Here is a 56729-nt window from a genome sequence, read left to right as displayed (position 1 = left end):
GTTGGACAGGCCCCGGTCCTGCAGCACCCCGTCCTGCACGAACTGGTGGACCGGCATCAGCTCGACCGCCGTGACGCCCAGCGAGGTCAGGTGGTCCAGGACCGCCGGGTGCGCGAGACCGGCGTAGCTGCCCCTGAGCCGTTCGGGTACCTCCGGATGGGTGGCGGTGAGGCCGCGGACATGCGCCTCGTAGATCACCGAGTCGGCGTACGGCCGCCGGGGCGGGCGGTCGTCGCCCCAGTCGAAGTACGGGTCGGTGACCACGCCGAGCATGGAGTGCCCCGAGCTGTCGGCCGGTGACGGCCCGCCGGGGGTGCGCTCGTAGAGGGAGGCGTGGTTGTCGATCTGGCCGTCGACCGCCCGGGCGTACGGGTCCAGGAGCAGCTTCGCGGGATTGCAGCGGTGGCCGAGGGACGGGTCCCAGGGGCCGGTCACCCGGTAGCCGTAGCGCTGCCCGGGACCGATCCCGGGCAGGTAGGCGTGCCAGACGAAGCCGTCGGCCTCGTTCAGCGGCACCGGCCGCTGGGTCCCGGCGTCGTTCACCAGGACCAGTTCGACGTGCTCGGCGACCTCGCTGAACAGGGCGAAGTTGGTGCCCTGTCCGTCGAAGGAGGCGCCCAACGGGTAGGGGTGCCCGCTCCACACGGGCACCCCTTTCCAGGATTTCCTCGCCGTCACCGGGCGCCCTCCAGGACGCCGTCGGCGGCCGCGGCCAATCGGGCGACGGGCTCGGTGCGGGGCACCCGGAGCGTGCGGCGCAGGCGCGGCTCCGGTCCGGTCGGGACCAGCGGGACACGCTCGCCGGACCGGGCCCGCTGCGAGAACCAGATGATCTTGCTGCCGGTGTCCGAGGCACAGCAGCCCCAGCCGTCGCTCATGGCGGCGATGTGCGCCAGACACGAGCGAAGGTCCTGGTCCGGACGCAGATCGCGGTCGTCGTCGCCGATCGCGGTGATGAGGTGCTGGCCGTTCCACCACATCTCGATGGACGTGTGCTTGTCCGTGGCGTGCTGATCGATGGCGCGCAGCAGCAGTTCCGCGCCGCCGCAGACCGGGTCCACGAGGTTGTCGAGGTCCCAGTAGCGGAGATGTGCGGCCAGTATGCGGCTGACCTGTCCCACCCGTTCCGGGCTGACCTCCACGTCGAGGTGGTAGTAGCAGGGCACTGCGGTCTTCATTGTCGCTAGCTCCTCACCCGCGAAGCTCCCGCTCCCCCAACCCCTCCGGAAATCGGTTCCGGACGCGCAGCGTGAGCGCTGATCGCTCCTGAGTCACCTTCACTGTGGGGGCGCTACGCCATTCGTGCAACACGAGAGCCGCACGGGGTGGTTGAAGATCCAACAAGACGCTCGGTCATCGGACATGCACCATGAGTGAAAGCCTCGATTCGCCGTAACGGCTCCGTGCCTCTCCGTGCCCGGACGCTCCCCCGAACACCGGGGACACGTGCCCACTCGAGAGCGTCGGAAGGAAAGACACGGCCATGCTGCTACCCGCGAAGGCCGAGGTGGCCCGGCAGCTGCGGCGCTACCGGGCGTGGGAGCGCGTCATGCTCGCCTCGCCGCACGACCGCGAGGTGCGGTCCACCTTCGAGGACTCGGGCTACACGCTGTGCGTCCTGATGGGCAAGCGCTGCGCCCGGGAGGCGGTGGACGCGGCCGAGCGCTATCTGCGCACCAGCCTCGTCACCTATGTGCGGGAACAGTCGGAACGGCCCCAGCTGAGCGGAAAGATCCGGCCGGGCCCGCCCGTGGACCGGCGTTCCGCGCGGCAGTGACACCGCAGGCGGACCCCGCGGGAAGACACCGGTCTTCCGGCGCACTACGGACCGCGGAGCCGGGCCCGGCTCCGCGCACGGCGGAGGTGAGACCCATGAAGACGACGGAGGCCATCGGCCGCGTTCCGGTGCGTGACGTCCGGCCGGCCGTGGAGGGCGGCGGGCGTCCGGCGAAGGCGGTCCCCGGCGAGACCTTCCAGGTCACCGCCACCGTCTTCCGTGAGGGTCATGACGCCGTCGGCGCCGACGTGGTGCTGTGCGACCCCGCGGGCCGCCGCGGCCCGTGGACGCCGATGCGGGAACTGGTCCCGGGCACCGACCGCTGGGGCGCCGAGGTCACCCCGGACGCGCCGGGCCGCTGGACCTTCCACGTGGAGGCCTGGAGCGACCCGCTCACCACCTGGCTGCGGCACGCCCGGATCAAGATCCCGGCGGGCATCGACACCGGCCTGGTCCTGGAGGAGGGCGCCGAGCTGTACGAGCGCGCGGCGGCCGGAGTCCCCGCGGGACCGGACCGCGAGCGGGTACTGGCGGCGGCCCGGGCCCTGGGCGACGACTCCCGCCCCGTGCACACCCGGCTGGCCCGGGCGCTGGCCCCCGAGGTGGACGAGATCCTGGCCCGGCATCCGCTGCGGGAGCTGGTCACCGCCTCCGAGCCGCTGCCGCTGCTCGTCGAGCGCGAGCGCGCCCTGTACGGCTCCTGGTACGAGTTCTTCCCGCGGTCGGAGGGGACACCTGAGCGGCCGCACGGCACGTTCCGCACGGCGGCCCGCCGGCTGAAGCCGATCGCGGACATGGGCTTCGACGTCGTCTACCTGCCACCGATCCACCCCATCGGAACCACCTTCCGCAAGGGCCGCAACAACACCCTCACCCCGGATCCGCAGGACGTGGGCGTGCCCTGGGCCATCGGTTCCCCCGAGGGCGGGCACGACGCCATCCATCCGGACCTGGGGACGCTCGCGGACTTCCGGTGGTTCGTGTCGGAGGCGGGCCGCCACGGCCTGGAGATCGCGCTGGACTTCGCGTTGCAGTGCTCGCCGGACCATCCCTGGGTGGAGAAGCACCCGGAGTGGTTCCACCACCGGCCCGACGGCACCATCGCCTACGCCGAGAACCCGCCGAAGAAGTACCAGGACATCTACCCCATCGCCTTCGACGCCGACCTGGACGGCCTGATCGCCGAGACGGTCCGGGTGCTGCGGCACTGGATGTCCTGCGGGGTGCGGATCTTCCGCGTCGACAACCCGCACACCAAACCGGTGGTGTTCTGGGAGCGGGTCATCGCCGAGATCAACACGGCCGACCCGGACGTGATCTTCCTCGCCGAGGCGTTCACCCGCCCCGCGATGATGCACACCCTCGCCCAGATCGGCTTCCAGCAGTCGTACACGTACTTCACCTGGCGCAACACCAAGCAGGAACTCACCGAGTACCTCACGGAGTTGTCCGGCGAGTCGGCCGCCTGGATGCGGCCGAACTTCTTCGCGAACACGCCGGACATCCTGCACGCCTACCTCCAGCACGGCGGCCGCCCCGCCTTCGAGGCCCGCGCCGTGCTCGCCGCCACCCTCTCCCCCACCTGGGGCATCTACAGCGGCTACGAACTCTGCGAGAACACCCCGCTCAGGGAAGGCGGCGAGGAGTACCTCGACTCCGAGAAGTACCAGCTCAAGCCCCGCGACTGGGCACAGGCCGAGACGACCGGGATCGCCCCCCTCATCACCCGCCTCAACACCCTCCGCCGCCGCCACCCCGCGCTCCAGCAGCTGCGCAATCTGACCTTCCATCACACGGACAACGACTCCGTCATCGCGTACAGCAAGCGCACCGGGTCGGACACGGTTCTGGTGGTCGTCAACCTCGACCCCCACCACACCCAGGAGGCCACGGTCTCGTTGGACATGCCGCGACTCGGCCTGGACTGGAACTCCGTCCTGTCCGTGCGGGACGAACTGACGGGTGAGGCCTACGCATGGGGCAGGACCACCTATGTGCGCCTCACCCCCGGCCGGACTCCGGCGCATGTGCTCCAGGTAGAGCGACCGACCCCAGCGAACGGAGGACCCAGCGCGTCATGACTGTCAACGACCCCGTCCCGGACACCTTCGAGGACACACCTGCCAAGGACCGGGATCCCGACTGGTTCAAACGCGCCGTCTTCTACGAGGTCCTGGTCCGCTCCTTCCACGACAGCGACGGCGACGGCATCGGCGACCTCAAGGGCCTGACCGCCAAGCTCGACTACCTGCAGTGGCTCGGCGTCGACTGCCTCTGGCTGCCCCCGTTCTTCAAGTCGCCGCTGCGGGACGGTGGTTACGACGTCGCGGACTACACGTCCGTGCTGCCCGAGTTCGGTGACCTCGCCGACTTCGTGGAGTTCGTCGACGCCGCCCACCAGCGCGGCATGCGCGTCATCATCGACTTCGTCATGAACCACACCAGCGACCAGCACCCCTGGTTCCAGGAGTCCCGCAAGAACCCCGACGGGCCGTACGGCGACTACTACATGTGGGCCGACGACGACAAGCAGTACCAGGACGCGCGGATCATCTTCGTCGACACCGAGGTCTCCAACTGGACCTTCGATCCCGTACGCGGGCAGTACTACTTCCACCGCTTCTTCTCCCACCAGCCGGACCTCAACTACGAGAACCCGGCGGTGCAGGAGGAGGTCCTGGCGGCTCTGCGGTTCTGGCTGGACCTGGGCATCGACGGGTTCCGGCTGGACGCGGTGCCGTATCTGTACGCGGAGGAGGGCACCAACTGCGAGAACCTGCCGCCCACCCATGAGTTCCTCAGGCGGGTCCGCAAGGAGATCGACGCGATGTACCCGGACGTGGTGCTGCTGGCGGAGGCGAACCAGTGGCCGGAGGACGTCGTCGACTACTTCGGCGACTACGCCAAGGGCGGGGACGAGTGCCACATGGCGTTCCACTTCCCCGTGATGCCAAGGATCTTCATGGCCGTACGGAGGGAGTCCCGCTACCCGGTCTCGGAAATCCTCGCCAAGACCCCCGCGATCCCGTCCGGCTGCCAGTGGGGCATCTTCCTGCGCAACCACGACGAGCTGACCCTGGAGATGGTCACCGACGAGGAACGCGACTACATGTGGGCCGAGTACGCCAAGGACCCACGGATGCGCGCCAACATCGGCATCCGCCGCCGCCTCGCCCCCCTCCTCGACAACGACCGCAACCAGATCGAACTCTTCACCGCCCTGCTGCTCTCCCTGCCCGGCTCGCCGATCCTCTACTACGGCGACGAGATCGGCATGGGCGACAACATCTGGCTCGGCGACCGCGACGCCGTCCGCACCCCCATGCAGTGGACGCCGGACCGCAACGCCGGCTTCTCGACCTGCGACCCGGGGCGGCTGTACCTGCCGACCATCATGGATCCCGTCTACGGCTACCAGGTCACCAACGTCGAGGCGTCCATGTCGTCGCCGTCCTCGCTGCTGCACTGGACCCGCCGCATGATCGAGATCCGCAAGCAGAACCCCGCTTTCGGGCTGGGGACGTTCACGGAGCTGCAGTCCTCCAATCCGGCGGTGATCGCGTTCCTGCGGGAGGCTCCCCTGTCAGGGGAAGAAGGGGACGACCTGGTCCTGTGCGTGCACAACTTCTCGCGGTTCGCGCAGCCGACGGAACTCGATCTGCGGATGTACGACGGCCGGCATCCGGTCGAGCTGATCGGCGGCGTGCGCTTCCCCGCGATCGGTGAACTGCCGTATCTGCTCACCCTCGCGGGGCACGGCTTCTACTGGTTCCGGCTCTCCCGGGCCGCCTCCCGCATCGGCAGTCGGAGCTGAGCGTGCGGAATCCAGCGTGCCGAGCCGAGGAAAGGACGCCTCACCATGACGAAGACCGTTGACCTCCCCCGACTGCCGGGGCGGAGCACGGCGGCGGGCCTCGACCGGCCGCCGGCCTCGCTGGCCTCGCTGGGCGGGATGCTGCGCGACTGGCTGCCCCGGCAGCGCTGGTTCGCGGGCAAGGACCGGCCCGTCACGGAGCTGTCCGTGCTGTCCCTGACCGAGCTCTTCCCCGGCTGTCTGCATCTGCTCGTCCACGCCGACCACTCCGACGGCGGCGGCTCCTCGCCGTCGGGTGACTGCTACCAACTCCTGCTCTCGGTACGCGAACAGCGCACGCCCCGGCTGGAGCGGGCGTACATAGGCCGGGCCGAGGAGGGTCCGCTGGCCGGGCTCGCGGTCTACGACGCCCTGCACGACCCCGACGCGGCCAGGATGCTCCTGGAGCGGCTGCGGATGCCCGGCACCGCGGGCCCGCTGCACTTCGAGGCCGCCCCGGATGCCCGGATACCCGGCGGACTCGCGCCCCGGCTGCTGGACGCCGAGCAGTCCAACTCCTCGCTGGTGTACGGCGACTCCTACATTCTCAAGGTGTTCCGGCGGATCCAGCCGGGCATCAACCCGGACCTGGAGGTGCCGGGGGCGCTGGCCGCGCAGGGCTGTGCCCGGGTGCCCGCGCCGGTGGCCTGGTTCCGCACCACCGAGCCCATCCCGGCAACCCTCGGGGTGCTGCAGCCCTTCCTGCCGGACGCGGCCGACGGCTGGACCCTCGCCCTGCGCGCGCTCGCGCAGGGGGACGACTTCGCCACCGAGGCGCACGAGCTGGGCCGGGCCACCGCCGAGGTGCATCTCGCGCTCGCCGCCGCGTTCCCGTCCGCCGTCCGCGACGAACACGGCCGGACCGCCGAGGCGATGTCGGTACGGCTGGCCGCGGCCGCGCACGCGGTGCCTGCGCTGCGGCCGTTCGTGCCGGGGCTGCGGGGCGCGTTCGACGCGCTCGCCACCTGTGCCGCGGGGCCGCTCGCCCAGCGCGTCCACGGCGATCTGCATCTCGGCCAGGTGCTGCGGGCGGACCGGGAGTGGTTCGTGATCGACTTCGAGGGCGAGCCGTCCCGGCCGCTCGCCGAGCGGCGCGGCAACCAGTCCCCGGTGCGGGACGTGGCCGGCATGCTGCGGTCCTTCGACTACGCGGCCCGGCAGCGCCGTCCCTGGCGCCCGGAGTGGGCCAGCCGCTGCCGGGAGGCGTACTGCGCGGGATACGCTGCGCGGGCCGGCTGGGATCCGCGCAAGAAACACGCGCTGCTGCGTGCCCATGAGACGGACCGCGCGGTGTACGAGGTGGTGTACGAGGCCCGGCACCGGCCGGCCTGGCTTCCGGTTCCGATGGCCGCGATCGAGCGGCTCGCCCGCTGGGGAGGCTGACCTGATGGCCCTGCGTGACTCTTCGCTCCCCGAGCCCTCGGGTCCCTCCCGTCCCACGGCTCCGCCCCTGGACCCCGGCGACCGCGGGCGGCTGCTGGCGGGCGCCCACCACGATCCGCACGCCCTGCTCGGCGCCCACCGCGTGGACGGCGGCGTCCTCTTCCGCGCGCTGCGCCCGCAGGCCCGTGCCGTGAGCGTGCTGGCCGACGGGGTGCGCAGCCCCTTGGCGCCGGAGGACGACGGGCTGTTCGCGGCCGTGCTGCCGTACGCCGAGGTCCCCTCGTACACCTTCCTCGTCGCGTACGGGGACGGCGAGCAGGAGGTGCACGACCCGTACCGCTTCCTGCCCGCGCTGGGTGAGCTGGACCTGCATCTGATCCGGGAGGGGCGGCACGAGCAGCTGTGGAAGGCGCTCGGTGCGGAGCCGATGACCCTGGACGGGGTGGCCGGGACCCGGTTCACGGTGTGGGCGCCGAACGCCCAGGGGGTGCGGGTGGCCGGGGACTTCACCTGCTGGGACGGCACGCAGTACCCGATGCGCTCACTGGGCGCCGCCGGGGTGTGGGAGCTGTTCCTCCCGGGGGTGGGCGAGGGGGCCCGCTACAAGTTCGAGATCACGTCCCGGTACGGCGGCCGGTTCCTCAAGGCCGACCCGATGGCGCGGCGCACGGAGGTGCCGCCGGCGACCGCGTCGATCGTGGCGGTGTCCCGGTACGAGTGGAGCGACGCGGAGTGGATGGCGCACCGGGGTGACACCCCGGTGCACGAGGCGCCGTTCTCGGTGTACGAGGTGCATCTGCCGTCCTGGCGTCCGGGCCTGACCTACCGCGAGCTGGCGGAGGAGCTGCCCGCGTACGCCGGCGACCTCGGTTTCACGCACGTCGAGTTCATGCCGGTCGCCGAGCATCCGTTCGGCGGCTCCTGGGGCTACCAGGTCACCGGCTTCTACGCGCCGACCTCCCGGCTCGGCACCCCGGACGACCTCAAGTACCTGATCGACGCCCTGCACCGGGCCGGCCTCGGCGTGATCATGGACTGGGTGCCGGCCCACTTCCCCAAGGACGACTGGGCGCTGGCCCGCTTCGACGGGGACCCGCTGTACGAGCCCGGGGACGAGCGGCGGGCCGAGCATCCGGACTGGGGGACCTACGAGTTCGACCTGGGCCGGGTGGAGGTGCGCAACTTCCTGGTCGCCAACGCGGTGTACTGGTGCGAGGAGTTCCACATCGACGGGCTGCGGGTGGACGCGGTCGCCTCGATGCTCTACCTGGACTACTCGCGGGACTCCGGGCAGTGGACGCCGAATGTCTTCGGCGGGCGCGAGGACCTGGACGCGGTGGCGTTCCTGCAGGAGATGAACGCGACCGTGTACCGGCGGGCGCCGGGTGTGGTGACCATCGCCGAGGAGTCCACGGCGTGGGGCGGGGTGACCCGGCCGACGGACAGCGGCGGCCTGGGGTTCGGGCTGAAGTGGAACATGGGGTGGATGCACGACTCGCTGGAGTACATGGCGCACGAGCCGGTGCACCGCAAGTACCACCACGACGAGATGACGTTCTCGATGGTCTACGCGTACAGCGAGAACTACGTCCTGCCCATCTCCCACGACGAGGTCGTGCACGGCAAGCGCTCGCTGGTCTCGAAGATGCCCGGGGACTGGTGGCAGCAACGCGCCAATCACCGCGCCTATCTGGGCTTCATGTGGGCCCATCCCGGCAAACAACTGCTCTTCATGGGTCAGGAGTTCGCCCAGGGCGGTGAGTGGTCGGAGGCCGACGGCCCGGACTGGTGGCTGCTCGACCCCGGGTACGGCGCCGAGGCCGACCACCGGGGTGTCCGGGATCTGGTCCGCGATCTCAACTCCGTCTACCGCACCCGCCCGGCCCTGTGGCAGCGCGACACCGATCCGGCGGGCTTCCAGTGGGTCCTCGGGGACGCGGCCGAGGACAACGTCTTCGCCTTTCTGCGGTTCGATGCCGAGGCCCGGCCCCTGCTGGCGGTCTCCAACCTCTCCCCCGTGGTCCGTCCCGGCTACCGGCTGGGCGTGCCCAAGGGGGCGCCCGTCTGGCAGGAGATCCTCAACACGGACAGCGCGCGCTACGGCGGCGGGGACGTCGTCGGCCGGGGACCACTGCTGGCCGACGACGGCGTTCTCCGGCTGACGCTGCCGCCGCTCGCCACGGTGTGGCTGGAGCCCGTCGTCCCCTAGCCCGCCGACGGCACCGGAACGTGTTTCCGCGCCCGGGTCCGGGCAGTCCGGGATGAAAGACCCCGCCGCGCCCGGTCGCGGCCCGGCCGGAGGGCGGTCTCCAGTGCTGCGTACCGTCGGAGTGGAGGAAGAGGTCCTGCTGGTCCACCCGGACACCGGGGAGCCGATGCCCGGGTCGGCGGCCGTCGTCGACCGTGCGGCCCGGGACGATCCCGGGCAGGTGGTGTTCCAGAAGGAGCTGTTCGGGCAGATGCTGGAGCTCGCCACCACTCCGCAGCGGGACATGACGGACCTGGGCGCCGAGATCCTGCGCTGCCGCAAGGAGGCGGCGCGGCTCGCCGGTGAGATCGGCTGCGCGGTCGCGGCGCTCGCCACCTGCCCGTTGCCGGTCACCCCCGCGCTCAGCGCGCACGAGCGGTACCGGTGGATGGCCGGGCGGTTCGGGACCGCCACGCTGGACCAGTTCGTCTGCGGCTGCCATGTGCATGTGGCGGTGGAGTCCGCCGAGGAGGGCGTCGCCGTCCTGGACCGGCTGCGGCCCTGGCTGGCGGTACTGCGGGCGCTCAGCGCCAACTCGCCGTTCTGGCAGGGCCGGGACTCCGGTTACGCCAGCTACCGCAGCCGGCTGTGGGCGCGCGGCCCGTCGGCGGGGCCGACCGAGCTGTTCGGGTCGGCCGAGGGGTACCGGCGGCGGGTCGCGGACATGGTGGCCAGCGAGGTCATCCTCGACGCGGGGATGGTGTACTTCGACGCCCGGCTGTCCGTGCGCTACCCGACGGTGGAGATCAGGGTGGCGGACGTGTGCCTGCGGGCCGACACCACCGTCCTCGTGGCCACGCTGGCCCGCGCCCTGGTGGAGACGGCCGCCCGGGACTGGCGGGCGGGCCGGCCGCCGCTCGACCACAGCGTGAGCATGCTCCGGCTGGCGTCCTGGCAGGCCGCCCGCTCCGGGCTGGACCAGGAGCTGCTCGATCCCGCGACCATGCGGCCGCGGCCCGCGGTCGACGTGGTGCGCGCGCTGGTGGCGCACACGGCGGAGGCGCTCGCCGACAGCGGAGACGCGCGCCTCGTCGAGGAGGCCGTCGCACAGCTGCTGCACAGGGGTACCGGCGCCCGCGAGCAGCGGGGGTTCCTGGAGCGCACCGGCAGCCTGCGGGACGTCGTCGTCGCGTGTGTGCGCCGTACCCAGGGCTGACCTCTTGTCATCAGGTGGAAACGAGTTGACCGTTCCCGACACGGGCCGTGCTCACCTGGGCTAGATTCGACCCGCGTCGACAACAGTACCGATCGGGAGGGTCACCCTCCGTACATCCAGGAGCAGTGCATGCGCGACTACGCCCTCGCTCCGACGACCGCTTCGACCCTGACCGGCGGGCTCGCCGACAGCGTCTTCGAGACGGCGGACCGGAACCCCACCCTGCCGGTGCTGGCGCGCCGGCCCGAGGGCGCCCCCGCGGGCTGGGAGGAGATCACCGCGGTCGAACTGCGGGACGAGGTGGTCGATCTGGCCAAGGGCCTGATCGCATCGGGGATCTCGCCGGGACACCGGGTGGCCGTGATGGCGCGGACCCGCTACGAGTGGACGGTCCTGTGCCTCGCCCTCTGGTCGGTGGGGGCCGAGGTCGTCCCGATCCATCCGACGTCCTCCCGGGACCAGGTCGAGTGGATCCTGCGGGACGCCCGCTGCGTGGCCGTGGTGGTCGAGGACGACAAGGCGGTGATGACCGTCGGCACCGTCTGCGAGAGCCTGCCCGGGCTCAGACACGTGTGGCAGCTGGACGCGGGGGCCCTGCCCGAGCTGGTGGAGAAGGGCCTGTACGTCCCGCTGACCACGGTGGAGTCGCTGCGCCGGATCGTGATGCCGGACTCGACCGCGGCCATCACCTACACCTCCGGCACCTCGGGCCGCCCGCTGGGCTGCGCGCTGAGCCACCGCGGTCTTGCGTACCCGTGCGACACCCTGCTCGCGGGCTGGGGGCACACCGCCGCGCGCCCGGGCGAACAGGCCTCCGTGCTGGCCTACCTGCCGTTCTCGCACGTGTACGGCCTGATGGTGATGGTGCTGTGCCTGCGCGGCGGGATCCTGATGGCCCACGAGCCGGAGATGTCCGAGAACGCGCTGGCCGCGGCGCTGGGCACCTTCCGGCCGACCTATCTGTACGCCGTGCCGTCGGTGCTGGAGAAGCTGTACAAGACGTTCCTGCGCACCGCGCAGCAGCACGGCCGGGGGGTCCTGTTCGAGCGGGCCGCGGAGACCGCGCGGGACTTCGCCGCCGCCCAGGAACGGCAGCGGCTGGGCACCGGGGCGGGCCCGGGCTTCGACCTCAGGCTGCAACACGCCCTGTACGAGCGGACGGTGTACCGCAAGCTGCGCGGGGCGCTCGGCGGCCGGGTGCTGCGGGCCACCTCGGGCGGCTCCTCGCTCAGCCGTGAACTGACCCTGTTCTACGAGGGCATCGGGATGTACGTCCACGACGGCTACGGCCTGACCGAGTCCAGCGGCGGGATCACCATGCAGCCGCTGGGCCGGGAGAAGTCGGGGACGGTGGGCCAGGCCCTGCCGGGCACCCAGATCCAGGTGGCCGACGACGGCGAGATCCTGGTGCGCGGGCCGTCCGTGTTCCAGGGGTACGTCGGTGACGACTACGCGACCCGGGCCGCGCTGCGCGGCGGCTGGCTGGCCACCGGGGACATCGGGCGGCTCGACTCCGAGGGCTATCTGACCATCACGGGCCGCAAGAAGGACATCATCATCACCAGCAGCGGCAAGAGCGTGGCCCCGGCCCCGCTGGAGCAGCGGCTGCGGATGCATCCGCTCGTGCACCAGGCGGTGGTCGTCGGCGACGACCGGCCCTGTGTGGGCGCGCTGATCACCCTGGACCCGGACTTCCTGGCCCACTGGCGCGGCGGCCTGGCGGTCTCGGGCGACTCGCCCGGGCGGGAGGCCCGGGAGGAGAACGCGCTGCGCGAGGAGATCGCCCGGGCCATCGCCTCCGCCAACAGCGTGGTGTCCCGCTCCGAGTCGATCCGGGTCTACCGGGTGCTCCAGGAACCGTTCGCCCCGGGCAACGGGATGCTGACGCCGTCGATGAAGCTGCGCCGGGACGCGATAGCGGGGCACTACGCCGCCGAGATCGACGCCATGTACCAGGCCCGCTCGCACGCGGTCCGCCGGCCGGGCCCGCCCGACCCGGCCGACTGGGACGACTCGGACAACGTGTTCCGCTGAGCGGATCAGGGGTATCGGGCCGGTCGCTGGGAACTCGTCGCGGTGAGAGCCGATGAGCGACGACGACAGCCCACGGCGCGCGGACGACCAGCGCCCACGCACCCGGACCGGGGAAGGCGAGATGGCGACCGGGCCACGACGGGGCAGACCACCGGTGGAGGAGACCTTCGAGCGTACGGTCGCCTTCCCGGGCGAGCTGCGCAATGTGACCGGCGCCCGGCTCGCCGCCGACGGCTACCTCGCCGACCTCGCCCGGGCCGCGCCGCCCACCGTCCCCGAGAGCTGGGACGACATCCTGCTGGTCGTGACGGAGCTGGCCGCCAATGTGGTCCAGTACGCGCCGGGGCCCTTCGAGCTGCGGATGCGCCGCACGTACGACGGTGTGCATGTCACCGTGCACGACAGCAGCCGGGTGCGGCCCGAGCCACGGCCGTTCCATCCGCAGCGGGGCGGGGGCGGTGTCGGCTGGCACCTGCTGCACACGCTGTGCGACCAGGTCAGCGTGGTCCTCACCGACGACGGCAAGGACGTCCACGCCTTCCTGCCCTGGTGAGCGCCGGGCACGGTCACGCGGGCCGGTGCGCGACCACCCCGAACATCGTCACCGACATGTGCAGCGCGCCCTGCTCGGCGGCCTCGGCGAGTTCGGTGTACAGGGCGTCCCGGCGCTCCTCGGTGAGGCCTCCGGTGCGGACCGCGGACTCGCCGAGCATGCGGATCACCGGCCAGGCGACCGAGCGGTGGTCCTGGAGCAGGGCCTGCGAGCCGCGGTCGTCGACCACGAACCCGGCGGTGCTGAGCTGTCCGACGAGCCGGCGGCCCGAGCAGGGGTTGGCGCCGTTGAGGACGGCCGAGGTGAGGGCGCGCACCACCTCCGGGTCGCCGGGGTGCAGGATCGTGGTCCCCCAGTCGGTGTCCAGGAGCGCCACCCGGCCGCCGGGGCGCAGCACCCGGGCCATCTCGGAGACCGCCTTGCCTGGCTCGGGGAGGTGCTGCAGCACCCGCTCGCACCAGACGACGTCCACCGAGCCGTCGGGCAGCGGCAGGGCGAGCGCGTCGCCCTCCGTGTAGCGGACCCGGCTGTCCGCGGAGCGCTCCTCGGCGACCGCGCGCAGCCCCGGGTTGGGCTCGATGCCGATCGCGACCCCGTCCAAGCCGACGGCGGCGGCCAGCACCCGGGTCTGCGAGCCGGTTCCGGAGCCGATGTCGAGGACGCGCTCGCCGGGCCGGACCGCCAGCGCCTCCTCGGCCCAGGCGCGCAGCCGTCGTACGCCCGGATTGGCGTCCTGGCTGTCCAGGGCACCCACCAGCGGGGCCACGCGGTCGGGGTCGATGTGCCGCTTCTGGAAGCCCGTTCCGGGCTGGGTCTGCGCCATGGCGCGCACTCTACTGGCGTAGGTGATCGCCGCGGGCGGCCTCGAACCGGACGCGAGTCCGCCGCATATCTGTGCGACACCCGGTTTCTGAGGGCGTTCCAGGGGCATGCTGGAGCCCACGCGTTCGTCTGGCTGCGCCGCCCGGCTGGCGGAACGGCTTCGGGCACGGTGGGATCGATGTGGTGCGAGGCAAGCGTTCCGGGGCATGCGAACGGCGTCGAGCCGGACGGCCCGGAGCAGCGGAAAGGGATGGACACCGTGACACGACCCAGGATCCTGGTGGTGGGCGCTGGCTTCGCCGGAGTGGGGTGCGTGCGCCGGCTGGAGCGCAGGCTCGCCCCCGACGAGGCCGACCTCACCCTGGTGTCGCCGACCTCCTACCAGCTCTATCTGCCCTTGCTGCCGCAGGTCGCCTCGGGTGTGCTGACGCCGCAGTCGATCGCCGTCTCGCTGCGCCGCAGCAAGCGGTACCGCACCCGGATCATCCCGGGCGGCGCGATCGGCGTGGACCTGAAGTCCAAGGTGTGCGTGGTCCGCTCCATAACCGACCAGCTCGTCAACGAGCGGTACGACTACATCGTGCTGGCCCCGGGCAGTGTCACCCGCACCTTCGACATCCCCGGTCTCACCGAGCACGCCTTCGGGATGAAGACCCTGGCCGAGGCCGCCTACATCCGCGACCACGTGATCTCCCAGCTCGACCTGGCCGACGCCAGCGACGACCCGGCCGAACGGGCCGCGCGGCTGCAGTTCGTGGTGGTCGGCGGCGGCTACGCGGGCACCGAGACGGCGGCCTGTCTGCAGAAGCTCACCCATGCCGCGCTCCACCGCTATCCGAACCTCGACCCGAAGCTGATCAAGTGGCATCTGATCGACATCGCCCCGAAGCTGATGCCGGAGCTCGGGGACAAACTCGGCCGCAGCGCCCAGGAGATCCTGGCCCGGCGCGGCATCGACGTCTCCCTGGGGGTGTCGATCGAGAAGGCGGGACCCGAGGAAGTCACCTTCACCGACGGGCGGGTGGTGCCCACCCACACGCTGATCTGGACGGCCGGGGTGGTCGCCAGCCCGCTGATCGCCACCCTGGGCGCGGAGACGGTCCGCGGGCGCCTCGCGGTGAACGCCGAGATGACCCTGCCCGGCCACGACGGGGTGTTCGCGCTCGGCGACGCGGCCGCCGTACCGGACAAGGCGAAGGACGAGGCGGGCGCGGTCTGCCCGCCGACCGCGCAGCACGCCATGCGGCAGGGCAAGGCGGTCGCCGACAACGTCATCGCGACCCTGCGGGGCGAACCGCTCCACCCGTACGTGCACAGGGACCTGGGGCTGGTGGTGGACCTCGGCGGCAAGGACGCGGTGTCCAAGCCGCTCGGCATCGAACTGCGCGGGGTGGCCGCCCAGGCGGTGGCCCGCGGCTACCACTGGTCGGCGCTGCGCACCAACGTGGCCAAGACCCGGGTCGCGACCAACTGGCTGCTGAACGCGCTCGCGGGTGACGACTTCGTCCGTACGGGCTTCCAGGCCCGCAAGCCCGCCCGGCTCAAGGACTTCGAGTACACGGACACCTATCTGACCCCGGAGCAGGTCCGGGCGCGCGCCGAGGGCCCCGCCGGCCCGACCGCGTGACGCAGAGCGCGGCGGAGTGAGCGCGGCGGGCCGGCCGGCGTGGGCGGAGGTCAGGGGGCGGCTCGCCGCGGCCGACCCCGGGCTGCTCCGCTTCACCGCCGGGCTGCGCACGGTCACCTCGATCGCCCTCACCCTGGCCGTCCTCGCGGCACTGCGGGCCGACGTGTCGCATCTGGTGGCCGGAGCGATCACGGCGATGGTCGCCACCTTCGCGATCCGGGAGAAGCAGGCCCGCGCCCAGGCCGTCACGCTCGCCCTCGGTCTGCCGGTGGCGCTGGCCTCCATGTCGCTGGGCGCGCTGCTCAACTCCCGGATCGTGATCGGCGACCTGTTCTTCGTGGCGCTCATCTTCAGCGCGGTCTACGGCCGTCGCTTCGGCGACCGGGGCACGGCGCTGGGCCTGATCGGCTTCCAGATCTACTTCGCCTCGCTGTTCGTGCACGCGACCCTGACCGCGCTGCCGGGTCTGTACGTGACGATCGCGGTGGCCTTCGGCAGCGCGGCGGTGGCGCGTTTCGTGCTCGTACGGCAGACAGCCGCAGGCATCCTCGACCGGCTGCGGCGGGCGTTCCGGGCCCGGTTCGGGCAACTGGTCTCCGCGCAGGCCGAGTTGCTCGACGCCGGGCCGGAGGAGCTGGACAGGACGGTGGAGGAGGTCCGGGTCAGGACGGCCCGGCTGCACGAGACGGCGCTGCTGATCCAGGGGCGGCTCGCGGACGGCACCTCCGACGAGGCGGTGGCCCGGCTGGTGCAGCGCCGGATCGCGGACGCCGAGATCGCCGCCGAGCGGCTCGGGCTACTGCTGCTCACCGCCCGCAGCGCGCGGCGGGCGGACACGCTCACCCTGCATCTGCCGGGCGCCCCGCTGCCGTCGGCCGCCCGGGAGCCGGTGCGGGACGAGGCGATGGAGCGGCTGCGGCTGGATCTGGAGGCGCTGCGGCTGCTGGGGCTGCGGCCGGCCGGCCCGGAGGCGGGGACCGCGCTGTCCGGGCTGCGCAACCGGCTCCTCGGCTACCGCGAGGAGGAGAACCTGCCGCCCGCCTCCCCGGCCGTCCAGGACGTCTTCCGGGGCATCGGCGAGGCGGCGCGGGCGGTGCTGGGGCTGCGGATCGCGCTGGACGGGCCGCAGGACGAGTCCGACGACACCCCGGCGACCTCCCGGTCCCGCGAGGAACTGGACGCCGAGGACGCGGCGATCGAGGGCACCGAGGAGCGGGACGGGAAGTCCGAGGAGGAGACCGGGCTGCACCGGCCCACCACCCGGGCGGCGGTGCAGGTGGCGGTCGGCTCGGCGCTGGCCATGGTCGGCGGCGAGTTCCTGTCCGCGCAGCGCTGGTACTGGGCGGTGCTGACCTGCTGGATCGTGTTCATCAACACCGCGTCCACCGGCGAGATCCTGGTGAAGGGCTACCGGCGGCTGCTCGGCACGGTCCTCGGGGTGGTGGCCGGCATCGGGCTCGCGGGCCTGGTCGGGCACCACACCTGGACGGCGTTCGGGCTGGTGCTGCTCTTCATCTTCGCGATGTTCTACTCGGCGCCGCTGTCGTACACCCTGATGTCGTTCTTCGTGACGGCGATGCTGGGCCTGCTGTACACGCTGCTGAACACCTACAGCCTGGACGTCCTGGTGCTGCGGATCGCGGAGACGGCGCTCGGCGCGGTGTGCGGGGTCATCGCGGCGGCGGTGGTGCTGCCGGTGCACACCGACCGCCGTACCGACGAACTGCTCGTCGAGACGCTGGACCGGCTGGCCGACGTGACCCGGGCCGCCGCCGACCAGTTGAGCGGGGCGGCACCGGTCGACCTGGTGGAGAAGGCCCGTGACCTGGACCAGGCGCTGGCCGATCTGCGGGCGGCCGTGCAGCCGCTGACGCATCCCATCACCCCGCTGCGCTCCCGCCGGGACACCGCGCGCTATGTGGTGGCGCTCCTGGAGACCTGCGCCTACCACGCGCGGTCCCTCGCGGCGACGGCGGAGCTGCTGCCCACCCATCCGGCGATCGCGGCGGATCCCCGGCTGCGCGGGGCGGGCCGGCGGATCGTGCACAACATCGAGGCGATCAGCGCCCAGGTGGCCGGCCGGCGCCCCGTCCCCGAGATCGAGACCGGCCCCAGCATCGCGGCGATGCTGCAGCCCGGCACGCTGGGCGCCCCGCGCTACGGCCGGGTGACCGACCGGGTGCTGCGCCATCTGCAGCGCCTCGACGAGGCGGTGACCGGCCTGGCCCGTCCGTTGAAGGTACCGGTCGGGGCACGCGCCGCCTGACGGTGCGTCACCGCGGCCCCCGAGGCGGGATCAGGCGGACCCGCCCAGGGCCTCGGCGCGGACCCGGGCGCAGCTGCGGCTGATGAGGCGGGAGACGTGCATCTGGGAGATGCCCAGGCGGTCGGCTATCCGGCTCTGCGTCATGTCCTCGAAGAAGCGCATGTAGAGGATGGCGCGTTCGCGTTCGGGGAGCCGGCGCAGGCCTTCCTTGGCCGCCTCCCGGTCGATGACGACGTCGTAGGAGCCGTCGGCCGCCCCGAGGGTCTCGGCGAGGCTGTACCCCTCGTCGCCCGCGGCGAGTTCGGCGTCCAGGGAGAGGGTGCTGTAGCTGTCCAGGGCCTCCAGGCCGGCGGCGACCTCGCCCTCGGTCAGGCCGGTGTGGGCGGCGAGGTCGGCGGCGGTGGGTTCGGGGGTGCCGGGGAGCTGGGTGAGTTCGCGGCGGGCCACCCGGACCCGGTTGCGCAGTTCCTGGACCCGGCGGGGCACGCGCAGCGCCCACATCCGGTCGCGGAAGTGCCGCTTGACCTCGCCGGTGACGGTGGGCACCGCGTAGCTCTCGAAGGCGCCGCGGGCGGGGTCGTAGCGGTCGACGGCCTTGACCAGGCCGAGGGCCGCGACCTGGCGCAGGTCCTCGACGGCCTCGCCGCGGTCGCGGAAGCGGCCGGCGATGCGGTGGGCCATCGGCAGCCAGGCGGCCACCAGTTCGTCGCGCAGCGCGTTCCGCTCGGGGCCGTCGCCGAGGGCGGCCAGGCGGGCGAAGCGGGCGGCGGTGTCGGGGGCGTCGTCGTGGACACGCCGGGGCGTGTCCCGGGTGGTGCGGTCGGGCGTGCGGGAACGGCTGGTCGACAAGTCGGTGAGCATGCGGAATCGCTCCTGAACTGTGGGTTTCAGGGCATCACCGGAACGTGGTTCCGGGACTCGACCCGGACTGCGGTGTCGGGGTCGCCGCGGGAGCACCGCCAGGACCGCTGTGCGGGCCCGGGCGCCGTGCAGGGACTGCTCCCGTCGGCGCGCGCCTCCGGTCCGAAGCACAACAGTCCGCGTGCCCCTTCGCACCGGGCGCAAACACCGCCGCCGGACGTTCGGTTCGCCGGCTCAGGTCAGCGGCACCACGGCGGTGATCCGCTTGCCCCCTCGGGGCAGTCCGGCGATCTCCACGTCCCGGGCCAGCCGGCAGACGATGGGCCAGCCCCGGCCGCCGGGCCGCCAGCGCTCCCGGTCGTCGGCGGCCGGGGCGGTCACCGGCACCTCGTCGCTGCGGTCGCTGACCGAGACGCGCACGGCGCAGCCGTCGACGTCGACATGGAAGCCGGTGACCCCGCCGCCGTGCAGGATCGCGTTGGTGGTCAGTTCCGAGGTGACGAGCAGGGCGTCAGCGAGCGCCTCGGCGGCGCAGGGCACGTCCCGCGAGGCGAGCGCGCCGCGGACCGCTCTGCGGGCGTCGGCCGGTCGCAGCGACGACGACGGCGACGACGACGGCCGACGGAATTCGTGTGCTGCCAGGGCAGGTTCGGTCCGATACGTCTCGCGCATCCCTTCGCTCCTTGCGTGGTGGACCGGTTGGGCTGCCGTGCCCCCCCTCCGCACGGTCTCTCCTGGTTCGGCTGACCGCTCGGGGCGCGTCCAAACGCATCCGGGGGCCGCAAGGGCTTCCCCAAAGTGAAACGGGTCACTTAACCTGTTCCCGGTAGCGCGAAATCGCCCCGGATGGTTTAGCGTTCACCCATAAGTGGTCGAGGAGTAGACGTAAGGTCCTCCCGGACCACCTTTGACGGCCCTGGCTGGCCTCCCCCGTCCAGCCAGGGCTTTTTACTGCCCGCACGGCTCCCGGGCGGCCCGCCCCGGTCCTTCGAGGTGCCCGGCGCGGCGGCAGCGGCTGAAATGGGCGTAGGGAAACCCCCGTACCCTCGCCGGCGAGGAGCCCCGCGCCATGACCAAAGCCATCAAACTGCTGACCGCTCTGCCCCAGGCGCAGCGCGAGCGCCTCATGGAACTGGCTCACGAGGTCTCCTTCCCCGAGGACACCAGGATCTTCGAGGCGGGCGGCACGGCGGACCGCTTCTGGGTGATCCGCTCGGGCGCGGTCAACCTGGACCAGGAGGTGACCTCCCACAAGCGGGTCACCGTCGCCAGCCTCGGCGCCGGCGACCTGCTCGGCTGGTCGTGGCTGTTCCCGCCGTACACCTGGGACTTCGGCGCGGTGGCCTTCAGCCAGGTACGGGCCTACGAGTACGACGCCGCGGCCGTGCTCGCGCTGTCCGTGGAGGACCCGCTGCTCGGGCTCTCGCTGGTGCGGACCGTCGCCGAGATCCTCGCCAGCCGGCTGGAGATCACCCGGGGCAAACTGCTGGACGCCTACGTCGGACGACGGCCCGTCTGAGGCTCGGAGGCGGTCGGGGGCTCAGACGCGGTAGCGGCGCAGGGCGGGGACCGCCGCGGCCAGGGTCAGCATCACGGCCACGACCAGCAGACCGCCGCCCGCGACGGCCGCCCGCGGGCCGAACACGGACCCCATGGTGCCGTGCAGGACGTCGGCGAGGCGCGGACCGCCCGCGACCACCACCGTGAACACGCCCTGCATCCGGCCGCGCATCTCGTCCGTCGCGGCGGACAGCAGGATCGCGCCCCGGAAGACCATCGAGACCATGTCGGCGACCCCGGCGGCGGCCAGGAAGGCCACGGCGATCCAGAGGTTGCGGCTCAGCCCGAACCCGGCGATCGCGGCTCCCCAGCCGACCACCGCGCCGATCACCATCCAGCCGTGCCGGCGCGCCCGGGAGAAGGTGCCGGAGAAGAGCCCGCCGAGCACCGCGCCGATCGGGATCGCCGCGAACAGCAGGCCGAGCGCGAGCCCTTCGCCGTAGGAGCCGTAGGTCTGGGCGGCCAGCTGCGGGAACAGGGCGCGGGGCATGCCGAGGACCATCGCGATGATGTCGGCGAGGAACGACAGCAGCAGCACCTTGTGCAGGGAGATGTAGCGGAACCCCTCCACGATCTCGCGCACCCCGGCCCGCCGGGCCGCCGCGCCCGCCAGCGGCGGCAGCGCGGGCAGCCGGTAGACCGCCCACACCGTCACGCACAGCGCCAGCGCGTCGATCAGGTACAGCTCGGGCAGGCCGATGACGGGGATCAGGGCACCGGCGAGCAGCGGCCCGACCACCTGGCCGGTCTGCATCACCGTGGATCCCAGGGCGTTGGCGGCGGGCAGCTGCGCCTCGGGGACGAGCCGGGCGATGGAGGCGGTGCGGGCCGGGGCGTTCAGCCCCCAGAACGCCTGCTGCAGGGCGAGCAGCACCATCAGCGCGGCCACGGACTCCAGGCCCGTGACGGCCTGCAGCCAGAACAGCAGCGAGGTGACGGCGATGCCCATGTTGGTGATCAGCAGCAGCTTGCGGCGGTCCATGGCGTCGGCGACCGCGCCGCCCCACAGCGCGAACACGATCAGCGGCAGCAGCCCGGCGAGGCTGGCGGCGCCGACCCAGGCCGAGGAGCCGGTGATGTCGTAGATCTGCTTGGGCACGGCCACCGCGGTGAGCTGGCTGCCGACCGAGGTGACGATCGTCGAGGACCACAGCCGCCGGTAGGCGGGCACGGCCAGCGGACGGGTGTCCATCGCCCAGTGGCGCCAGCCGCGCCGGGGCGGGGCCGCCGCCGTGTCGTCGGGGTTCGCTGTGCCGGACTGGGTGCCGCTCTCGCTGGTGTCCACGGAGTTCCTGGTGTCCTGGTCCTCTTGGTGCCCGCTACATCTTTCCTGTTCGGGTTCACTATCCCAGCACCTTCCGTGACGGCCGGACCAGTTGTCTCAGGATCCGGCTACCAGCATCAGACCGAGGCCGATCATGGTCAGGGCCACCAGCCCGTCCAGCACCCGCCAGGCGGCCGGCCGGGCGAGGTACCGGCCGAGCAGCCGGGCGCCGAAGCCGAGGGCCGCGAACCAGCAGAGGCTGGCCAGCGCGGCACCGAGGCCGAAGGTCCAGCGCAGGTCGCCCCGGTCGGCGGCGAGGGAGCCGAGCAGGAACACGGTGTCCAGGTAGACATGCGGGTTGAGCCAGGTCATGGCCAGGCAGGTGAGCACCGCGCGCCGCCGGGAGCCGGCCGCCTCGCCCTCGGCGACCAGGGCGCCGGTGCCGGGCCTGAGCACCCGGCGGGCGGCCAGTACGCCGTAGCAGAGCAGGAAGACACCGCCGATCAGACCGACCGCCCGCACCGCGTCCGGCCAGGCCACGACGATCGCGCCCACCCCGCCGACCCCGAGGGCGATGAGGACGGCGTCGGACAGGGCGCAGATGCCGACGACGGCGAGGACCGCGTCCCGGCGTACGCCCTGGCGCAGGACGAAGGCGTTCTGGGCGCCGATGGCGACGATGAGCGAGAGGCCGCTGCCGAAGCCGGCGGCAGCGGCGGTGAGGGAGCTGGACATGCCTTCGACGGTAGGGAAGCGATCTCCGGACGTACAGCTAAAGATTTTTACGTACCCTTAGCGCAGCTGAAGACGGGAGTGGGACGGTGGAGCTTCCCCTCGACCAGGTGCGGACCCTGCTGGCGGTGGTGGACGAGGGCACGTTCGACGCGGCGGCCGCGGCCCTGCATGTGACGCCGTCGGCGGTCAGCCAGCGGGTGAAGGCGCTGGAGCAGCGGACCGGCCGGGTGCTGCTGCAGCGGACCAAGCCGGTACGGCCGACCGAGTCGGGCGAGGTGCTGGTGCGGTTCGCCCGGCAGTTGGCGCGGCTGGAGCGGGACGCGCGCGGTGAGCTGGGCATGAGCGGTGCCGGGGAGCCGACCCGGGTATCGGTCGCGGTCAACGCGGACTCGCTGGCGACGTGGTTCCTGGCGGCGCTGACCGGGCTGCCGCGCGTCTTCGTCGAACTGCGGCGGGAGGACGAGGACCACACGGCCGCGCTGCTGCGGGAGGGGCTGGTGATGGCGGCGGTGACCTCGTCCCCGGATCCGGTGCCGGGCTGCTCCGTGCGGGCGCTGGGGCGGATGCGGTACCTGCCGGTGGCGGCGCCGGAGTTCGCGGCTGAGTGGGTGACGGGGGAGCTGGTGGTGGCGCTCGCCGAGGCGCCGGTGATCGTGTTCGACCGGGTGGACGACTTCCAGGACGGGTTCGTACGACGATTGGGGGGCGCGGGCGCGAGTGCGCTGCGGCACTACGTGCCGACGTCGGAGGGGTTCGTGGACGCGGTGACGGCCGGGCTGGGGTGGGGGATGGTGCCGGAGCCGCAGGCGGAACCGCGGGTGCGGGAGGGGGGGTTGGTGCGGCTCGGTGATGCTTTGTGGGTGGACGTGCCGTTGTACTGGCAGCAGTGGAAGCTGGATTCCCCTGCTTTGGGGGCGGTTGCGGAGGCGGTGGTGCGTACGGCGGGGGGTGCGTTGCGCCGGCCGTAGGGGGTCAGCCTGTGGTGAGGCGAGTGCGGGTGGGTGGGGGCTGGTCGCGCCCACGCGGCGGAGCCGCATATTTACACAGCCCCGCGCCCCTTTGGGGCGCGTTTCCGTCGGGGCGTCTACAAGGACCGTCCCGCGCTGTCCAGGAGCATCTCCAAGGCCGCTGGATAGGCGCTCGTCACCATGCGCTTCGCCAGCAGGGGCGCCGCTTCCGCGATGCGTGGGTGGGTCGTGGGTGGGAGGCGGGCGTAGGTGGAGTTCCACTTGTCCTCGTCGGCGCGTTGGGAGTCCTTGGGGAGGGCCAGGGAGGCCGCGTCCAGGGCCGCGAAGGCGAGGGTCTGGTCGATGAAGGCGTGGTAGACGCGTACGGCTTCGGGGAGGGGGAAGCCGGCCGTGCGCAGGACGTCGAGGATCGCCTCGTCGGCGGCGAGTTCGTGGGCGCGTCCTGTCACGCGGTTCGTGGTCAGGAGGGCGGCCTGCGGGTGGGCCACGTACTGGGCGTGGATGCGCAGGCCGATGGTGCGCAGGTCGGTGCGCCACTCCCCCGTCGGCGCCCAGCCGGCCAGCGCCTGGCCGATGACGGCGTCGCCGATCGCCAGGGTGAGGTCGTCCATGCCCCGGAAGTAGCGGTAGAGGGTACTGGGGTCGCAGTCGAGGGCCAGGCCCAGCCGGCGGGCGGTGAGGCCCGCGCTGCCGTGCTCGCGCAGCAGGCGCAGCGCGGCCGCCACGATCAGGTCCTCCGACAGCACGGTGCCGGCGCGGGTGGGGCGACGCCGGCGGCGCTTCTCCTCCGGGACGACCGGTTTGGGCATCGCACACTCTCCTGGCGTCCACGTCTTATGCCAACACCATTGACCTTACGTGACGGCCGGGCGTTTGATTCCGGCCAAGGCGCGCCCGTACCCGAACCCCTGTCTGTGGAGGAGATCCCCGCATGCGTGTACTGCTCGTGGGAGCCGGTGGTGTGGGCACCGCCGTCACCCGGATCGCGGCCCGTCGTCCGTTCTTCGAGGCGATGGTGGTCGCCGACTACGACCCGGCCCGCGCCGAGGCGGCCGTGGCGGCGGTCGGCGACGACCGGTTCCGGGCCGAGCGGGTGGACGCCGGTGACGAGGCGGCCGTGGCCGCGCTGCTGGCCCGGCACGGCTGCGACGTGCTGCTCAACGCCACCGACCCGCGTTTCGTCATGCCCCTGTTCCGGGCCGCCCGCACCGCCGGTGCCGGCTATGTCGACATGGCGATGTCGCTGTCCCGGCCGCATGCCGAGCGCCCCTACGAGGAGTGCGGGGTGAAGCTGGGCGACGAGCAGTTCGCGCTGGCCGGGGAGTGGGAGCGGGCGGGCGCGCTGGCGCTGGTCGGGATGGGGGTGGAGCCCGGGATGTCCGACGTGTTCGCCCGGTACGCGGCCGACGAGCTCTTCGACGAGATCGAGGAGATCGGCATCCGTGACGGCGCGAACCTGACGGTGGACGGCTATGACTTCGCGCCCTCCTTCAGCATCTGGACCACGATCGAGGAGTGCCTCAACCCGCCCGTCGTGTACGAGAAGGGGCGCGGCTGGTTCACCACCGCCCCGTTCAGCGAGCCCGAGGTGTTCGACTTCCCTGACGGCATCGGGCCGGTGGAGTGCGTGAACGTGGAGCACGAGGAGGTGCTGCTGGTGCCGCGCTGGGTGGACGCCCGGCGGGTCACCTTCAAGTACGGGCTCGGGCAGGAGTTCATCGACACGCTCAAGACGCTGCACCTGCTGGGCCTGGACGCCACCGCGCCGGTGACCGTGCCGGGGCCGGACGGGCCGGTCGCGGTGTCGCCCCGGGACGTGGTCGCGGCCTCGCTGCCCGATCCCGCGACGCTCGGCGACCGGATGCGCGGCAAGACCTGCGCGGGGACCTGGGTGCGCGGGACGAAGGACGGGCGGCCGCGCGAGGTGTATCTCTACCACGTTGTCGACAACGAGTGGTCCATGTCGGAGTACGGTAGTCAGGCCGTGGTGTGGCAGACGGCCCTCAACCCGGTCGTCGCCCTCGAACTCCTGGCCACCGGCGCGTGGTCGGGCTCGGGCGTCCTCGGCCCGGAGGCGTTCCCGGCCCGCCCGTTCCTCGACCTGCTGACCGAGTACGGCTCGCCCTGGGGCCTGCGCGAGCAGTGACCGCCCGCGTTTTCCAAGGGACTTGGCCGTTTCGACCGCGTCCGCGGTGGTGACCCGGAGCCGAGCAACGCGCACCCGAAACGGCAGAGTCGACTTGGATCGCAGGTGACTTCGATGGACGACTGGCGAGAGCACGCCGAGTGCCGCGACGAGGACCCCGACCTGTTCTTCCCGATCGGTACCACCGGCCCGTCGCTGCGGCAGACGCGGCGTGCGAAGGCCGTCTGTGAGCGCTGTCCGGTCCAGGACCCGTGTCTGCGCTGGGCGATGGGGACCGGGCAGACCGTCGGCGTCTGGGGCGGGACGACCGAGGCCGAGCGCCGGCTGCTGGCCCGGCGCAGGCAGGCGGCGGCGCGCCGGTTCAGCTGACGTCGGCCGGGGCCTCGGCCGCCGGCAGCCGCAGGGTGAACTCGGCGCCCTTGCCCGGCTCGCTGCGCGCCTCGGCGGTCCCGTCGTGGGCGGCGACCAGGTGCCGGACGATCGGCAGGCCGAGCCCGCTGCCCCCGGTGCGGCGGCTGCGGGACTTCTCCGCCCGCCAGAACCGCTCGAAGACGTGCGGGAGATCGTCGGGGGCGATGCCCTTGCCCGTGTCGGTGACGGTCAGGAGCACATCGTCGCCGTCCCTGCGGGCGGTCAGCGTGACCGTGCCGTCGGCGGGGGTGTGCCGGATCGCGTTGGAGACCAGGTTGCCGAGGGCCTGCCGCATCCTGACCGGGTCGGCGTCCAGCCAGGCCGTGCCCTGGGCGTCGGTCAGCAGGGCGACTCCGGCCGCGTCGGCGGCGACCCGGTGGGCGGCGGCCACCTGGTCGAGCAGCTCCGCGGCCCGGACCTGCTCGCGGTGCACGCGCAGGGTGCCGGCGTCGGCGGCGGCCAGGTCCTGGAGGTCGTCGATGATCCGCTGGAGGACCAGGGCCTCCTCGTGCAGCGAGGACAGCAGCGCCGGGTCGGGGTCGACCACGCCGTCCCGGGTGACCTCCAGCCAGCCCCGGATGTTGGTGAGCGGGCTGCGCAGTTCGTGGGCGATGTCGCTGACCATCGCCTTGCGCTGCTCCTCCAGGCGTTCCCGGCGCTCGGTGAGGTCGTTGAACGCCTCGGCCAGCAGGCCGGTCTCGTCTCGGGTCCGCACCGGCGCCCGGACGTGCAGTTCGGGGGGCTGCCGCGCGGCGACGGTGAGCGCGCGCAGCGGTCGTACCAGACGGGTGGCGACCACGGCGGTGACGGCGACCGTGACGGCGAGGACCAGGCCGGCCGCGCCGACGATCTTCGTCTTGTTGGCCCGGGACATGTCGAAGCGGGGCGCGGTCTGGTCGCCGATGCCGAGGAAGAGTTCGGCGGCCGGGGCGACATAGGGTTCGAGCTGGGTGCGGCGGGCGTTGGTGATGCAGTTCTTCGCGGTCTGGTCCGTCGTCCGCTCGACGCCCTTCTTGGTGACCAGGAAGGCTCCGGAGACGGGGTTGCGGCCGGTCGTGTCGTAGCTGAGGAAGAGCTTGCCGCCGAGGTCCAGGTCCCGGGCCCGCAGGCAGGGGCGGGCCAGGTCCGCCAGCGCGGTGAGGGCCTGGGTCTCGGTGGGCATAGGGAAGTCGAGCGCGTCGTGCGTGTCGGCGGTCGCCTCACCGTAGACGTTGCCGCAGCCGACCTTGAGTTCGAGGGGAGCGTCCCGGGCGTCGTCGACGATGACGTGGGGCCGCCCGCTCGGGGTGTGCTGGACGGTGGCGTGGATGCCGAAGCGGTCGAAGCAGGACCGCTCCTTCTGCGCGACCGCCTCCAGCTTGGCGCGCTCCTGGGCGGTCAGCAGGAACGGGCCCACCGCGCGCGGGTCGATGCCGCTGAGCTGGGCGCCGAACTCGGTGTAGGTGTCGGTGTGCAGCGGGTCCACGGCGGCGGCCGGCCGGGGCGGCAGCGGGGTGTCGTGGGGCGCCGAGTCGGCGATCAGGGTGCGGTCGGGGGTGGTCAGGGCGATCCGGCGGCCGGTCTTGGCCGCCAGTGCCCGCACGGTGTGCTGGACGCCGGTCCAGTCGGGGTGGTCCGCCGCGTACCCGCTGAGCTGGGCGAGGATCTTGTTGTCGGCTGCCAGGTCCTGTCCCTGCTCCTCCTCCAGCGCGCTGGTGGTGGTCGTCACGGCGAGCCAGGCGGTGGCGGCGACGGAGCACACGGCGATCAGCACCGAGGTGAACAGCAGCCGGACCAGCAGCCGTTTGCGCCAGGGTATGCGCGGCTTCACGGGCGGCCGCCGCTCAGCTTGTAGCCGACGCCGAACACGGTCAGCAGCCGCACCGGCCGCCGGGGATCGGCCTCGATCTTCCGGCGCAGGTTCATCACGTGCACGTCGACGGCCCGTTCGGTGGAGGACCGGTCGAAGCCGCGGGTGCACTGCAGCAGTTGCCGCCGGGTGAACACCCGGTCGGGTTCCCCGGCCATGGCGAGCAGGATCTGGAACTCGGCCGGGGTCACCTCCACCGGTACCCCGTCGCAGCGGACCTCGTGCCGTACGGGATCGACGCTGAGGCCGGCGGCGATCACGGCGGGCTCCTCCCGGACGGCGGCGGCGCGCCCGCTGCGCCGCAGGATGGTCCGGATCCGGGCCATCAGCTCCCGTGGGCTGTACGGCTTGGTCATGTAGTCGTCGGCGCCCAGTTCCAGGCCGAGCAGCACGTCCTCCTCCTCGGAGCGGGCCGTGAGCATCAGCACGGGAATCTCCGGGTCGCCGCCGCGCAGCACCCGGCAGACGCCGAAGCCGTCGATCACCGGGAGCATCAGGTCGAGCACGACCAGGTCGGGCCCGAGCCGGCGCGCCGCGTCCAGCGCCGCGGCCCCGTCATGGACCACGGTCGCGGTATGGCCCTCGGCCAGCAGGGAGCGCCGGATCAGCTCGGCCTGCATCTCGTCGTCCTCGGCGACCAGCACATGTGCGCACACGAGTTCGGATCCTAAGCGGAGTACCGGCGGCCTACAGGGCGAGCCAGTCGGCGTGCCCCATGACGACGACCGGATGCCGGTCCGGGTCGAGGGTGCGCAGCAGCTCCTTCATGTGCGCCTTCGCGACACTGACACAGGCGTGGGTCGGGCCGCCGTGGTCGACGTGCAGCCAGATCCCGCCGCCCCGGCTCGCGCCCAGCGGCCGGGTCCAGTCGAGCGGCGAGGTCCCCGGCTCGCGGTTGTAGTTGATGGCGACGACGTAGTCGAAGGAGCCCTCCAGCGGCTCGCCCTCGAAGCCGGTGCCGGGTGAGTAGAAACCGGAGGACTGGTGGTAGGGCAGCCTGCTCCCGGGGTCCCGCAGCAGCCCTCCGGCGTCGGTGAGCCCGTAGACCCCGACGGGCGAGCGCAGGTCCCCGGCCAGATGATGGTCGCTCCAGCCGTCCCTGCCGTTGTGCGCGGGCCAATGGGCGCCGGGCTGCCAGGCGGTGTCGTCGCGCTCGTAGAGGACGACGGTGGACAGGGGCGAGTCCTTGCCGCGGCCGCTGGCGACGACGACCTGTTCGGCCCGCTCGGGTATCACGGCCGTGGTCCTCGGTCCGAGCCCGGGTATGCCGGTCGCCTGCGAGGTGCTGCTCTCGGGTGTGGGGGTGGCCGTCGTCCCGGTCGCCGGGCTGTCGTCCGGGCGGCTGTCGTCCGGCCGGTTCGGCGCGGCCTCGGCGCCACCCCCGCAGCCGGAGAGCAGCAGGGGGGAGGCGACGAGGGCGACGGCGGTTCTGCGATGGATCATGGAGCGAGCGTGACGCAGATTTGTAAGGAACTGGTCAGGATTCAGGCCTGGTTCGGCTTGCCCTGCTGGTACAGCCAGGTCTGGAACAGCGGACCCAGGTCCTTGCCCGACTCCTTCTCGGCCAGCTTCACGAACTCCGCGGTCGTGCCGTGCCCGTAGCGGTGCTGGGCGGCCCAGGCCCGCAGGATCCGGAAGAAGTCCGTGTCCCCCACGGCCTTGCGCAGCTCGTGCAGGGTCATCGCACCCCGCTCGTACACCGGTGTGCCGAAGATGTTCGCCCCGCTGCCCGGGTTCCCGGGCGGATAGGCCCACAACCCGTCGCTCGCGGGCTTCGCGTACAGCGCGTCGAAGGTCTTCTGCGCGCTGTCGCCCCCGTGCTGCTCGTCGTACAGCCACTCGGTGTAGGTCGCGAAGCCCTCGTTGAGCCAGATGTCCTTCCAGGCGGTGACCGAGACGGAGTCGCCGAACCACTGGTGGGCGTTCTCGTGCACGAGCGTGTCCAGGTCCGGCGCCGAGTCGTAGATCGGCCGGCCCTGGGTCTCCAGGGCGTAGCCGACGTCCGGCGCGTGGTCGACGATGGACCCGGCGGAGCGGAACGGGTACGGCCCGAACAGCTTGCTCTCCCACTCCAGCACCGACGGCAGCTTCTTCAGCACGGCCGCCGAGCCGCTCGCCTCCCGCGGGTCGACCGCGTTGTACACCTTGATCCCGTCCCGGGTGGTGTACTGCTCGACCTTGAACTTGCCGACGGTCGCGGTGGCGAGGTAGGCGGCCATCGGCTCGCTCTGCCGCCAGCGGAAGGTCGTACGGCCGTCGGACGTGTGCTGTCCGAGGAGGACGCCGTTGGCGACGGCGGTGCGCCCCTTGGGGACGGTGATGGTGAAGTCGTACGACGACTTGTCCTTGGGGTGGCTGTTGGCCGGGAACCAGGTCATGGCGCCCTGCGGCTCGCCCGCGACGAAGGCGCCGTCGTCGGTGCGGATCCAGCCGTCGTCCGAACCGTCCGGGTCGGTGACCGGCTTGGGCGTGCCGTTGTAGGCCACGGTGACCTTGAAGTCCCGGCCCTTGGCCAGTGCCCGCGAGGGGGTGACGGCGAGTTCCTGTCCGCTGCGGCTGAAGCGGGCCGCCCGGCCGTCGACGGTGACCCGGGTGACCTTGAGGCCCTTGAGGTCGAGGTCGAAGCGGGTGAGCTTCTGGGTGGCGCGGGCGGTGAGGACGGCCTTGCCGTCGAGGTGACGGGAGGAGGTGTCGTAGCGGAGCGTCAGGTCGTAGTGGCTGACGTGGTAGCCGCCGTTGCCGCTGAGCGGGAAGTACGGGTCGCCCGCGCCGGCGGCGCCTATGGTGCCCGCCGAGGCCGGTCCGGCGGCGGCGAGCAGGGCCGCCACGGCGACCGGGACGGTGGCGAGGACGGCCTCGCGGCGGAGGACTGCGGTACCGGTACCTCTGCTTGCACCCAGCACATGCGCTCCTTCGAAGGGGGGTGGCCGATGATCAGTGGCCCACAGACTAGGCGCGCGGGCGTCTGTGCTTCCCCCTCATTCTGGTCAAAGCGAGCCGCGTCGGCAGCCGGTGGCGCGGGCCCGCCGCGTACGCTCGCGGCACCGTCGCCGACCCGAGAGGTGCCCGACCGTGAGCGTGCGCGTGCGCAGGATCTACGAAACGCCCGAGCCCGAGGACGGGGTCCGGGTCCTGGTGGACCGGCTGTGGCCGCGCGGGATGTCCAAGGAGGAGGCGCACGTGGACGAGTGGCCCAAGGGGCTGACGCCGTCGAACGAGCTGCGCCGCTGGTTCCACGACGGTGGCACGTACGAGGAGTTCACCCGCCGCTACGAGGCGGAGCTGGCCGCCCCCGAGGCCGCCGGGCTCCTGGACGGCCTGCGGAAGTCCGCTCACAAGGGCCCGGTGACCCTGCTCACCGCGTCGAGGACACCGGAGCGGAGCCACGCCACGGTGGTGGCGAGGCTCCTCTCCGAATAGGTCACGCGGTCTGCTTCGCCGCCGCGCGTCCGGCCGCCCGGCCGGAGAAGAGGCAGCCGCCGAGGAAGGTGCCCTCCAGCGCGTTGTAGCCGTGCACTCCGCCGCCGCCGAAGCCCGCCACCTCGCCGGCCGCGTAGAGCCCGCCGATCGGCTGCCCGTCGGCGCCGAGGGCCCGGGAGTCCAGGTCGGTCTGGATGCCGCCGAGCGTCTTGCGGGTGAGGACGTGCAGCTTGACGCCGATCAGCGGCCCGGCGGCGGGGTCGAGGATGCGGTGCGGGGTGGCGACCCGGCCCAGCCGGTCGCCGATGTAGCGGCGGGCGTTGTGGATGCCCTGGACCTGGGAGTCCTTGCTGTAGGAGTTGTTGATCTGCAGGTCGCGGGCGACGATCTGGCGCCGGATCTCGGCCGCGTCGAGCAGGGCCTTGTCGGTGAGGCCGTTCATCTTCTCGACGAGTTGTTCCAGGGAGGTGGCGGTCACGAAGTCCGCGCCCTTGTCCAGGAAGGCCTGCACCGGTCCGGGCGCGCCCTTGCCGAGCAGCCGGTCGCGGAGCACGGCCTTGCGGTCCTTGGCGGTGATGTCGGGGTTCTGCTCGGAGCCGGAGAGCGCGAACTCCTTCTCGACGATCTTGCGGGTGAGGACGAACCAGGAGTGGTCGTGTCCGGCGATGTCCTCGGTGGTGCGCAGGTGCTTGAGGGTGTTGAGGGTGTCGTAGCCCGGCAGGCAGGGGTCGGGCAGCCGGCGGCCGAGGGCGTCGAGCCAGATCGAGGACGGGCCGGGCAGGATGCGGATGCCGTGGCCGGGCCAGACGGGGTTCCAGTTCTGGATGCCCTCGGTGTAGTGCCACATGCGGTCGCGGTTGACCAGGCGGACGCCCGCCTCGGCGCTGATGTCGAGCATGCGGCCGTCCACGTAGGCGGGGACGCCGGTGACCATCTCGGCGGGGGGCGTGCCGAGCCGCTCGGGCCAGTAGCGGCGGACGATGTCGTGGTTGGCGCCGATGCCGCCGGAGGTGACGACCACGGCCTGGGCGGTGAGTTCGAAGTCGCCGATCCGGTCGCGGTTGGAGGCGACCCCGCGCGCCGAGTCGTCGGCGGCCAGGACCGTGCCGCGCACCCCGCGCGCCTCGCCGCCCTCGATGACGAGTTCGTCGACCTGGTGGCGGTGGTAGAAGGTGAGCAGCCCGTCGCGGGCGGCCTGCCGGGCGTGGCCCACGAAGGGCTCGACCACACCGGTGCCGGTGCCCCAGGCGACGTGGAAGCGCGGGACGGAGTTGCCGTGGCCGTGGGCCCGCAGGTCGCCGCGTTCGGCCCAGCCGACGGTCGGCAGCAGGCTGATGCCGTGGCCCTGCAGCCAGGGCCGCTTCTCCCCGGCCGCGAACTCGACGTAGGCGCGCGCCCAGCGCACCGCCCAGGAGTCCTCGTCGTCCTCGCGGTCGAACTGGGCGCTGCCCCGCCAGTCGCTCCAGGCCAGGTCGAGGGAGTCCTTGATGCCGAGGCGGCGCTGTTCGGGCGAGTCGACGAGGAAGAGCCCGCCGAAGGACCAGAACGCCTGGCCGCCGAGGTTGGCGGCGTTCTCCTGGTCGACCAGGGCGACCCGCCTGCCCCGGCTGGTGAGTTCGTGCGCCGCGACCAGGCCGGCGAGGCCGGCTCCGACGACGATGACGTCCGCGTCCATGGCGACGCCTTTCTTATCCGAATCGGGTGCTGCCGTCGGTCAGCAGCGCGGTGAGCAGTTGCTTGAGCCAGGCACGGGCCCGGTCCACGTCCTTGTCGAGCAGCAGCTGGGTGGTGACTCCGTCGTACGCGGCGACCACGGCGTGCGCGGCGCCCTCGACTCCGCCGAGGACGGCGGGGAGCGGGGCGTGACCGCGGGCCCGGAAGAGCCGGTCGGCGATGGCCTGCCGCAGCCGGGCGCGGTGGTCGAGCAGGGCTTCGGCGACGGCCGGCTCCCGGGCGGCGTGCACCAGGAAGTCCGTCTTCACGAGCAGCCAGTCCACGTCCAGGAGCAGCACGTCGGTGACCCGGTCCACGGAGGCCGGTACGTCCAGGTCGGGGCCGTCGCCGGCGAGCGCGTCGGCGACCTGTTCGGCGATCAGCTCGGCGCGCTCCCGGTAGAGCGCGAAGAACAGTTCGTCGAGGGTGGCGAAGTTGGAGTAGAACGCGCCCCGGCTGAACCCTGCGGCCTCGCAGACCTCCTCGATGGAGACCCGCCCGAAGCCCTTGGCGGCGAACACGGTGAACGCCGCGTCGAGCAGCCGGGCCCGGGTGCGCACCCGGCGCCGGGTCACCCGCTGGGGCGCGCCGTCCACGGTCATGTCCTGGCCTCCGTTCGATACGCGAATGTATCGGATACATGAATGTATCGAAAGAGCCCTGTCGGGCCTGATCGGAATTGAAAGGGAACAGATTTTCGATTAAGGAGTACGCTGGCTCCATGGCCACGCACCTCCAGGGCTCCCTGTTCGACCAGACCGACGAGCTGCGGCTCGGTCCCCTCGACGGCATCGGCCGGACCGTGCTGGGCTCCGGCGCCTGGATCGACGTGCTGCCCGGCTGGCTGAGCGGCGCCGACGTACTGTTCGAACGCCTGGCGGCGGACGTCCCCTGGCACGCCGAGCGCCGCACGATGTACGACAACGTCGTGGACGTACCGCGCCTGCTCGCCTTCTACGGCGCGGGCGACCCGCTCCCCCACCCGGTCCTCACCGAGGCCCGCGAGGCGCTCACCCGGCACTACGCCGACGAACTGGGCGAGCCCTTCGCCACGGCCGGGCTCTGCCACTACCGCGACGGCCGGGACAGCGTCGCCTGGCACGGCGACCGGATCGGCCGGGGCGCCCGTGAGGACACCATGGTCGCGATCCTCTCCGTGGGCGCCCCCCGCGACCTGCTGCTGCGCCCGCTGCGCGGCGGCCCCTCGGTCCGGCGCCCGCTGGGACACGGCGACCTGATCGTGATGGGCGGCTCCTGCCAGCGGACCTGGGAGCACTGCGTACCGAAGACGGCACGGGCCGCCGGGCCGCGGATCAGCGTCCAGTTCCGGCCGCACGGGGTGCGCTGACCCCGGTCCTCCCTGACGGCTGCCTCAGATCATCTGGTTGGCTGTGTCCATGCACGCTGAGGTACACGAAGTCGGCAAGGGCACCTACCTGGTGCACGGACACCACACCAACTGGGTGATCCTCAAGGACGGTGACGCCGTCACGCTGGTGGACACCGGTTACCCCGGGGACCGGGAGGGCCTGCTCGGCTCCCTCGCGGAGGTGGGCAGCTCGCCGGAGGCGGTCACGGCCGTCCTGATCACCCACGCGCACAACGACCACCTCGGCTCGGCCGAGTACCTGCGCCACACCCATGGCACCCCGGTCCATCTGCACGAGGCGGAAGTGCCGCACGCGCGGCGGGACTTCCTCCAGCAGGTGGCCGTGGGCGACGTACTGAAGAACGCCTGGCGGCCCGGTGTGGTGCCCTGGCTGGTGCATGTGCTGAAGGTCGGCGGCACCGAGCAGCACCCGGTCACCGCCCCCGAGGCGTTCCCGGTCGCCGACGGCCCGCTGGACCTGCCGGGCCGCCCGGTCCCGGTGCACACCCCCGGCCACACCGACGGGCACACCGTCTACCACCTGCCCGAGGCCGGGATCGTGATCTCCGGCGACGCCCTGGTCAGCGGGCACCGCACCTCGCGGATCCAGGGGCCGCAGCTGCTGCCCGACATGTTCCACCACGAACGCGCCCGCGCGGTGGCCTCGCTCGACCTGATCGCGGAACTCGACGCCGACGCGCTGCTGCCCGGGCACGGGCCCCTGCACCGGGGGTCCGTGAAGGCGGCCGCCCAGCAGGCCCGCGCACGCGCCGTCTAAGGTTCGGGCCATGGCATTGCAGATCAGCGCCACCAACCCGGAGCACCCCGCGCTCCTGCTCGAACTCCCCTGGGACGTCCCGCTGGAGGAGTGGCCCGAGGAGTACCTCGTGCCGCTCCCCCGCGGTATCTCCCGGCACGTGGTGCGCTACGCCCGCGCGGGCGACGAGGTCATCGCGGTGAAGGAACTGGCGGAGCGCCCGGCGCTGCGCGAGTACGAGCTGCTGCGCGACCTGGACCGGCTCGCGATCCCCGCGGTCGACCCGCTCGCGGTGCTCACCGGCCGCGTCGACCCGGACGGCGAACCGCTGGAGTCGGTGCTGGTCACCCGGCACCTGGGCGGCTCGATGCCGTACCGCTCGATGTTCGAGACGACCATGCGCCCGGCCACCATGCACCGCCTCATGGACGCCCTGGCGGTGCTGCTGGTACGGCTGCACCTGGCCGGGTTCGCCTGGGGTGACTGCTCGCTGTCCAACACCCTGTTCCGGCGGGACGCGGGCGCCTACGCGGCGTACCTGGTCGACGCCGAGACCGGCGATCTGCACCCGCAGCTGAGCAACGGGCAGCGGGAGTACGACCTCGACCTGGCCCGGGTGAACATCAGCGGCGAGCTGCTGGACCTGGAGGCCTCGGGAGCGCTGCACCCGTCACTGGACCCGATCGAGTTCGGTTTCGAGATCTGCACGCGCTACGGCGAGCTGTGGGAGGAGCTGACCCGGACCTCGGTGTACCCGGCGGGCAAGTACCACTACATCGAGCGCCGGATCCGGCGGCTGAACGAACTCGGTTTCGACGTGGCCGAGATGCAGATCGAGCACTCCTCCAACGGCGACAGCGTCACCTTCGTGCCGAAGGTCGTCGACGCCGGGCACCACCAGCGCCAGCTGCTGCGGCTGACCGGCCTGGACGCCGAGGAGAACCAGGCGCGGCGGCTGCTGAACGACCTGGAGAGCTGGATGGCCACCCAGGACGACTACGCCCCGGGCGACCCCCTCGCCGCCCGCCCCGAGGTGCTGGCCCACCGGTGGGTGCGGGACGTCTTCCGCCCCACCGTCCGGGCCGTGCCGCTGGAGCTGCGCGGTTCCATGGACCCGGCCGAGATCTACCACGAGCTGCTCGAACACCGCTGGTACCTGTCCGAGCGGGCCCAGCACGACATAGGCCTGGACAACGCGGTCGAGGACTACATCGAGAACGTGCTGCCCAAGGCGCGGGAGACCCTGGAGCCGGTCACGCCCGAGTGAGCCGCGCGCCGGACCTGCGTCAGTCGTGCGGCACCACGGCCACCGGGCAGTCGGCGTGGTGCAGCACGCCGTGCGCGACCGAGCCGATGCGGGCGCCGACCGCCGTCCGGTGGGCGCGCCGGCCGACGACCATCAGCTGGGCCCGTCCGGCCACCGACAGCAGTACCTGCCCGGCGCTGCCCATCTCCACGTGCTCGGCGACCGGCACGTCCGGGTACCGCTCGCGCAGCGGCCGTACCGCCTCGGCCAGCGCCTTCTTCTCGAACGGTTCCAGGCCCCCGGTCTCGTCCAGCAGCTTCAGCGAGCCGGGGCTGTAGGCGAAGACCGGCGGCAGGGTCCAGGCCCGGACGACCCGGACCGTCGCCCCACGGGCCGCCGCCGTCCCGAACGCGAACTCCAGCACGGCCGCGCTGTCCTCGGGCCCGCCCTGCTGGCCGACGACGACCTCCCGCCCGCCGGCCTCGGCCGCCGGCTGGTCCCCGGCGCGCACCAGCACCACCGGACGGGCGGCCTCCGCGATCACCTGCTGGCCGACGGAGCCCAGCAGGAACCCGACGACCCGTCCGTGCCCGCGCGAACCCAGCGCAAGCAGCTCCGCCCCGGCCGCCGCCTCGACGAGCACCTCGACCGGGCCGCCCTCGACGACGTCGACGCTCACCGAGAGGTCCGGATACCGCCCCGTCACGGCCCGCACCGACTCGGCCACCCCGTCGGACACCCAGCCGCGCTGGGCCTCCCGGTCCTCGCCGAGCGCCTCGTGCGCCTCGAACCGCCAGGCGTGCACCACCCGCAGGGGCAGCCCCCGGCGCACCGCCTCCCGGGCCGCCCAGTCGAGAGCGGCATGGCTCTCCTCCGTCCCGTCGACCCCTGCCGTGATCGGGCGTGTCATGCACCGGCCTCCTCGTCGGTTCCGCGTCTGCGCGATCAGTGTTCCGCACCGCGGGCCGCCAGGTGTGCACCGGCGTACAAGAGCGAAGGCGGGCGATCGAACATACGATGGGCGGGAACCGGTGCGGTGGCCGCGCTCCTGACGGAGGGCCCGCCGTCCCGTTGAACCAACGGCTCGGGGTGGGAGACGTATGGCACAGGCTGCCGACGCAGCACGGACCGTCATCATGACCGTGGACGACGACCCGGGGGTCTCCCGTGCCGTCGCCCGGGACCTGCGGCGCCGCTACGGGGCGTCGTACCGGATCGTGCGCGCGGAGTCCGGGGACTCGGCGCTGGAGGCGCTGCGGGAGCTGAAGCTGCGCGGCGACCTGGTGGCGGTGATCCTGGCCGACTACCGGATGCCGCAGATGAACGGCATCGAGTTCCTGGAACAGGCCCTGGACGTGTATCCGGGCGCCCGGCGCGTGCTGCTGACCGCGTACGCGGACACCAACGCGGCGATCGACGCGATCAACGTCGTCGATCTCGACCACTATCTGCTCAAGCCCTGGGACCCGCCGGAGGAGAAGCTCTACCCGGTCCTGGACGACCTGCTGGACGCCTGGCGGGCCAGCGACTACAAGCCGGTGCCGGCCACCAAGGTCGTCGGGCACCGCTGGTCGGCCCGGTCCTCGGACGTGCGGGAGTTCCTGGCCCGCAACCAGGTGCCCTACCGCTGGTACTCGGTCGAGGAGCCCGAGGGGCAGCGGCTGCTGGCCGCGGCCGAGGCCGACGGGGACCGGCTGCCGCTGGTGATCACACCGGACGGTACGCCCCTGATCGAGCCGGAGGCCCCGGAGCTGGCCGCGCGCGTGGGGCTGGCGACGACGCCGACGGCGGACTTCTACGACCTCGTGGTCATCGGCGGCGGCCCGGCCGGGCTCGGCGCGGCGGTCTACGGGGCGTCGGAGGGACTGCGGACCGTACTCGTGGAGCGGTCGGCGACCGGCGGGCAGGCCGGGCAGAGTTCCCGCATCGAGAACTACCTGGGCTTCCCGGACGGCGTGTCGGGCGCCCAGCTCACCGACCGGGCCCGGCGGCAGGCCCACAAGTTCGGCGCGGAGATCCTGACCGCCCGCGAGGTGACCGGCCTGGAGATCAACGGGGGCGCCCGGGTCGTGCGGTTCGCGGACGGGTCGGCGGTCGCGGCGCACAGCGTGATCCTGGCGACCGGTGTGCAGTACCGGCAGCTGGAGGCGGAGGGCTGCGTCGACCTGACCGGCTGCGGGGTCTTCTACGGCTCCGCGCTCACCGAGGCGACCTCCTGCCAGGGCCAGGACGTGTACATCGTCGGCGGCGCCAACTCGGCCGGCCAGGCCGCCATGTACCTGTCCCGGTTCGCCAAGTCGGTGACCCTGCTGGTGCGCGGCACCGACCTGTCGGCCTCGATGTCGTACTACCTGATCCAGCAGATCAACGAGGCCCCGAACATCTCGGTGCGCAGCCGGACGGTGGTCGACGCCGCGCACGGCGTGGAGCGCCTGGAGCAGCTCACCCTGCGCCATGTGGAGACCGGCGACCGGGAACAAGTCGAGGCCCAGTGGATGTTCGTCTTCATCGGGGCGGCACCGCTGACCGACTGGCTCGGCGACACGGTGCTGCGTGACGGACGCGGGTTCATCCTGGCCGGACCCGATCTGACCGTCGACGGACGGCCACCGGCGGCCTGGGAGCTGGACCGGCCTCCGTACCACCTGGAGACCAGTATTCCCGGCGTGTTCGTGGCGGGCGACGCACGCGCCGAGTCCGCCAAGCGCGTCGCGTCCGCCGTCGGAGAAGGAGCCATGGCAGTGATGCTCGTCCACCGGTACCTGGAGCAGTCATGAGCGGGCAGCCGATGCCGTGCAGCCCGCAGGAGGTCGGCGCGCTGTTCCTGTTCGAGAAGCTGGAGCCGGAGCAGCTGGGGCGGCTGTGCGCCGCGGGCCGGGTGGAGCTGTTCCAGCCCGGTCCCGTCTACACCGAGGGTGAGCCGGCGACCTGCTTCTACGTGATGATCGAGGGCACGGTGGTGCTCTCCCGGCAGGTCGGCGGGGACGACGTCGAGGTCACCCGGACCTCGCAGGCCGGCGTGTACGCGGGCGCCATGCAGGCGTACCTCGGGGACCGGGTGCGGCAGGCCTACAACAACTCGATGCGGGTGACCGAGCCGACCCGGTTCTTCGTGCTGCCCGCGGACACGTTCGCGGACATCATGCGCGAGTGGTTCCCGATGGCCGTCCACCTGCTTGAGGGCCTGTTCTTCGGTTCGAAGAACACCCAGGCGGCGATCGGGCAGCGCGAACGGCTGCTGGCGCTCGGCTCGTTGTCGGCCGGACTCACCCACGAGCTCAACAACCCGGCCGCGGCGGCCGTGCGGGCCACGTCCACGCTGCGCGAGCGGGTGGCGAAGATGCGGCACAAGCTCGCGATCATCGCCGAGAGTCCTTTCTCGCGCGAGCAGTTGGCCGGTCTGATCGAGATCCAGGAGCGCACCGCCGAGCGGGTCGCCAAGGCACCGGCGCTCAGTCCGCTGGAGGCCTCGGACCGCGAGGACGCGCTCACGGACTGGCTGGAGGACCACGGCATCGACTACGGCTGGCAGCTCGCGCCGACCTTCGTCCAGGCCGGTCTCGACGTGGACTGGCTGGAGCAGGTCGCGGCGGCCGTGGACGAGGAGATCCTGCCGAACTCGGTCGGCTGGCTCAACTACACCATCGAGACCGAGCTGTTGATGAACGAGATCGAGGACTCCACCACCCGGATCTCGCACCTCGTGGACGCGGCCAAGCAGTACAGCCAGCTGGACCGGGCGCCCTACCGCGAGGTGGACGTGCACGAACTCCTCGACAGCACGCTGCTGATGCTGTCCGGGAAGATCGGGCAGGACATCCAGGTGGTCAAGGAGTACGACCGTACAGTCCCGCCGGTGCCGGCCTACCCCGCCGAACTCAACCAGGTGTGGACCAACCTCATCGACAACGCGGTCTGCGCGATGAAGGACGGCGACGGCGGACGCGGCACGCTGACCGTGCGGACCGCCCTCGACCACGAACAGCTGCTGGTCGAGTTCCGGGACACCGGGAGCGGGATCGCGCCGGAGATCAAGGACCGGATCTTCGACCCCTTCTTCACCACCAAGCCCGTGGGGCAGGGCACGGGCCTCGGCCTGGACATCTCCTGGCGGATCGTCGTGAACAAGCATCACGGCAGCATGCGGGTGGAGTCGGTGCCCGGGGACACCCGGTTCCAGGTGCTGCTCCCGCTGACCGCCGAAGCATCCGAGTCATCTGAGGAGACGGTATGAGCGGCGACACCGCGATCGACACGAACGTTCCGCCGAGCGGTGCCGGGTGTGTCGAGTGCGACAAGGCGGGGGGCTGGTGGTTCCATCTGCGGCGGTGCGCGCAGTGCGGGCACATCGGGTGTTGTGACGACTCGCCGGCGAAGCACGCGACGGCGCACTTCCATGACTCCGGGCATCCGGTGATCCGTAGCTACGAACCGGGCGAGGGCTGGTTCTGGAACTACGAGACGGAGGAACTGTTCGAGGCCGGGCCGGAGTTGGCGCCGCCGGAGAGTCATCCCGCGGATCAGTCGGTGCCGGGTCCTGCGGAGCGGGTGCCGGAGGACTGGGCGCGGGTTCTGCGGGGCTGAGCGCCCAAGGGGTGGGGAGGTTGGGGAGCGTGCGCGACTGCGGGTGGTCGGTGGCTTGTCGCGCCCACGCGGCGGAGCCGCATATCGGAACAGCCCCGCGCCCCTTCGGGTTTCTCCGGTCGCCCTTCCTGCGAGGATGTGGGCGTGTCGCAGAGATCGTTTAACACCCCGCTGATCGGTCGGGACGATGAGCTGGCCCGCCTTGCCGGGGTGCTTCGGCGTGCTCGGGACGGCAGTGGGCAGGCCGTGCTGGTCGCCGGGGACGCGGGGGTCGGGAAGACGCGGTTGCTGGACGAGGTGGCGGTGCGGGCCGTCGCGGGCGGGGCGGTGGTCGTCACCGGGCACTGTGTCGATCTCGGTGATGTGGGGCTGCCGTACCTGCCGTTCACCGAGATCCTCGGTGTGCTGGCCGCCGACGAGCGGTTCTCCGGGGTGGTGGCCGCGCATCCGGTCGTCGAGCGGCTGCTGGGTGCCGCGTCGGACTCCTCCCGGGACGCGGACGCGCGGCTGCGGCTCTTCGAGGGGGTGGCGGGGCTGTTCGCCGATCTGGCCGCCGTCACGCCGCTGCTGCTGGTCCTGGAGGATCTGCACTGGGCGGACCAGTCCTCGCGGGATCTGCTGCGGTTCCTGCTGAGCCGGGGTGTGCTCCCCCGGCGGCTCGCCGTGCTGGCCTCCTACCGGGCCGACGACCTGCACCGTCGGCATCCGCTGCGGCCGTTGCTCGCCGAGCTGGTACGGCTGCCCGCCGTGGACCGGCTGGAGCTGCGGCCGTTGGCCGATGCCGAGGTGGCCCGGCTGGTGCGGGCGCTGGAGGAGCGTCCGCTGTCGGACGCGACGGTGCGGGGCATCGTGGAGCGGGCCGAGGGCAACGCCTTCTACACGGAGGAGCTGGTGGCCGCCGCCGACGCGGACGGCATGCCGACCGGGCTGGCCGATCTGCTGCTCATCCGGGTCGAGCAGCTGTCGGAGACGGCCCAGCAGGTGCTGCGGACGGCCGCGGTGGCCGGGCGCCGGGTCGGGCACGAACTGCTGCGGGACGCGGTCGGGATACCGGAGGAGGAGCTGGAGTCGGCGCTGCGCGAGGCGGTCGGGCGGCAGCTGCTGGTCGCGGGCGACGAGGACACGTACACCTTCCGGCACGCCCTCGCGCGCGAGGCCGTCTACGCCGATCTGCTGCCCGGGCAGCGGTCGCGGCTGCACGGGACGTTCGCCCGGCTGCTGGCCGCGCGCGGCGGCGGGGCGGAGACGGCGGCCGAGCGGGCGCACCACTACCGGGAGAGCCATGATCTGCCCGAGGCCCTGGCCGCGTCGCTGGAGGCCGCCGACCACGCGCGGCGGGTGGGCGCGCCCGCCGAGGAGCTGCGGCGGCTGGAGACGGTCCTGGACCTGTGGCCGGCGGTGGCACCCGACGCTCGGCCCTCGGGCGAGGGACTCGACCCGGTGACGTTGACGCTGCGGGCCTCGGCCGCGGCCGCGCACGCCGGTGACGTGCACCGGGCGGTGTCGCTGACCCGTTCCGCGCTGGCCGGCACCGGTCAGGACGCGGATCCGGAACTCGCCGCCCGGGTCAGGTACACCCTCGCCGGGAACCTGATGACCGTCGACAACCTCGCGGCGGCGTTCGCCTACAGCAGCGAGGCGCTCGCGATGATCCCCGCCGAACCGCCGTCGCGGACCTGGGTGTGGGCCGCGTCCACCCATGTCATGGCGGCCCGGCAGGTCGGGGACGACGCCACCGCGCTCCGGGTCGCCCGGCAGGCTCTGGAGGCCGCCGACCGGATCGGCGCCACCGCGGCCCGGGCCGAGCTGCTGATCTCCCTGGCCCGGCTGGAGGACGGCGCCCGCGGCACCGCGAAGGGGCGTGAACTGCTCAGGGAGGCACGGGAGTTGGCGCGGTCGGCCGGGGACGCGCCGGTGGAGATGCGGGCGCTGTACAGCCTCGCCATCGGCTGCTTCGAGTCCGGTGAGTTCGAGGAGTGCCTGCCGTGGATCACCGAGGGGCTCGACCGGGCCCGGCGTTCGGGGCTGCTCTCCTCGCCCTATGCCTCGGAGCTGCGGTACCTGCGGCTGCTGGTGCTGTTCACGCTGGGGCGGTGGGACGAGTGCGTGGGTGCGGCCGGCCGGGACGGTGTGCCCGGGTATGCGCAGGGACCCGCGCTGTACGTCGCGCTGGCCCGGGGCGAGTCGGGGGTGGCCGAGCGGGCCGGAGCGCTGCTCGGGGAGCCCTTCGACTGGATGGGCCGGCTCGTCGGGGGCATCGTGCTCGTCGACGAAGCCGCCCTGCGGGGCGATGCGGAGGAGGCCGTGGCGCGGGTGCGGGAGTCCGTCGCGTCGCTGGCCGACCGGTTGGGGCGGGCGCCGTACGTGTCGGTCCGGCTGGCTGCGCTCGCGCTGGCGGCGGTCGCGGACCGGGCCGTGGAACTGCGCGGTACCGGGGGCGAGGACCGTTGGACGGACGTCGCCGACGAGCTGGTGGGGCTGGCCCGGGAGACGGCGGTGCGGCAGGGGCCGGAGGGGCAGGCCTGGCTGGCGCGCGCAGAGGCGGAGCGGACCCTGGCCGGGTCGGGGCCGGACGTGGCGGCCTGGGAGAAGACCGTGGCCGCGTTCGCGGACGGCGATGTGTACGAGCGGGCCCGGGTCCGGCTGCGGTACGCGGAGGCCCTGCTGGCCGACGGCCGGCGTGCCGAGGCCGAGGAGCAGGCGGCGGCGGTACGGCGGACGGCCGTGGCCCTGGGGGCGGTGCCCCTGCTGGAACGCGTCGACACGCTGGTACGCCCGCCCGTGGAGGCCGATCGGGTCTCTCCGCTCACCGCCCGTGAGCAGGACGTGCTGAGCCTGCTGGCGCTCGGCCGCAGCAACCGGCAGATCGGCGAGGAGCTGTTCATCACCGGCAAGACGGCGAGCGTGCATGTCTCCAACATCCTCGCCAAGCTGGGCGCGGCGAGCCGTACGGAGGCGGTGGCGATCGCCTATCGCGAAGGCCTGATCACCCCGGAGCCGTCGGCCCGGGGGTGATCAGGCGCTCACGCGGGTTCAGCGGTCGCAGTCCAGGCCGGCCAGGTCGACGGAGTCGGCCATGGCCTGCATCCCCTTGTCGTTGGGGTGGATGTGGTCGCCGCCGTCGAGGAACGGCAGCATCCGGGCCTGGTCGTAGGGGCTGCGCAGGATCCGGTCGAAGTCGGCGGTCCCGTCGAACTCCCCGCTGGTGCGGATGTAGTGGTTGACCTCCTGCCGGACGGCCTCGCCCGCCGGGTCCCACTCCGGCCAGCCCTCGAACGGCCCGACGGTCGAGGCGACCACGCACTTCCCGGCCGCGTGCGCCCGCCGCACGATCTCGCGGTACCCGGCGATCAGGTCGGCCGCGGTGACCCCGGTGTGGGCCTTGATGTCGTTGACCCCCTCGAAGAGGAAGACGGTACGGACGCCCGGCTGGCTCAGGACGTCGCGGTCCAGCCGGTTGAGAGCGGCCTGCCCGGCGTCGTCGGCGAGGACCTGGTTGCCGGAGATCCCCTCGTCGGCGACGCCCTTGACCTCGGTGTCCGCCTTCTGGAGGCGGCGGGCGAGGTAGTCGGGCCAGCGGCGGTTGAGGTCGGTGGTGGACGCCCAGCCGTCGGTGATGGAGTCGCCGAGCGCGACCACCGCCCCGGTGGCCGGGTCCGGCGGCCGTACCGAGACCGAGTCCAGGTACCACCAGGAGCCGGTGGTGTCGGTCCAGTTGGCGGCGCTCTCCTCGGCGGTGTGGTCGCCCTGGGTGACGTAGGACGTCTGCATCGCCATGCCGTGTCCGGTGGCGGGGCCGACCGCGTCCGGGCTGTGCAGGCTGACGACCAGGTTGCTGCCGGCGGGCAGGCTGCCGGGCAGCGGGTCGCTCCAGGCGGTGGCGCCCGCCGGGACGGTGACCGTGCGGGCGCCGTCGAAGGTGAGCCGCCTGTTGCTGCCCGGCTTGAGGGCGGCGCCCCGGCTCTGCAGTCCGGCGTAGACGCTGTCCAGGGTCAGCGGCCGGTCGCCGAAGGCGTTGGACAGTCGTACCCGCAGGCCGCTGCCGGCCGCGCTGGTGTGCACGACCAGCCGGTAGCCGCGGTCGGCGGTGCCCTGTCCCAGCCGGTCGGCGCCGGCGCCCCAGGTGACGACGTCGTGCCGGGCGGAGGCGGCGGCCCCGGAGGAGGGCTCCCAGGTGGGTGCCGCCTCGGCGGGCCCGGTCTGGCAGGCGACCGTCGTCAGTAACACGGCGGCGAGGCTCAGCAGCCGCGCGAACCGGCCGGTCACCGCGCGAGGTCCTTCAGGGTGACGGACTGGCCGGGCTTGAGCGTGACCGTCCGGGTCGTGCTGCCGAACGCGACCGTGGTGGTGCGGCCGCCGACGCTGCGGATCCGGGCCTCGGTGGGCTTTCCGTCGCGCCAGCGCAGGTCGACGACGAAGCCGCCGCGCGCGCCCGCGCCGGTGACCGAACCGGCGGTGGCCCAGGCGTCGGGCAGGGCCGGCAGCAGTTCCAGGTGGCCGGGGCGGGAGTACAGCAGCATCTCCGCGATCGCGGCCGGGGTGCCGAAGTTCGCGTCGATCTGGAAGATGCCCCGGCCCCCTCCCATGTCCATGATGTCGAACAGGTTCGACGCGCTGCCGTTGCTGCCGTTCACCGACGGCTTCAGGTTGTTCACGACGAGCTGGTAGGCCTTCTCCGCGTTCTTCAACCGGGCCCAGCACAGGCTGCGCCAGGCGTTGGACCAACCGTAGCTGTCCATGCCGCGGGCCGTCAGCAGAGCGGTGGCACCGGCGAGGATGTCCTTGGGCGTGGAGTCGTCGGGGCGGATCCGGTCGCCGGGGAAGAGGTTGATGAGCGGCGAGAGGTGGCGGTGGGTGGTCTCGCCGAGGTTGTCCGGGGACATCCACTCCTCCAGCCAGCCGGTCCTGGGGCTCACCACCGGCAGGTAGAGGCGGTCGCGGAGCCCGCCGACGGTGCCCGCGTATCCAGCATCCCTCTTCAGCTCGGCCGCCGCAGTACGGAAGTTCCCGAACAGGGTCCAGACCAGTTCCTGGGCGTAGGTGATGCCCTTGGCGTCCAGCGGCCCCTGCTCCGGCGACCAGTCGCTGTCGGCGATCAGCACCTCCCGGCCGTCGTCCAGGGTGGTGGAGAGCAGCCGCGCCTCCCAGAACTCGACGGCGCCCTTGAGGAGCGGGTAGATCTTCTCCAGGTGGGCGAGGGACTGGGTGAACTCGTAGTGCTCCCACAGGCTCTGGCAGAGCCAGGCGTTGCCCGCCGGGTGCCACCACCAGCCGCCTCCGCCGTAGGGGTTGGTGGAGATGGCGACGGTCCAGCCCGCGACCTTGCCCCGGGAGTTGCGGTAGCGGTTGCGGGAGTCCTGGAAGAGCCGCCGGGTGGTGTCCTGCCAGGACGGGAGCTGGTCGACGCAGTAGTCGGTGAAGGCGTCGAAGCACGGGGACAGACCGAGCCGGTCGGACAGCCAGTAGTTCATCTGGACGTTGATGTCGGTGTGGTAGTCGCCCATCCAGTCCGGGTCGTTGCCGTCCAGCCAGAGGCCCTGCAGGCCCGTCGGGAGGCTGTCGCGCGATCCGGCGACCATCAGGTACCGGCCGAACTGGGCGTAGGCGGCCTCCAGTTCGGGGTCGGGGTCGCCGGTGGCGGCGCGGGCCTGGACGCGCGCCCAGGTGTCCAGTTCGCGCTGCTCGGCCGTCGAGGTGCCGAGGGTGAGGTCGAACTGCCCGAACAGCGCCCGGTGGTCGGCCGCGTGGGTGCGCAGCAGCGCGTCGGCCGAGTGCTGGGCGGCCGCCCTGACCTTGGTGCGGGCCAGCGCCACCGGGTTCACGGAGGGGGCGCGGTAGCCGGCGGCGGCGTCCGGGGCGTAGTCCGTGCCGCCGCTCAGTACGACGGTCAGCTCCCGGCAGTCGGCGAAGGTGATGTGCGACCCGCTCACCCGGACGCTGCCGCCGCTGCCGTACGCCTTGACGGCGGCCCCGTACTTCAGCCCGTTGGCGAAGGACCCGGCGAACGACTCGGCCGTGCCGCCGGTCTCGCCGTGGGTGCCCTCGAGAGTGATGGTGCCGGTGTAGCGCCCGCCGCCGTCCTGGCCGAGGTGCAGCACGATCACGTCGTCGGGGCGGCTGGCGAACACCTGCCGCCGGTAGGTCACTCCGGAGCGGACGTACGAGGCCGACACCACGCCGTTGTCGAGGTCGAGGGTGCGCCGGTAGCCGGAGACGGCGCCCAGGTCGTGGTCGGGGATCTCGACGGTGAGCCGGGCGAGCAGGGTGAGGGAGCCGAAGTCGGCGCGGCCGTAGGGGAACTGGCCGTCGGAGTCGAGGGTGTCGTTGAGCCCGCCGGTCCACAGGGTGGCATCCGTGACGAGCAGCAGCTCACGGCCGGAGTCATTGCTCGCGAGCGCACCGAGCCGGCCGTTGCCGACGGGCAGGCCCTGCGTGATCATCGACCCGTCGTCGGCGGGCGCCTGCCACCAGAGCTGGTGACGGGGCGTGGTGAGCGGTTCGGAGGACCGCAGCGGCGCGGCGGAGGCGGTGAACGAGGGAAGCGAGGCGAGGGCTCCCGTGGCGGCAAGGGCGAGGAAGCCACGTCTGCCAAGGTGATTCTGCATGACGGTGTCCTTTTGAAGTATCGGGCGATACAACGCGCCCCTTGGGGGCGCGGGGAACTGCGCGACCAGCCCCCACCGGCCCGCAGCTCCCCAACCACGCACTTACCGAGGCGACTTGGGAACGTCGATCCGGTCGACGTCCGGCGCGTACCCCGACCCGCTGTCGACGCTGATCGTGTTCGCCCCGGCCTTCAACACCACCGGCACACTCACCGACGCCACGGTCCCCCAGTCCCCCGTCGACGGGAACTTGTGGCTGGTCCCGGCCCCGGAGTTCGCCGAGATCGTGGCTGACCGGGAGTCACCGCTGATGTAGGCCACCTTCACCAGGTACGTCCCGGCCTTGTCGACGACAACGTTGTTGATGGTCAACTTGCCACCCTGGTACAGATTCCCGACCTTCTTCTGCCCGGAGCACGCGTCGCACCCGGCGACGGACGCGTTGCCGCTCAGCGTGTTGCCGCTCGCCTCGGCCTCGTAGCCGGTGGAGGCCAGTGCACTGCCCTTCGGCGTCACGGTGAACAGCCGGGAGCCGTGCGCCGGGAGCGCCTCGGTGATCTTGTTCTGGAAGCTGCCGAGGTTCTCCTTGTTCCACAGGTCCCGCACCGACGCCTTGCCGCTGAAGCCCAGCGCCGTCCAGTCGGCGGTGACCGCCGAGGGCGAGTCCGCGAGGTTGAACAGGGCGACCGTGTACGTGCCGTCGGCGTTCTTCGCGGCCCAGACCTGCTGCGGGTCGGACGGGGTGACCGGGCGGGCCGGCGGGTTGCCGCTCTGGTCGATGCCGATGACCTCGCGGTTGGTCAGCAGCGAGACGCCGTAGTCGTCGAGCTTGGTGAGGTCGTCGCCGGTGAACAGGGGCGACTTGGCGATGGCCCAGAGCGTGGCGTAGCTCTGCCGTTCGGCCTTGGTGAGGCCGTCCATGGCGCCGTTGCCGACGTCGAGGGAGTCGAGGTCGTTCCAGCCGCCGGGGCCCGCCTTGTCGGTCCAGGCCGGGGTGTCGTCCCAGCGGTCGTCGACGGAGTTCTCCCAGCTGACGAGGGTGTTGCAGTAGCACTCGACATCGGTGTCGATGCGCCAGCCGTTGGTGTACTTCTGCCAGTCGGCGGCGTGCCCGAAGTCCAGGGACCAGGAGGCCTCCAGGTGGATCGGGCGGCCGGTGGCGGCGATCGCCCGGTGCCAGGCGGCGACGTCGGCGACGTTGTTGTACTGGTCACCGCTCTTGCCGGAGCCGGGGCCGACGCCGTCGAGCTTGAGGAAGTCGTAGCCCCAGCCGGCGATCAGCTGGGCCTGGGAGTCGATGTACTTCTGCGCGCACGGCTTGTCGAAGTCGATCTTGTACGAGCTGTCCCAGCCGTTGGTGGTGCGCAGGTCGTCGTAGACGATGTCGGCGGTGGTGCAGCCGTCGGCGTTCCAGACCGGCGTCTTCCCGTCGCCGTAGGCGCCCTTCTCCAGGCCGGCCGGGAGGTAGATGCCGGCCTTGAGGCCCTTGGCGTGGATGCGGTCGGCGACGGCCTTCATACCGCTGGGGAAGCGGGCGGGGTCGGCCTTCTGGCGGCCGTACTGGTCGTAGCCCTGCTTCCAGTTCCAGTCCATCCACCAGCCGGCGTCGATGTTGACGTATTCGTAGCCGTACTTCTTCAGCTTGCTCGCCAGGGCGTCGGTCTGCTTCAGGACGTTCGCCTCGGTGAGGTAGCTGTAGTCGCCCTGGTCGTTCAGACCGGGGTATTTGGACGACTGCATGCTCCAACTGGACCAGCCCATGTAGGGCTTGGCGGCTATCTGCGGGGGCGTCTCGGCCCGCGCCGCGGGCACGGCGGACGCGAAGGCGGCCGTCAGTGCCAGCACCAGGACGGTTCTCAGCCCGCGTACGGGCAGGACGGATTGCGAAGGTGACCGCATGGGCCCTCCAGGGTTCGGGGTCTCGGGCGGCTCAGCCCTGGCCCGTCGGAGTGGGAGAAGAGGTGATGAAGGACTGGATCGCGGCGGCCGCGGCCCCGCGCGCCCACTCCTCGAAGGGGAGCGGGCGGGTCTGTACGTCGCACTGCGCGGCGGAGCCGAAGGCGGCCGCGGTGAACGAGTCGAGGATCTGCTCGGCGAAGAGGTCGTGGGCGGCGAGTCCCTCGCCGGAGATGATCACGCGTTCGGGGCCGAGGAGGTTGGCGACGGTGGCGATGCCGCGGCCGATGGCCGCACCGGCGTGCGCGTACACCTCCCGGGCTCCGGGCACGCCTTCGTGGGCGAGGGCCACGGCGTCGGCTGAGTCGGTGACCTGCCGGCCCGTCACCTCGCGCATGCGGGCGACGATCGCGGCGTCCCCGGCGATCGCCTCCACGCAGCCGCGGTTGCCGCAGTGGCAGAGCGGTCCGGCCGGGTCGATGGGCACATGCCCGATCTCCCCCGCGACGCCGTGCGCGCCGGACACCACCTGTCCGTGGACCACCAGTCCGCAGCCGATGCCGGCGCCGACGGTGACCACGGCGAAGTCGGAGAGTCCGACCCCGGCGCCGAACCACTGCTCGGCGACGGTCAGGGCGCGGACGTCGTTGTCGACGACGACCGGCAACCCCGTGGTCATCGCGGCGAGTTCGGCCAGGGCCACGTCCCGCCAGTCGAGGAAGGGCGAGTAGCGCACGACGCCCTCGGCGCGGTCCACGTCGCCGGAGACGGCGATGCCGAGGCCGAGGACGGGGGCGCCGAAGTCCTCGGCCTCGGTGCGCAGTTCGTGGGTGAGTTCGGCGATGGAGGTCAGGACGGCCCTGGCGGCGCGGTCGGTGACCGGCAGCCGGCGCGCCAGGCGGATCCGGCAGCACAGGTCGGTGAGGACGGCGATGACCTCGTCCCCGGTCACCTTGACCCCGATGAACAGCGCCCGCCCGCCGTCCACGCGCACCAGGTTGGCGGGGCGCCCGAGCGCGGGCCTGGCCTCGTCGTCGGCGTCCTCCGCCAGGTACCCGGCCGCCAGCAGCGGCCGGACGGCCTTGGTCACGGCCGCCGGCGACAGACCGGCCCGGCGGGCCGCCTCCAGCCGCGTGAGCGGGCCGTGGGACAGGACCGTGGTGAAGATCTGCGAGACGGCCGGTGTGTGGGCCGGGAACGTCTCGGCACGGGAGGTGGAGCGCATGGCCGGGAACTTAGGTGGCTTATTTTCCGCTGTCAATAAAAGAAACAGGAATCACCTGAAGGTTGACTGTGAGGCTCCAGTGGCCTTCAAATGGCGGGTGTGACGGGGCCGTTGGCCCGTGTTCCACCAGGAGAACCGATCCGGGTACCCCGCCCCCCGACAGGGCACCCGGATCAGCGGCGTGGCGCGCCCGTCAGCGGCGGGCGGCCGGCGTGTTGGCGACCGTGACGTTGACGGCGGCCCAGGCCTGGTCGACCGTCCGGTACTCGACGCCGCTCGCGCCGTAGAGGTCCTTGGCCGCCTTCAGCGTCGCGATCCGCGCGTCGTGGAAGTCGGTCGAGGAGACCATGTACCGGGTCAGGGCGCGGTAGAAGATCGCCGTGGCCTTGGTCCGGCCGATGCCGGCGACCGTGGACCCGTCGTAGGTCGGCGAGTCGTAGGCGGTGGCGCCGATCGTCTTGCGGCCGCTGCCCTCGGCGAGCAGGTAGTAGGCGTGCGAGGAGACGCCGGAGCCGGCGTGCACCTCGGCGTCCTCGACCTCGGGCGACCAGTAGTCGACGGTGCCTTCGAGGCGGTCGAGCGAGGGGTGGTCGAGGCGGCGCAGGAACTTCTGGGCGAGGCCCAGCTTCTCGCCGAGGAGGTAGTTCGGCGGGTTCTTCGGGTTGTTGGCGGAGAACTCGACGTTGGAGCCGAAGATGTCCGCCAGCGACTCGTTGAGCGCGCCGGGCTCGCCGAACTGGTTGCCGTCGTTGTCGACGTAGGTCGGTTCGAGCTTGGCGGTCGCGTCCACCACGCCGTGGGTCAGCTCGTGCCCGGTGACGTCGAGGACGACCAGCGGCTTCTTGATCTCCTGGCCGTCGCCGTCGCCGTACAGCATGCAGCCGCAGGTCGGGTCCCAGAAGGCGTTGCCGACCTTGTTGCCCCAGTGGACCATGGCGCGGGCGGGCTTGGAGTTGTTGGCTATGCCCTTGCGGCCGAAGGTCTTCTTGTAGAAGTCCAGGGTCTTGGTGATGCCGTACTGGGCGTCGGCGGCGGCGCTGCCCCGGCTGCTGGTGGTGCCGTTGCCCCAGCTGTCGGTGGTGCTGGTGAACTTGGTGCCCTGGCCGAAGCTCTCGGTCTCCCTGCCCTTGGCGTCCCGGGTCTCGGTGCCGTAGCGGGTCGGGTCCTTGAGCAGGAAGCTCTTGCGGGCGGTCTGCGTGGTGGTGAGCGCGACCTTGCCGACGAAGAGGGACCTGCCGGAGCCGTGCGCGGTCGCCGGATAGCGGGCGGCGGCCGCGGCGGACGAGCCGATGAGCGCCTGGGTCCGGCTGCCGATGCCGAGGGCCGGGTCGACGGTCTCGCCGCGCCTGCGGAGGGTCTCCAGCACCTTGGGCGAGAGGAACTCGTCGCTGTCCGGCGTGTTGCTGCGCACCTTGCCGGTCAGGGCGTCGACGACGACCGTGCTGGAGCCGTTCGCGCCGTCCACCGGCACCTGATAGGCGAGGGCCGAGGCGCCGTCGCGGGCGTCCACCACGAGTTCGGCGGTGCCGGCGTCGCCGTCGGCGGCCGAGGCGGCCTTCTCCTCGGCCTGCCGGGCCGTCAGCTTCGCCTCGGTGGCGGCGGGTTTCACGGCGTGATCGGCCGCTCGGGTGACACCGGTGTAGGCCAACCGACGGGAAAGATGGACGACGAGGTCACCGCCGAGCACCGGCATGCCCCGGTGGGTGCGGACGAAGCGGACATGGCGTGCCCCTTCGGGGTCGATCATCACGTCCTGGGCCCGGAGTTCGTCGCCCGCGCCGACACCGGTCGACGGGGCGTGGGCGAAGGCGGCGGCCCGGGCCGCCTCCACCACCTGCGCGGATGTCGCGGCGGAGGCCGCCGACTGCTGTACCCCCGTGGCGGGACCGGCGAAGGCCGTACCGGCCAGGCCCGTGGCGGCGGTCGTCACGGCGACGGCGACGGCCACGCTGCGTATGTGCGCGCTACGCACTGATCAGGGTTCCTTTGTTCGGACGGCGGTCGAGGTCGTCGATCGCCGTGCGGCATGGCGCCCTGGGGCGCCAAGGGGGCTGGTCGGGCCCCGGCCCGCAACCCTTCCGGACGAGTCATGTCCATGTAAAGCGCGGTTCGTCGCTTTTCTTGCTTTTCGTGGCAATACTTTGCGAAACCGCACCGCATGGTGATCACTGGGTGACCAACTGTGCGTCTGCTGTGGAGATGTGACGGGATGCGAGAAGGTTCCCTGACACGCATGTGACCCATCTCGCATCAGAAACAGCACGGAGAGGAGCAGAGTCCGGATGGTCTCGGCAAAGGTGAGCAGAAGCGCGGTGCTCGGGGCGGTGGCGCTGTCACTGGTCGCGGTCCCGGCCCAGGCGGCGACCGGTACGACGGGAGCGGAGCCGCGGCCGGCCGCCGCCGCCCTGCCGGCGCCCGACACCGCGGGGCTGGCCGCGGTGCTGGGTTCGGTGGTGTCCAAGGGCGCGCCGGGCGCGATGGCCCGTATCGACGACGGCACGAAGGTCTACAGGACGTCCCGGGGCGTGGCCGACCGGACGACCCGGCGCGCCCTCACGACCGGCGACCGCTTCCGCGTCGGCAGTGTCACCAAGACGTTCTCGGCGGTCGTCCTGCTGCAGCTGGTGGACGAGCACAAGCTCGCCCTGGACGCGCCGGTCAACCGCTATCTGCCGGGGCTGCTGCCGGACGACCGCATCACCGTGCGGCACGTCCTGAGCCACCGCAGCGGTCTGTACGACTACACCAACGACATGTTCGCCAGCAGCGTCTCCGGCTTCGAGGCGGTGCGGAACAAGGTCTTCACCTACCGCCAGCTGGTGAACCTCTCCCTGAAGAAGCCGCGCACCAACGCGCCGGGCGCCGCCTACTCGTACTCCAACACCAACTTCGTGGTGGCCGGCCTGCTGATCGAGAAGCTCACCGGGCACAGCGTGCGGACCGAGTACCAGAACCGCATCCTCAAGCCGCTGAAGCTGCGCGACACCTTCTACGTCCACCCCGACACGAAGATCCCGGGACAGCACGCCAACGGCTACCTCACCGCGGACAAGACGGGCGCACAGCCCGTCGACGCCACGAACCAGACGGTCTCCTGGGCGCAGAGCGCGGGCGCGATCATCTCGACCGCCCAGGACCTCGACACCTTCTACTCGGCGCTGGTCCGGGGCAAGCTCACCTCGGCCGCCCAGCTCAAGGAGATGCAGCGGTTCACCCGCGTCAACTCCACCACCTCCTACGGCCTGGGCCTGCGCCGCCGCGACCTGTCGTGCGGCATCTCGGTGTACGGCCACACGGGTGCCGTCCAGGGGTACTACACGTACGCCTTCACCACCAAGGACGGCAAGCGCAGCCTGACCGCCGTCGCCAACGCCTCCAACAACTCGGCCGTGCTCAACGCGCTGGCGGGCACGCTGGAGTCGGCGTTCTGCGGCAAGAAGGCGACGGCCACGAAGAGCGCGGCCACGCCGGTCGAGCAGGAGGACGTGGCACCGGCCGACCCGAGCCGGCTCTAGCGCCCCGCCGGGGGAACCTCGCGCCCGGGCCGGACGTTCTACCGGCGACTCCCCCCACCGGGCGCGAGGTTGTGCCCCCGACCGCACAGAGGCGGCGCGATGAGCGAGCTGGTCCCCGGGGGCAATCTGCCCCTTCCGGGCGGCGCGCTCACGCTGCGGGTACCCGGTCCCTTCGACGTGTCCGCCCTGATCACCGGCGAGAGCGGCCAGGTGGGCGGTGACGCCGACTTCGTGTTCTACAACCAGCCGGACGCACCCGGCGTCCGGCTGCGCGGCGACACGCTGACCGTCGAACCGGGCCGGCTGCGGTCCGGCGCCCAGCGTGTCACCCTCGCCGTCACCGCCGAGGAGCCCGGGACCGCGCTCGGCCGGCTGCCCGCGTCCACCCTGCACGTCACCGACCGGCTCGGCCGCACCCTGGCCCGGTTCGCCCCGCCGCGCCCGGGGACCGAGACCCTGCTGCTGCTCGCCGAGATATACCGCCGGGGCACCGGCTGGAAGCTGCGCGCGATCGGCCAGGGGTACGCGGACGGGCTGGCGGGCCTGGCCCGGGACTTCGGGGTCGACGTCGTCGAGGACCGGCAACCGGCCCCGGCCGCCCCCGCGTTCCGCACCACCATCCCCGCGCAGCGCACGGCGGCCGCCCCGGCCCGTCCCTCGGCGGCCTCGCTGCCCGACCCGGACGGCCTGCTGGGCCTGGTCAACTCCGCCCGCGCCGAGGCCGGCCGCCCGCCCGTGGCCCCCGACGCCCGGCTGGCCTCCGCCGCCCACGCGCATGCCACCGCGATGGCCGAGTCCGGCCGGCTGGCCACCGAGAGCCGCGACGGCGTCTCCGTCCACCAGCGGATCAGCCACACCGGATTCGCGTATGTCACCGTCGGCGAACACCTCGTCTCCGGCCCCCGCACCCCCGCCGAGTTCGTCGACTACTGCCTGCGCACCGAGGACGCCCGGCGCACCCTGCTCGACCCCGCCTTCACCCACGCCGGGCTGGCCCACGTCCGCGACCCGCGCGCCGGCGACACCTACTGGACCGCGCTGTGGGCCAGACCCCTCACCCCGACCGAGCTGACCCGCACCCGCGCCGAGGTCGTCGACCTGACCAACCGCGAGCGCGCCCGGGCCGGGCTGCGGCCGCTCGCGGTGGATCCGCAACTGGCGACGGCCGCGCAGGCGTACAGCACGGACATGGCGACCCGGGACTTCTACGCGCACACCTCCCCCGAGGGCACCCAGCCCTGGGACCGGGCCGCCGCCGCGGGCTCCCGGCGGCGCACCATCGGCGAGAACATCGCCTGTGGCCAGCGCTCGGCGGCCGAGGTGGTGGACGGCTGGATGAACAGCCCCGGCCACCGGGCCAACATCCTCAAACCCGAGTTCACCCACATCGGCATCGGCTTCGCCGGCGGCGGCCGGGCGGGCACCTACTGGACCCAGCTGTTCGGTGCCTGAACCGGTACCGTCCGTGATCTTGGCGGAACGGGTCCGTCCGGGCCACCATGCCCCGCATGAAGGGTGATCTCTTTTCCAGTCAGCACATGGTGGCACCGGCCGTCGAGCCCGGCATGTCGGTCGAGAACGCGAAGTGCCTCAAGTACGCCGTGAACGGCGAGATGCACGCCCGCCAGGGCGCGATGATCGCGCACCGCGGCAATCTCAAGTTCGAACGCAAGGGCCAGGGCGTGGGCGGCATGCTCAAGCGCGCGGTCACCGGCGAGGGGCTGCCGCTGATGTCGGTGCAGGGCCAGGGCGAGGCCTGGTTCGCGCACGAGGCGCAGAACTGTTTCATCGTGGAGGTCGAGCCCGGTGACCAGTTCACGGTCAACGGCCGCAACGTCCTGTGTTTCGACGCCTCCCTGTCGTACGAGATCAAGACCGTGAAGGGGTCCGGGATCGCCGGCGGCGGCCTGTTCAACAGCGTGTTCACCGGGCACGGCAAGCTGGGGCTGATCTGCGACGGCAACCCGCTGGTGATACCGGTCTCGCCGCAGACCCCGGTGTACGTCGACACCGACGCCGTGGTGGGCTGGACCGCCCAGCTGCAGACCTCGCTGCACCGCTCCCAGTCCATCGGGTCGATGCTGCGCGGTGGTTCGGGCGAGGCCGTGCAGCTGATGCTGCAGGGCGAGGGATATGTGGTGGTCCGGCCGAGCGAGCTGACCCCGCAGAAGGCACAGCAGCACTGACACCTCGTGCGGTGATCCCCGCAACACGGGCAACCCCGGCGGTCCTGCCGACGTCCTGATGCACACCAGCAAAGCCCTGGCCCCTGCGGCCAGGGCATTATTCGGGCGCACTATACGCAGTGTGTATACGCCCTTGCGCGGAGAGGCACGCATGTACGGCAAGGCATTCGCCCCGGAGTACCGGGGCGCGTCGACTTCCCTGTCGGTGAACTCGTCGCTGGTCGACGTACCGGCGGTCGCGGAGGCACACCGGCGGCCGGGGAGGCGGCGGCGCTGATCGAGGAGGCGGGCGGGCGCACGGCCGCGCTCGCCGAGGCGCGCCGGCACACCGAGCGCGCCGAGGCACTGCCCGCCGGGAGCCCGCTCGCCTCCCCGGACCTCGTCGGCCTGCTGGACCTCCTGGTGCGCCGGGACCTGTGAATCCGGATCGAGGAAGCGGCCACGCGCACCATCACCCGCACCGGGACACGCCCACACACCCCGCACGCCGGAACACTCCTCACCAGGCCGCCACTCACCACCACGGACCTCCACGGCCTGCCGGACTTCCTGGTGCGCCGGGACCTGTGATGCCGGTTCGAGGAAGCGGCCACGCGCACCACCACCCGCACCGGGACACGCCCACACACCCCGCACGCCGGAACACTCCTCACCAGGCCGCCACTCACCACCACGGACCTCCACGGCCTGCTGGACCTCC

At 72.2% G+C, this 56729-nt stretch carries 46 protein-coding genes (1 of these 46 only partly in view); 26 read left to right on the top strand and 20 right to left on the bottom strand.

The genetic code is table 11. The features are described 5' to 3' along the window. Positions 1–651, bottom strand: partial view of a glycogen debranching protein GlgX gene (gene glgX, locus ACGFZS_RS19960; RefSeq protein WP_393796213.1) — the 5' end (the start) only. It extends 1473 nt beyond the left edge of the window; 651 of the gene's 2124 nt are visible here — the first part of the coding sequence; the start codon lies at positions 649–651; its stop codon lies beyond the left edge, outside the window. A 23-nt stretch (positions 652–674) separates the two neighbouring features. Next, the gene (locus ACGFZS_RS19955; RefSeq protein ID WP_393547668.1) at positions 675–1178 is read right to left on the bottom strand and encodes a pep a2; all 504 of its coding nucleotides are present in this window, start codon (positions 1176–1178) and stop codon (positions 675–677) included. Positions 1179–1483: 305 nt separating this feature from the next. Between ACGFZS_RS19955 and ACGFZS_RS19950 the strand changes: the two genes are divergently transcribed. The 8 genes from ACGFZS_RS19950 to ACGFZS_RS19915 all read left to right on the top strand — a co-directional run bounded on the left by ACGFZS_RS19950 (position 1484) and on the right by ACGFZS_RS19915 (position 13004). Further along, a complete protein-coding gene (locus ACGFZS_RS19950) occupies positions 1484–1777 on the top strand; it encodes a DUF5133 domain-containing protein (protein ID WP_393668072.1) in 294 nt (97 codons plus the stop codon). A 95-nt stretch (positions 1778–1872) separates the two neighbouring features. Continuing rightward, a complete protein-coding gene (locus ACGFZS_RS19945) occupies positions 1873–3858 on the top strand; it encodes an alpha-1,4-glucan--maltose-1-phosphate maltosyltransferase (protein ID WP_393796212.1) in 1986 nt (661 codons plus the stop codon). After that, the gene (treS, locus tag ACGFZS_RS19940) at positions 3855–5591 is read left to right on the top strand and encodes a maltose alpha-D-glucosyltransferase (RefSeq protein ID WP_393796211.1); all 1737 of its coding nucleotides are present in this window, start codon (positions 3855–3857) and stop codon (positions 5589–5591) included. Before ACGFZS_RS19945 ends, treS begins: the two co-directional genes overlap by 4 nt. 45 nt (positions 5592–5636) lie before the next feature. Further along, positions 5637–7013 (top strand): maltokinase, encoded by a 1377-nt coding sequence (locus ACGFZS_RS19935; protein ID WP_393796210.1) that lies wholly within the window; start codon positions 5637–5639, stop codon positions 7011–7013. Positions 7014–7017: 4 nt separating this feature from the next. Next, positions 7018–9222, top strand: coding sequence for a 1,4-alpha-glucan branching enzyme (glgB, locus tag ACGFZS_RS19930; protein ID WP_393796209.1), 2205 nt, complete (start codon positions 7018–7020; stop codon positions 9220–9222). Positions 9223–9328: 106 nt separating this feature from the next. Next, on the top strand, positions 9329–10417 hold the full coding sequence (locus tag ACGFZS_RS19925; protein WP_393666746.1) for a glutamate--cysteine ligase: 1089 nt from the start codon (positions 9329–9331) through the stop codon (positions 10415–10417). Between the two features lie 129 nt (positions 10418–10546). Then, positions 10547–12451, top strand: coding sequence for an AMP-dependent synthetase/ligase (locus ACGFZS_RS19920; protein ID WP_393796208.1), 1905 nt, complete (start codon positions 10547–10549; stop codon positions 12449–12451). Positions 12452–12572: 121 nt separating this feature from the next. Next, positions 12573–13004, top strand: coding sequence for an ATP-binding protein (locus ACGFZS_RS19915; RefSeq protein ID WP_365690969.1), 432 nt, complete (start codon positions 12573–12575; stop codon positions 13002–13004). Positions 13005–13017: 13 nt separating this feature from the next. Here ACGFZS_RS19915 and ACGFZS_RS19910 read toward each other — a convergent pair whose 3' ends face one another. Then, complete coding sequence (locus ACGFZS_RS19910) at positions 13018–13827, bottom strand: methyltransferase domain-containing protein (RefSeq protein WP_393796207.1); 810 nt, start codon at positions 13825–13827, stop codon at positions 13018–13020. Between the two features lie 249 nt (positions 13828–14076). On the opposite strand from ACGFZS_RS19910, the gene ACGFZS_RS19905 reads away from it, so the two are divergent. After that, positions 14077–15453, top strand: coding sequence for an NAD(P)/FAD-dependent oxidoreductase (locus ACGFZS_RS19905; RefSeq protein ID WP_393796206.1), 1377 nt, complete (start codon positions 14077–14079; stop codon positions 15451–15453). Positions 15454–15469: 16 nt separating this feature from the next. Next, a complete protein-coding gene (locus ACGFZS_RS19900) occupies positions 15470–17719 on the top strand; it encodes an FUSC family protein (RefSeq protein WP_393796205.1) in 2250 nt (749 codons plus the stop codon). A gap of 30 nt (positions 17720–17749) precedes the next feature. On the opposite strand, the gene ACGFZS_RS19895 is transcribed toward ACGFZS_RS19900, so the two are convergent. Further along, positions 17750–18580, bottom strand: coding sequence for a SigB/SigF/SigG family RNA polymerase sigma factor (locus tag ACGFZS_RS19895; RefSeq protein ID WP_393796204.1), 831 nt, complete (start codon positions 18578–18580; stop codon positions 17750–17752). Positions 18581–18814: 234 nt separating this feature from the next. Continuing rightward, the gene (locus ACGFZS_RS19890; protein ID WP_393796203.1) at positions 18815–19252 is read right to left on the bottom strand and encodes an ATP-binding protein; all 438 of its coding nucleotides are present in this window, start codon (positions 19250–19252) and stop codon (positions 18815–18817) included. Between the two features lie 397 nt (positions 19253–19649). On the opposite strand from ACGFZS_RS19890, the gene ACGFZS_RS19885 reads away from it, so the two are divergent. After that, positions 19650–20099: a cyclic nucleotide-binding domain-containing protein gene (locus ACGFZS_RS19885; protein WP_355720070.1), complete on the top strand. Its 450-nt coding sequence runs from the start codon at positions 19650–19652 to the stop codon at positions 20097–20099. A gap of 21 nt (positions 20100–20120) precedes the next feature. Here ACGFZS_RS19885 and ACGFZS_RS19880 read toward each other — a convergent pair whose 3' ends face one another. Both ACGFZS_RS19880 and ACGFZS_RS19875 read right to left on the bottom strand, forming a co-directional pair. Beyond that, a complete protein-coding gene (locus ACGFZS_RS19880) occupies positions 20121–21425 on the bottom strand; it encodes an MFS transporter (RefSeq protein ID WP_393796202.1) in 1305 nt (434 codons plus the stop codon). 96 nt (positions 21426–21521) lie between these two features. After that, a complete protein-coding gene (locus ACGFZS_RS19875) occupies positions 21522–22139 on the bottom strand; it encodes a LysE family transporter (RefSeq protein WP_365690936.1) in 618 nt (205 codons plus the stop codon). Positions 22140–22225: 86 nt separating this feature from the next. Between ACGFZS_RS19875 and ACGFZS_RS19870 the strand changes: the two genes are divergently transcribed. Next, positions 22226–23107, top strand: coding sequence for a LysR family transcriptional regulator ArgP (locus ACGFZS_RS19870; RefSeq protein ID WP_393796201.1), 882 nt, complete (start codon positions 22226–22228; stop codon positions 23105–23107). A gap of 116 nt (positions 23108–23223) precedes the next feature. Here the strand turns inward: ACGFZS_RS19870 and ACGFZS_RS19865 are convergent, their stop codons facing one another. After that, entirely contained in the window at positions 23224–23916 is a 693-nt protein-coding gene (locus tag ACGFZS_RS19865; protein WP_393796200.1) for a TetR/AcrR family transcriptional regulator, read from the bottom strand. A gap of 122 nt (positions 23917–24038) precedes the next feature. Here ACGFZS_RS19865 and ACGFZS_RS19860 point away from each other — a divergent pair, with 122 nt between their 5' ends. Together ACGFZS_RS19860 and ACGFZS_RS19855 are read left to right on the top strand one after the other, a co-directional pair. Further along, positions 24039–25253: a saccharopine dehydrogenase family protein gene (locus tag ACGFZS_RS19860; RefSeq protein WP_393796199.1), complete on the top strand. Its 1215-nt coding sequence runs from the start codon at positions 24039–24041 to the stop codon at positions 25251–25253. A gap of 114 nt (positions 25254–25367) precedes the next feature. Then, a complete protein-coding gene (locus ACGFZS_RS19855; RefSeq protein WP_393796198.1) occupies positions 25368–25622 on the top strand; it encodes a WhiB family transcriptional regulator in 255 nt (84 codons plus the stop codon). Here ACGFZS_RS19855 and ACGFZS_RS19850 read toward each other — a convergent pair. The 4 genes from ACGFZS_RS19850 to ACGFZS_RS19835 are packed head-to-tail and all read right to left on the bottom strand — an operon-like array spanning position 25615 to position 30416. Further along, a complete protein-coding gene (locus ACGFZS_RS19850; protein ID WP_393796197.1) occupies positions 25615–27474 on the bottom strand; it encodes an ATP-binding protein in 1860 nt (619 codons plus the stop codon). The genes ACGFZS_RS19855 and ACGFZS_RS19850 overlap by 8 nt on opposite strands. Beyond that, positions 27471–28169: a response regulator transcription factor gene (locus tag ACGFZS_RS19845; RefSeq protein ID WP_365690925.1), complete on the bottom strand. Its 699-nt coding sequence runs from the start codon at positions 28167–28169 to the stop codon at positions 27471–27473. Before ACGFZS_RS19845 ends, ACGFZS_RS19850 begins: the two co-directional genes overlap by 4 nt. A gap of 31 nt (positions 28170–28200) precedes the next feature. After that, entirely contained in the window at positions 28201–28956 is a 756-nt protein-coding gene (locus ACGFZS_RS19840; protein WP_393796196.1) for a L,D-transpeptidase family protein, read from the bottom strand. Positions 28957–28997: 41 nt separating this feature from the next. Then, positions 28998–30416: a M1 family metallopeptidase gene (locus ACGFZS_RS19835; RefSeq protein WP_393796195.1), complete on the bottom strand. Its 1419-nt coding sequence runs from the start codon at positions 30414–30416 to the stop codon at positions 28998–29000. A gap of 169 nt (positions 30417–30585) precedes the next feature. On the opposite strand from ACGFZS_RS19835, the gene ACGFZS_RS19830 reads away from it, so the two are divergent. Beyond that, entirely contained in the window at positions 30586–30933 is a 348-nt protein-coding gene (locus ACGFZS_RS19830; RefSeq protein WP_393796194.1) for a DUF488 domain-containing protein, read from the top strand. Position 30934: 1 nt separating this feature from the next. On the opposite strand, the gene ACGFZS_RS19825 is transcribed toward ACGFZS_RS19830, so the two are convergent. After that, positions 30935–32608 (bottom strand): FAD-binding dehydrogenase, encoded by a 1674-nt coding sequence (locus ACGFZS_RS19825; RefSeq protein WP_393796193.1) that lies wholly within the window; start codon positions 32606–32608, stop codon positions 30935–30937. Positions 32609–32621: 13 nt separating this feature from the next. Then, positions 32622–33248: a TetR/AcrR family transcriptional regulator gene (locus ACGFZS_RS19820; protein WP_393796192.1), complete on the bottom strand. Its 627-nt coding sequence runs from the start codon at positions 33246–33248 to the stop codon at positions 32622–32624. Between the two features lie 119 nt (positions 33249–33367). On the opposite strand from ACGFZS_RS19820, the gene ACGFZS_RS19815 reads away from it, so the two are divergent. The 3 genes from ACGFZS_RS19815 to ACGFZS_RS19805 are packed head-to-tail and all read left to right on the top strand — an operon-like array spanning position 33368 to position 36039. Beyond that, entirely contained in the window at positions 33368–33994 is a 627-nt protein-coding gene (locus ACGFZS_RS19815; RefSeq protein ID WP_365690915.1) for an alpha-ketoglutarate-dependent dioxygenase AlkB, read from the top strand. A 49-nt stretch (positions 33995–34043) separates the two neighbouring features. Further along, positions 34044–34793, top strand: a complete 750-nt coding sequence (locus ACGFZS_RS19810) for an MBL fold metallo-hydrolase (protein ID WP_393796191.1) — start codon at positions 34044–34046, stop codon at positions 34791–34793. Between the two features lie 10 nt (positions 34794–34803). Next, positions 34804–36039 carry a DUF4032 domain-containing protein gene (locus ACGFZS_RS19805; protein WP_393796190.1) on the top strand — a complete coding sequence of 412 codons (1236 nt, stop codon included), beginning with the start codon at positions 34804–34806 and terminating at the stop codon, positions 36037–36039. A 19-nt stretch (positions 36040–36058) separates the two neighbouring features. On the opposite strand, the gene ACGFZS_RS19800 is transcribed toward ACGFZS_RS19805, so the two are convergent. Next, positions 36059–36928, bottom strand: a complete 870-nt coding sequence (locus ACGFZS_RS19800) for a universal stress protein (protein ID WP_359224752.1) — start codon at positions 36926–36928, stop codon at positions 36059–36061. Positions 36929–37118: 190 nt separating this feature from the next. On the opposite strand from ACGFZS_RS19800, the gene ACGFZS_RS19795 reads away from it, so the two are divergent. The 4 genes from ACGFZS_RS19795 to ACGFZS_RS19780 all read left to right on the top strand — a co-directional run bounded on the left by ACGFZS_RS19795 (position 37119) and on the right by ACGFZS_RS19780 (position 43617). After that, positions 37119–38795 (top strand): FAD-dependent oxidoreductase, encoded by a 1677-nt coding sequence (locus ACGFZS_RS19795; RefSeq protein ID WP_355720119.1) that lies wholly within the window; start codon positions 37119–37121, stop codon positions 38793–38795. Continuing rightward, positions 38792–40252 (top strand): ATP-binding protein, encoded by a 1461-nt coding sequence (locus ACGFZS_RS19790; protein WP_393796189.1) that lies wholly within the window; start codon positions 38792–38794, stop codon positions 40250–40252. The genes ACGFZS_RS19795 and ACGFZS_RS19790 overlap by 4 nt, the downstream gene beginning before the upstream one ends. Next, entirely contained in the window at positions 40249–40602 is a 354-nt protein-coding gene (locus ACGFZS_RS19785; protein WP_355720124.1) for a UBP-type zinc finger domain-containing protein, read from the top strand. Before ACGFZS_RS19790 ends, ACGFZS_RS19785 begins: the two co-directional genes overlap by 4 nt. Positions 40603–40746: 144 nt before the next feature. Then, the gene (locus ACGFZS_RS19780) at positions 40747–43617 is read left to right on the top strand and encodes an AAA family ATPase (RefSeq protein WP_393796188.1); all 2871 of its coding nucleotides are present in this window, start codon (positions 40747–40749) and stop codon (positions 43615–43617) included. An 18-nt stretch (positions 43618–43635) separates the two neighbouring features. Here ACGFZS_RS19780 and ACGFZS_RS19775 read toward each other — a convergent pair whose 3' ends face one another. The 5 genes from ACGFZS_RS19775 to ACGFZS_RS19755 form a co-directional block, all read right to left on the bottom strand. After that, the gene (locus ACGFZS_RS19775; RefSeq protein ID WP_393796187.1) at positions 43636–44868 is read right to left on the bottom strand and encodes an SGNH/GDSL hydrolase family protein; all 1233 of its coding nucleotides are present in this window, start codon (positions 44866–44868) and stop codon (positions 43636–43638) included. Beyond that, entirely contained in the window at positions 44865–47207 is a 2343-nt protein-coding gene (locus tag ACGFZS_RS19770) for a glycoside hydrolase N-terminal domain-containing protein (protein WP_393796186.1), read from the bottom strand. Before ACGFZS_RS19770 ends, ACGFZS_RS19775 begins: the two co-directional genes overlap by 4 nt. 102 nt (positions 47208–47309) lie before the next feature. Continuing rightward, complete coding sequence (locus ACGFZS_RS19765) at positions 47310–49106, bottom strand: alpha-galactosidase D (protein WP_393796185.1); 1797 nt, start codon at positions 49104–49106, stop codon at positions 47310–47312. A 31-nt stretch (positions 49107–49137) separates the two neighbouring features. Beyond that, positions 49138–50328, bottom strand: a complete 1191-nt coding sequence (locus ACGFZS_RS19760) for an ROK family protein (protein ID WP_393796184.1) — start codon at positions 50326–50328, stop codon at positions 49138–49140. A gap of 193 nt (positions 50329–50521) precedes the next feature. Further along, positions 50522–52300, bottom strand: a complete 1779-nt coding sequence (locus ACGFZS_RS19755) for a M4 family metallopeptidase (RefSeq protein WP_393796183.1) — start codon at positions 52298–52300, stop codon at positions 50522–50524. 310 nt (positions 52301–52610) lie between these two features. On the opposite strand from ACGFZS_RS19755, the gene ACGFZS_RS19750 reads away from it, so the two are divergent. From ACGFZS_RS19750 to ACGFZS_RS19735, 4 genes are all read left to right on the top strand, one after another. Beyond that, positions 52611–53843: a serine hydrolase domain-containing protein gene (locus ACGFZS_RS19750; protein WP_393796182.1), complete on the top strand. Its 1233-nt coding sequence runs from the start codon at positions 52611–52613 to the stop codon at positions 53841–53843. Between the two features lie 99 nt (positions 53844–53942). Then, positions 53943–55295: a CAP domain-containing protein gene (locus ACGFZS_RS19745; protein WP_393796181.1), complete on the top strand. Its 1353-nt coding sequence runs from the start codon at positions 53943–53945 to the stop codon at positions 55293–55295. A 56-nt stretch (positions 55296–55351) separates the two neighbouring features. Then, positions 55352–56029 (top strand): AIM24 family protein, encoded by a 678-nt coding sequence (locus tag ACGFZS_RS19740; protein ID WP_365690891.1) that lies wholly within the window; start codon positions 55352–55354, stop codon positions 56027–56029. Positions 56030–56180: 151 nt separating this feature from the next. Next, the gene (locus tag ACGFZS_RS19735) at positions 56181–56306 is read left to right on the top strand and encodes a hypothetical protein (protein WP_393796180.1); all 126 of its coding nucleotides are present in this window, start codon (positions 56181–56183) and stop codon (positions 56304–56306) included. Positions 56307–56729 lie beyond the last annotated feature (423 nt).

Origin of the sequence: Streptomyces sp. NPDC048288, assembly GCF_043201555.1 — a bacterium.
Lineage (GTDB): Bacteria > Actinomycetota > Actinomycetes > Streptomycetales > Streptomycetaceae > Streptomyces.
The sequence above is the reverse complement of the archived record's forward strand: the minus strand, read 5'-3'. Positions and strand labels throughout refer to the sequence as shown.

What these genes read in the sequence shown, in the direction of transcription:
- ACGFZS_RS19955 (WP_393547668.1), bottom strand. Translation starts at nt 1,178, where the DNA reads ATGAAGACCGCAGTGCCCTGCTACTACCACCTCGACGTGGAGGTCAGC.
- ACGFZS_RS19950 (WP_393668072.1), top strand. Translation starts at nt 1,484, where the DNA reads ATGCTGCTACCCGCGAAGGCCGAGGTGGCCCGGCAGCTGCGGCGCTAC.
- ACGFZS_RS19945 (WP_393796212.1), top strand. Translation starts at nt 1,873, where the DNA reads ATGAAGACGACGGAGGCCATCGGCCGCGTTCCGGTGCGTGACGTCCGG.
- treS (WP_393796211.1), top strand. Translation starts at nt 3,855, where the DNA reads ATGACTGTCAACGACCCCGTCCCGGACACCTTCGAGGACACACCTGCC.
- ACGFZS_RS19935 (WP_393796210.1), top strand. Translation starts at nt 5,637, where the DNA reads ATGACGAAGACCGTTGACCTCCCCCGACTGCCGGGGCGGAGCACGGCG.
- glgB (WP_393796209.1), top strand. Translation starts at nt 7,018, where the DNA reads ATGGCCCTGCGTGACTCTTCGCTCCCCGAGCCCTCGGGTCCCTCCCGT.
- ACGFZS_RS19920 (WP_393796208.1), top strand. Translation starts at nt 10,547, where the DNA reads ATGCGCGACTACGCCCTCGCTCCGACGACCGCTTCGACCCTGACCGGC.
- ACGFZS_RS19915 (WP_365690969.1), top strand. Translation starts at nt 12,573, where the DNA reads ATGGCGACCGGGCCACGACGGGGCAGACCACCGGTGGAGGAGACCTTC.
- ACGFZS_RS19910 (WP_393796207.1), bottom strand. Translation starts at nt 13,827, where the DNA reads ATGGCGCAGACCCAGCCCGGAACGGGCTTCCAGAAGCGGCACATCGAC.
- ACGFZS_RS19905 (WP_393796206.1), top strand. Translation starts at nt 14,077, where the DNA reads ATGGACACCGTGACACGACCCAGGATCCTGGTGGTGGGCGCTGGCTTC.
- ACGFZS_RS19895 (WP_393796204.1), bottom strand. Translation starts at nt 18,580, where the DNA reads ATGCTCACCGACTTGTCGACCAGCCGTTCCCGCACGCCCGACCGCACC.
- ACGFZS_RS19890 (WP_393796203.1), bottom strand. Translation starts at nt 19,252, where the DNA reads ATGCGCGAGACGTATCGGACCGAACCTGCCCTGGCAGCACACGAATTC.
- ACGFZS_RS19885 (WP_355720070.1), top strand. Translation starts at nt 19,650, where the DNA reads ATGACCAAAGCCATCAAACTGCTGACCGCTCTGCCCCAGGCGCAGCGC.
- ACGFZS_RS19875 (WP_365690936.1), bottom strand. Translation starts at nt 22,139, where the DNA reads ATGTCCAGCTCCCTCACCGCCGCTGCCGCCGGCTTCGGCAGCGGCCTC.
- ACGFZS_RS19865 (WP_393796200.1), bottom strand. Translation starts at nt 23,916, where the DNA reads ATGCCCAAACCGGTCGTCCCGGAGGAGAAGCGCCGCCGGCGTCGCCCC.
- ACGFZS_RS19860 (WP_393796199.1), top strand. Translation starts at nt 24,039, where the DNA reads ATGCGTGTACTGCTCGTGGGAGCCGGTGGTGTGGGCACCGCCGTCACC.
- ACGFZS_RS19855 (WP_393796198.1), top strand. Translation starts at nt 25,368, where the DNA reads ATGGACGACTGGCGAGAGCACGCCGAGTGCCGCGACGAGGACCCCGAC.
- ACGFZS_RS19840 (WP_393796196.1), bottom strand. Translation starts at nt 28,956, where the DNA reads ATGATCCATCGCAGAACCGCCGTCGCCCTCGTCGCCTCCCCCCTGCTG.
- ACGFZS_RS19825 (WP_393796193.1), bottom strand. Translation starts at nt 32,608, where the DNA reads ATGGACGCGGACGTCATCGTCGTCGGAGCCGGCCTCGCCGGCCTGGTC.
- ACGFZS_RS19820 (WP_393796192.1), bottom strand. Translation starts at nt 33,248, where the DNA reads ATGACCGTGGACGGCGCGCCCCAGCGGGTGACCCGGCGCCGGGTGCGC.
- ACGFZS_RS19815 (WP_365690915.1), top strand. Translation starts at nt 33,368, where the DNA reads ATGGCCACGCACCTCCAGGGCTCCCTGTTCGACCAGACCGACGAGCTG.
- ACGFZS_RS19810 (WP_393796191.1), top strand. Translation starts at nt 34,044, where the DNA reads ATGCACGCTGAGGTACACGAAGTCGGCAAGGGCACCTACCTGGTGCAC.
- ACGFZS_RS19805 (WP_393796190.1), top strand. Translation starts at nt 34,804, where the DNA reads ATGGCATTGCAGATCAGCGCCACCAACCCGGAGCACCCCGCGCTCCTG.
- ACGFZS_RS19800 (WP_359224752.1), bottom strand. Translation starts at nt 36,928, where the DNA reads ATGACACGCCCGATCACGGCAGGGGTCGACGGGACGGAGGAGAGCCAT.
- ACGFZS_RS19795 (WP_355720119.1), top strand. Translation starts at nt 37,119, where the DNA reads ATGGCACAGGCTGCCGACGCAGCACGGACCGTCATCATGACCGTGGAC.
- ACGFZS_RS19790 (WP_393796189.1), top strand. Translation starts at nt 38,792, where the DNA reads ATGAGCGGGCAGCCGATGCCGTGCAGCCCGCAGGAGGTCGGCGCGCTG.
- ACGFZS_RS19785 (WP_355720124.1), top strand. Translation starts at nt 40,249, where the DNA reads ATGAGCGGCGACACCGCGATCGACACGAACGTTCCGCCGAGCGGTGCC.
- ACGFZS_RS19770 (WP_393796186.1), bottom strand. Translation starts at nt 47,207, where the DNA reads ATGCAGAATCACCTTGGCAGACGTGGCTTCCTCGCCCTTGCCGCCACG.
- ACGFZS_RS19765 (WP_393796185.1), bottom strand. Translation starts at nt 49,106, where the DNA reads ATGCGGTCACCTTCGCAATCCGTCCTGCCCGTACGCGGGCTGAGAACC.
- ACGFZS_RS19760 (WP_393796184.1), bottom strand. Translation starts at nt 50,328, where the DNA reads ATGCGCTCCACCTCCCGTGCCGAGACGTTCCCGGCCCACACACCGGCC.
- ACGFZS_RS19750 (WP_393796182.1), top strand. Translation starts at nt 52,611, where the DNA reads ATGGTCTCGGCAAAGGTGAGCAGAAGCGCGGTGCTCGGGGCGGTGGCG.
- ACGFZS_RS19745 (WP_393796181.1), top strand. Translation starts at nt 53,943, where the DNA reads ATGAGCGAGCTGGTCCCCGGGGGCAATCTGCCCCTTCCGGGCGGCGCG.
- ACGFZS_RS19740 (WP_365690891.1), top strand. Translation starts at nt 55,352, where the DNA reads ATGAAGGGTGATCTCTTTTCCAGTCAGCACATGGTGGCACCGGCCGTC.
- ACGFZS_RS19735 (WP_393796180.1), top strand. Translation starts at nt 56,181, where the DNA reads ATGTACGGCAAGGCATTCGCCCCGGAGTACCGGGGCGCGTCGACTTCC.